This is a genomic window from Candidatus Desulfovibrio trichonymphae (genome assembly GCF_002355955.1).
Taxonomy (GTDB): Bacteria; Desulfobacterota; Desulfovibrionia; order Desulfovibrionales; family Desulfovibrionaceae; genus Desulfovibrio; species Desulfovibrio trichonymphae.
In genome coordinates this window covers 345,569-402,864 of record NZ_AP017368.1, presented here as the reverse complement: position 1 = coordinate 402,864, position 57,296 = coordinate 345,569, and the positions used below count along the sequence as shown (strand labels likewise).

Annotated in this window: 54 protein-coding genes, 4 tRNA genes and 4 pseudogenes (2 of these 62 running past the window's edge); 46 read left to right on the top strand and 16 right to left on the bottom strand. The window is 52.4% G+C overall.

All coding sequences use genetic code 11. The features are described from left to right. The 12 genes from ispE to RSDT_RS01925 all read left to right on the top strand — a co-directional run. A protein-coding gene (gene ispE, locus RSDT_RS01980; protein ID WP_096399350.1) for a 4-(cytidine 5'-diphospho)-2-C-methyl-D-erythritol kinase crosses the window boundary here: on the top strand, window positions 1-668 show its 3' portion. The gene continues 232 nt to the left of window position 1, outside the view; the window shows 668 of its 900 coding nt (coding positions 233-900); its start codon lies beyond the left edge, outside the window; it ends in the stop codon at window positions 666-668. A gap of 5 nt (window positions 669-673) precedes the next feature. Next, window positions 674-748 (top strand) — tRNA-Gln (locus RSDT_RS01975). A 30-nt stretch (window positions 749-778) separates the two neighbouring features. After that, window positions 779-1,726, top strand: a complete 948-nt coding sequence (locus tag RSDT_RS01970; RefSeq protein WP_096399349.1) for a ribose-phosphate diphosphokinase — start codon at window positions 779-781, stop codon at window positions 1,724-1,726. An 11-nt stretch (window positions 1,727-1,737) separates the two neighbouring features. Then, on the top strand, window positions 1,738-2,358 hold the full coding sequence (locus tag RSDT_RS01965; RefSeq protein WP_096399348.1) for a 50S ribosomal protein L25/general stress protein Ctc: 621 nt from the start codon (window positions 1,738-1,740) through the stop codon (window positions 2,356-2,358). A 169-nt stretch (window positions 2,359-2,527) separates the two neighbouring features. Further along, window positions 2,528-3,304, top strand: coding sequence for an alpha/beta hydrolase (locus tag RSDT_RS01960; RefSeq protein ID WP_231941882.1), 777 nt, complete (start codon window positions 2,528-2,530; stop codon window positions 3,302-3,304). Further along, a complete protein-coding gene (gene pth, locus RSDT_RS01955; RefSeq protein WP_096399347.1) occupies window positions 3,294-3,917 on the top strand; it encodes an aminoacyl-tRNA hydrolase in 624 nt (207 codons plus the stop codon). The genes RSDT_RS01960 and pth overlap by 11 nt, the downstream gene beginning before the upstream one ends. A 211-nt stretch (window positions 3,918-4,128) precedes the next feature. Continuing rightward, the gene (locus RSDT_RS01950; protein WP_096399346.1) at window positions 4,129-4,635 is read left to right on the top strand and encodes a CarD family transcriptional regulator; all 507 of its coding nucleotides are present in this window, start codon (window positions 4,129-4,131) and stop codon (window positions 4,633-4,635) included. A 220-nt stretch (window positions 4,636-4,855) separates the two neighbouring features. Continuing rightward, complete coding sequence (gene rho / locus RSDT_RS01945; RefSeq protein ID WP_096400399.1) at window positions 4,856-6,106, top strand: transcription termination factor Rho; 1,251 nt, start codon at window positions 4,856-4,858, stop codon at window positions 6,104-6,106. Between the two features lie 284 nt (window positions 6,107-6,390). Continuing rightward, window positions 6,391-7,902, top strand: a complete 1,512-nt coding sequence (locus RSDT_RS01940) for a peptidylprolyl isomerase (RefSeq protein WP_096399345.1) — start codon at window positions 6,391-6,393, stop codon at window positions 7,900-7,902. A gap of 43 nt (window positions 7,903-7,945) precedes the next feature. Beyond that, window positions 7,946-9,778 (top strand): glutamine--fructose-6-phosphate transaminase (isomerizing), encoded by a 1,833-nt coding sequence (glmS, locus tag RSDT_RS01935; RefSeq protein ID WP_096399344.1) that lies wholly within the window; start codon window positions 7,946-7,948, stop codon window positions 9,776-9,778. 80 nt (window positions 9,779-9,858) lie between these two features. Then, window positions 9,859-11,124 (top strand): phenylacetate--CoA ligase family protein, encoded by a 1,266-nt coding sequence (locus RSDT_RS01930; protein ID WP_096399343.1) that lies wholly within the window; start codon window positions 9,859-9,861, stop codon window positions 11,122-11,124. Window positions 11,125-11,142: 18 nt separating this feature from the next. Further along, window positions 11,143-11,535 carry a hypothetical protein gene (locus RSDT_RS01925; RefSeq protein WP_096400397.1) on the top strand — a complete coding sequence of 131 codons (393 nt, stop codon included), beginning with the start codon at window positions 11,143-11,145 and terminating at the stop codon, window positions 11,533-11,535. Between the two features lie 100 nt (window positions 11,536-11,635). On the opposite strand, the pseudogene RSDT_RS07975 reads toward RSDT_RS01925, so the two are convergent. From RSDT_RS07975 to RSDT_RS01905, 4 genes and pseudogenes are all read right to left on the bottom strand, one after another. After that, a pseudogene (locus RSDT_RS07975) lies at window positions 11,636-11,814 on the bottom strand (IS481 family transposase); the annotation flags it as partial. Window positions 11,815-12,120: 306 nt separating this feature from the next. Next, on the bottom strand, window positions 12,121-14,337 hold the full coding sequence (locus tag RSDT_RS01915) for a hypothetical protein (protein WP_145954795.1): 2,217 nt from the start codon (window positions 14,335-14,337) through the stop codon (window positions 12,121-12,123). Further along, window positions 14,292-15,113 (bottom strand): nucleoside triphosphate pyrophosphohydrolase, encoded by an 822-nt coding sequence (gene mazG / locus RSDT_RS01910; RefSeq protein WP_408606709.1) that lies wholly within the window; start codon window positions 15,111-15,113, stop codon window positions 14,292-14,294. Before mazG ends, RSDT_RS01915 begins: the two co-directional genes overlap by 46 nt. Window positions 15,114-15,156: 43 nt before the next feature. Further along, complete coding sequence (locus RSDT_RS01905; RefSeq protein WP_096399340.1) at window positions 15,157-15,645, bottom strand: CvpA family protein; 489 nt, start codon at window positions 15,643-15,645, stop codon at window positions 15,157-15,159. A gap of 179 nt (window positions 15,646-15,824) precedes the next feature. On the opposite strand from RSDT_RS01905, the gene nikR reads away from it, so the two are divergent. The 17 genes from nikR to rpoC all read left to right on the top strand — a co-directional run bounded on the left by nikR (window position 15,825) and on the right by rpoC (window position 33,187). After that, on the top strand, window positions 15,825-16,244 hold the full coding sequence (gene nikR, locus RSDT_RS01900) for a nickel-responsive transcriptional regulator NikR (protein WP_096399339.1): 420 nt from the start codon (window positions 15,825-15,827) through the stop codon (window positions 16,242-16,244). After that, window positions 16,244-17,053 (top strand): GTP cyclohydrolase FolE2, encoded by an 810-nt coding sequence (folE2, locus tag RSDT_RS01895; protein ID WP_096400395.1) that lies wholly within the window; start codon window positions 16,244-16,246, stop codon window positions 17,051-17,053. Before nikR ends, folE2 begins: the two co-directional genes overlap by 1 nt. A gap of 415 nt (window positions 17,054-17,468) precedes the next feature. Next, window positions 17,469-17,561 carry a flagellar basal body rod C-terminal domain-containing protein gene (locus RSDT_RS07725; protein WP_096399338.1) on the top strand — a complete coding sequence of 31 codons (93 nt, stop codon included), beginning with the start codon at window positions 17,469-17,471 and terminating at the stop codon, window positions 17,559-17,561. A 93-nt stretch (window positions 17,562-17,654) separates the two neighbouring features. Continuing rightward, window positions 17,655-18,548: a C40 family peptidase gene (locus tag RSDT_RS01885; RefSeq protein ID WP_096399337.1), complete on the top strand. Its 894-nt coding sequence runs from the start codon at window positions 17,655-17,657 to the stop codon at window positions 18,546-18,548. A gap of 331 nt (window positions 18,549-18,879) precedes the next feature. Continuing rightward, window positions 18,880-18,965 (top strand) — tRNA-Tyr (locus RSDT_RS01880). Between the two features lie 152 nt (window positions 18,966-19,117). After that, a tRNA-Gly gene (locus RSDT_RS01875) sits at window positions 19,118-19,193 on the top strand. A 209-nt stretch (window positions 19,194-19,402) separates the two neighbouring features. Then, window positions 19,403-20,596 (top strand): elongation factor Tu, encoded by a 1,194-nt coding sequence (tuf, locus tag RSDT_RS01870; RefSeq protein WP_096399336.1) that lies wholly within the window; start codon window positions 19,403-19,405, stop codon window positions 20,594-20,596. Between the two features lie 6 nt (window positions 20,597-20,602). Next, window positions 20,603-20,752 (top strand): 50S ribosomal protein L33, encoded by a 150-nt coding sequence (rpmG, locus tag RSDT_RS01865; protein WP_096399335.1) that lies wholly within the window; start codon window positions 20,603-20,605, stop codon window positions 20,750-20,752. Between the two features lie 43 nt (window positions 20,753-20,795). Then, window positions 20,796-20,872, top strand: a tRNA-Trp gene (locus tag RSDT_RS01860). A gap of 20 nt (window positions 20,873-20,892) precedes the next feature. Then, a complete protein-coding gene (gene secE / locus RSDT_RS01855) occupies window positions 20,893-21,132 on the top strand; it encodes a preprotein translocase subunit SecE (RefSeq protein ID WP_096399334.1) in 240 nt (79 codons plus the stop codon). A 9-nt stretch (window positions 21,133-21,141) separates the two neighbouring features. Further along, window positions 21,142-21,714 (top strand): transcription termination/antitermination protein NusG, encoded by a 573-nt coding sequence (gene nusG, locus RSDT_RS01850; RefSeq protein WP_096399333.1) that lies wholly within the window; start codon window positions 21,142-21,144, stop codon window positions 21,712-21,714. Between the two features lie 68 nt (window positions 21,715-21,782). Further along, entirely contained in the window at window positions 21,783-22,205 is a 423-nt protein-coding gene (rplK, locus tag RSDT_RS01845) for a 50S ribosomal protein L11 (protein WP_096399332.1), read from the top strand. Between the two features lie 185 nt (window positions 22,206-22,390). Beyond that, complete coding sequence (gene rplA, locus RSDT_RS01840; protein ID WP_096399331.1) at window positions 22,391-23,098, top strand: 50S ribosomal protein L1; 708 nt, start codon at window positions 22,391-22,393, stop codon at window positions 23,096-23,098. Between the two features lie 274 nt (window positions 23,099-23,372). Then, window positions 23,373-23,900: a 50S ribosomal protein L10 gene (rplJ, locus tag RSDT_RS01835; protein ID WP_096399330.1), complete on the top strand. Its 528-nt coding sequence runs from the start codon at window positions 23,373-23,375 to the stop codon at window positions 23,898-23,900. A 54-nt stretch (window positions 23,901-23,954) separates the two neighbouring features. Then, a complete protein-coding gene (gene rplL, locus RSDT_RS01830) occupies window positions 23,955-24,344 on the top strand; it encodes a 50S ribosomal protein L7/L12 (RefSeq protein WP_096399329.1) in 390 nt (129 codons plus the stop codon). A gap of 423 nt (window positions 24,345-24,767) precedes the next feature. Continuing rightward, window positions 24,768-28,904 (top strand): DNA-directed RNA polymerase subunit beta, encoded by a 4,137-nt coding sequence (gene rpoB, locus RSDT_RS01825; RefSeq protein WP_096399328.1) that lies wholly within the window; start codon window positions 24,768-24,770, stop codon window positions 28,902-28,904. 68 nt (window positions 28,905-28,972) lie between these two features. Continuing rightward, window positions 28,973-33,187 carry a DNA-directed RNA polymerase subunit beta' gene (rpoC, locus tag RSDT_RS01820; RefSeq protein ID WP_096399327.1) on the top strand — a complete coding sequence of 1,405 codons (4,215 nt, stop codon included), beginning with the start codon at window positions 28,973-28,975 and terminating at the stop codon, window positions 33,185-33,187. Window positions 33,188-33,369: 182 nt separating this feature from the next. On the opposite strand, the gene RSDT_RS01815 is transcribed toward rpoC, so the two are convergent. From RSDT_RS01815 to RSDT_RS07125, 6 genes and pseudogenes are all read right to left on the bottom strand, one after another. After that, window positions 33,370-34,002, bottom strand: coding sequence for a hypothetical protein (locus RSDT_RS01815; protein ID WP_096399326.1), 633 nt, complete (start codon window positions 34,000-34,002; stop codon window positions 33,370-33,372). After that, window positions 33,999-35,501: an efflux transporter outer membrane subunit gene (locus tag RSDT_RS01810; RefSeq protein ID WP_096399325.1), complete on the bottom strand. Its 1,503-nt coding sequence runs from the start codon at window positions 35,499-35,501 to the stop codon at window positions 33,999-34,001. Before RSDT_RS01810 ends, RSDT_RS01815 begins: the two co-directional genes overlap by 4 nt. Further along, complete coding sequence (locus RSDT_RS01805) at window positions 35,498-38,704, bottom strand: efflux RND transporter permease subunit (RefSeq protein ID WP_096399324.1); 3,207 nt, start codon at window positions 38,702-38,704, stop codon at window positions 35,498-35,500. The genes RSDT_RS01810 and RSDT_RS01805 overlap by 4 nt, the downstream gene beginning before the upstream one ends. A 6-nt stretch (window positions 38,705-38,710) precedes the next feature. Continuing rightward, window positions 38,711-39,814 (bottom strand): efflux RND transporter periplasmic adaptor subunit, encoded by a 1,104-nt coding sequence (locus RSDT_RS01800; RefSeq protein WP_096400393.1) that lies wholly within the window; start codon window positions 39,812-39,814, stop codon window positions 38,711-38,713. 397 nt (window positions 39,815-40,211) lie between these two features. After that, window positions 40,212-40,382, bottom strand: a pseudogene (locus RSDT_RS07325) (type II toxin-antitoxin system mRNA interferase toxin, RelE/StbE family); the annotation flags it as partial. A gap of 99 nt (window positions 40,383-40,481) precedes the next feature. Continuing rightward, window positions 40,482-40,880 carry a type II toxin-antitoxin system RelB/DinJ family antitoxin gene (locus RSDT_RS07125; RefSeq protein ID WP_197702121.1) on the bottom strand — a complete coding sequence of 133 codons (399 nt, stop codon included), beginning with the start codon at window positions 40,878-40,880 and terminating at the stop codon, window positions 40,482-40,484. 248 nt (window positions 40,881-41,128) lie between these two features. Between RSDT_RS07125 and RSDT_RS01780 the strand changes: the two genes are divergently transcribed. From RSDT_RS01780 to RSDT_RS01765, 4 genes are all read left to right on the top strand, one after another. Further along, the gene (locus RSDT_RS01780; RefSeq protein ID WP_096400389.1) at window positions 41,129-41,647 is read left to right on the top strand and encodes an HIT family protein; all 519 of its coding nucleotides are present in this window, start codon (window positions 41,129-41,131) and stop codon (window positions 41,645-41,647) included. Between the two features lie 77 nt (window positions 41,648-41,724). Continuing rightward, window positions 41,725-42,147: a LapA family protein gene (locus tag RSDT_RS01775; RefSeq protein WP_231941880.1), complete on the top strand. Its 423-nt coding sequence runs from the start codon at window positions 41,725-41,727 to the stop codon at window positions 42,145-42,147. 111 nt (window positions 42,148-42,258) lie between these two features. Continuing rightward, window positions 42,259-45,000 (top strand): DNA mismatch repair protein MutS, encoded by a 2,742-nt coding sequence (gene mutS / locus RSDT_RS01770; RefSeq protein ID WP_096399321.1) that lies wholly within the window; start codon window positions 42,259-42,261, stop codon window positions 44,998-45,000. Then, window positions 44,981-45,349 carry a DnaJ family domain-containing protein gene (locus RSDT_RS01765; RefSeq protein ID WP_408606708.1) on the top strand — a complete coding sequence of 123 codons (369 nt, stop codon included), beginning with the start codon at window positions 44,981-44,983 and terminating at the stop codon, window positions 45,347-45,349. Before mutS ends, RSDT_RS01765 begins: the two co-directional genes overlap by 20 nt. A 39-nt stretch (window positions 45,350-45,388) precedes the next feature. Here RSDT_RS01765 and RSDT_RS01760 read toward each other — a convergent pair whose 3' ends face one another. The 4 genes from RSDT_RS01760 to rimI all read right to left on the bottom strand — a co-directional run bounded on the left by RSDT_RS01760 (window position 45,389) and on the right by rimI (window position 48,006). Then, complete coding sequence (locus RSDT_RS01760) at window positions 45,389-46,168, bottom strand: Smr/MutS family protein (protein ID WP_096399320.1); 780 nt, start codon at window positions 46,166-46,168, stop codon at window positions 45,389-45,391. Window positions 46,169-46,317: 149 nt separating this feature from the next. Continuing rightward, entirely contained in the window at window positions 46,318-46,683 is a 366-nt protein-coding gene (gene secG / locus RSDT_RS01755; protein WP_096400385.1) for a preprotein translocase subunit SecG, read from the bottom strand. An 80-nt stretch (window positions 46,684-46,763) separates the two neighbouring features. Next, window positions 46,764-47,522 (bottom strand): triose-phosphate isomerase, encoded by a 759-nt coding sequence (gene tpiA, locus RSDT_RS01750; RefSeq protein WP_096399319.1) that lies wholly within the window; start codon window positions 47,520-47,522, stop codon window positions 46,764-46,766. 22 nt (window positions 47,523-47,544) lie between these two features. Continuing rightward, window positions 47,545-48,006: a ribosomal protein S18-alanine N-acetyltransferase gene (gene rimI / locus RSDT_RS01745; RefSeq protein ID WP_231941879.1), complete on the bottom strand. Its 462-nt coding sequence runs from the start codon at window positions 48,004-48,006 to the stop codon at window positions 47,545-47,547. Between rimI and RSDT_RS01740 the strand changes: the two genes are divergently transcribed. Then, the gene (locus RSDT_RS01740) at window positions 48,005-48,523 is read left to right on the top strand and encodes an NUDIX hydrolase (protein WP_096399317.1); all 519 of its coding nucleotides are present in this window, start codon (window positions 48,005-48,007) and stop codon (window positions 48,521-48,523) included. The genes rimI and RSDT_RS01740 overlap by 2 nt on opposite strands. Window positions 48,524-48,600: 77 nt before the next feature. On the opposite strand, the gene mreB is transcribed toward RSDT_RS01740, so the two are convergent. Next, on the bottom strand, window positions 48,601-49,626 hold the full coding sequence (gene mreB / locus RSDT_RS01735; RefSeq protein WP_096399316.1) for a rod shape-determining protein: 1,026 nt from the start codon (window positions 49,624-49,626) through the stop codon (window positions 48,601-48,603). A gap of 2 nt (window positions 49,627-49,628) precedes the next feature. Further along, a complete protein-coding gene (locus RSDT_RS01730; RefSeq protein ID WP_096399315.1) occupies window positions 49,629-50,669 on the bottom strand; it encodes a GAF domain-containing protein in 1,041 nt (346 codons plus the stop codon). Between the two features lie 232 nt (window positions 50,670-50,901). Here RSDT_RS01730 and RSDT_RS01725 point away from each other — a divergent pair, with 232 nt between their 5' ends. From RSDT_RS01725 to cas10, 12 genes and pseudogenes are all read left to right on the top strand, one after another. Further along, entirely contained in the window at window positions 50,902-51,492 is a 591-nt protein-coding gene (locus RSDT_RS01725; protein WP_096399314.1) for an IMP cyclohydrolase, read from the top strand. Between the two features lie 63 nt (window positions 51,493-51,555). Then, entirely contained in the window at window positions 51,556-51,690 is a 135-nt protein-coding gene (locus tag RSDT_RS07720; RefSeq protein WP_331712861.1) for a hypothetical protein, read from the top strand. A gap of 2 nt (window positions 51,691-51,692) precedes the next feature. Continuing rightward, complete coding sequence (locus RSDT_RS07715; RefSeq protein ID WP_331712860.1) at window positions 51,693-51,857, top strand: hypothetical protein; 165 nt, start codon at window positions 51,693-51,695, stop codon at window positions 51,855-51,857. Then, window positions 51,838-52,149 carry a hypothetical protein gene (locus RSDT_RS07710; protein WP_331712859.1) on the top strand — a complete coding sequence of 104 codons (312 nt, stop codon included), beginning with the start codon at window positions 51,838-51,840 and terminating at the stop codon, window positions 52,147-52,149. Before RSDT_RS07715 ends, RSDT_RS07710 begins: the two co-directional genes overlap by 20 nt. 26 nt (window positions 52,150-52,175) lie before the next feature. Then, a pseudogene (gene hflX, locus RSDT_RS07820) lies at window positions 52,176-52,868 on the top strand (GTPase HflX); the annotation flags it as partial. Window positions 52,869-53,089: 221 nt separating this feature from the next. Continuing rightward, window positions 53,090-53,290: pseudogene (locus RSDT_RS07815) on the top strand (GTP-binding protein); the annotation flags it as partial. Further along, window positions 53,211-54,170, top strand: coding sequence for a hypothetical protein (locus tag RSDT_RS07810; protein WP_408606713.1), 960 nt, complete (start codon window positions 53,211-53,213; stop codon window positions 54,168-54,170). The pseudogene RSDT_RS07815 and the gene RSDT_RS07810, both read left to right, overlap by 80 nt. Further along, window positions 54,160-55,137: a 16S rRNA (adenine(1518)-N(6)/adenine(1519)-N(6))-dimethyltransferase RsmA gene (rsmA, locus tag RSDT_RS01710; protein ID WP_096399312.1), complete on the top strand. Its 978-nt coding sequence runs from the start codon at window positions 54,160-54,162 to the stop codon at window positions 55,135-55,137. Before RSDT_RS07810 ends, rsmA begins: the two co-directional genes overlap by 11 nt. Before the next feature lie 72 nt (window positions 55,138-55,209). Continuing rightward, window positions 55,210-55,518 (top strand): CRISPR-associated protein Csx16, encoded by a 309-nt coding sequence (gene csx16, locus RSDT_RS01705; RefSeq protein ID WP_096399311.1) that lies wholly within the window; start codon window positions 55,210-55,212, stop codon window positions 55,516-55,518. Then, window positions 55,508-55,990 carry a PDDEXK family nuclease gene (locus RSDT_RS01700; RefSeq protein WP_172414398.1) on the top strand — a complete coding sequence of 161 codons (483 nt, stop codon included), beginning with the start codon at window positions 55,508-55,510 and terminating at the stop codon, window positions 55,988-55,990. Before csx16 ends, RSDT_RS01700 begins: the two co-directional genes overlap by 11 nt. A gap of 124 nt (window positions 55,991-56,114) precedes the next feature. After that, window positions 56,115-56,648, top strand: a complete 534-nt coding sequence (locus RSDT_RS01695) for a Card1-like endonuclease domain-containing protein (RefSeq protein WP_231941917.1) — start codon at window positions 56,115-56,117, stop codon at window positions 56,646-56,648. Between the two features lie 585 nt (window positions 56,649-57,233). Then, window positions 57,234-57,296 carry the 5' end (the start) of a type III-A CRISPR-associated protein Cas10/Csm1 gene (gene cas10, locus RSDT_RS01690; RefSeq protein ID WP_096399308.1) on the top strand. 1,299 nt of this gene lie beyond the right edge of the window, so only the first 63 of its 1,362 coding nucleotides appear in the window; its start codon is at window positions 57,234-57,236; the stop codon falls past the right edge of the window.

The following is a 57,296-nucleotide window of genomic DNA, read 5'->3' as shown; positions in this document are numbered from 1 at the left end:
CATGGGCAGCGTTTGCTCAAGCATCAGGGGATCTTCCCGGCATTGAAATTGAACTGCGCAAACGCATTCCACAAGGTGCCGGTCTTGGCGGCGGCAGCAGCGACGCAGCCGCACTGCTGCGCTGGCTCAACAGCACATGCGCATTCCCGTTTGACAAGAAAACCTTGCGCAACATGGCGCTGTCTGTTGGCGCGGACACGCCTTTTTTTCTACAAAATACTATGTGCCGTGTACATGGGATTGGAGAAAAACTAAGCCCTCTCAACGATACCTTTTCCGGATTTTACCTTGTATTAGTCTGCCCTGACATTCATATAAGCACGCTGTGGGCATATGCTCGCTATGACGCGCTTGCGCGAACGGCCAACTACCTTGTGCAGCAAAAGAACTTGACAAACCGTCAAGCCAAAGATAACAAAAAATTTTCTTTTAAAAAAACTTCCATTGAAGCATTTTGCAATGATCTGGAGGCGGCAGTCTTTCCCGGCTATCCGCAACTGGCAGCTATCAAAGCCGATTTATTGCTCCTTGGAGCTGATGCGGCATGCATGAGCGGCAGTGGATCCAGTTTGGTGGGTCTGTTCAGCCGCGCAGGAGCGGCAATTGCAAAAAACGCTGCCGAAGCGTTGCGAACGCGGCAACAGCGTGTTTTTTTGCTGCCGTTATGAAGCACTGGGATGTAGCCAAGTGGTAAGGCAACGGGTTTTGGCTCCGTCAAACGAAGGTTCGAGCCCTTCCATCCCAGCCATTTTAATTTTTTGATGGAGTGAAGAGGCAGATGTACAGCAACATGAAAATTCTTACAGGATCTGCCAATCCGGAACTGGCCAAGGCCATTTGTGACCATCTGGGCTGCCAGCTGACGCCCACGCTGGCCACGACCTTCAACGACGGTGAATTGCGCATTGAAATCGGTGATAATGTGCGCGGTGATGACGTGTTTGTTGTGCAGCCGACCTGTCCCCCGGCCATCAACAGAAATCTTATGCAGCTCTGCCTGATATTGGACGCCCTCAAACGGGCAAGCGCCGCACGCATTACGGCGGTTATTCCGTATTACGCATATGCGAGGCAGGATCGTAAAATTACGCCGCGCGCACCGATCAGCGCAAAACTGGTGGCCGACTTCATCAGTGTGGCAGGGGCAGGCCGTGTCGTTACCATTGATTTGCACGCCGGTCAGATTCAAGGTTTTTTCAATTGTCCCGTGGATAACCTTTTTGCCGCGCCGGTTATGCTTGCCCCCCTACGGGAGCTGGGTGAAAATAATATTGTTATCGTATCGCCGGACGCTGGCGGCGTTGAACGCGCCCGTGCTTATGCCAAACGACTCAATGCCCCCCTCGCCATTGTGGACAAACGACGGGACCGTCCCAATCAGGCTACAGCCGTACACGTCATCGGAGAGGTGGAAGGCCGGGTCGCCATTATCGTGGATGATATGATTGACACTGCAGGCACGCTTTGCGCCGGGGCTGAAGTGCTGCTCAAATACGGCGCCGAAAAAATCGTTGCGTGTGCTGCGCACCCTGTGCTTTCCGGCCCGGCTATTGATCGTATCAATGCTACGGAGACCCTTTCCCAAGTTATTGTAACAGATACCATTCCCCTTGACGACAAAATTGAGCGCTGTCCGAAGCTTAAGGTCATTTCCGTTGCGGCGCTTCTCGGAAAAACCATTCACAACATTCATACCGGATCATCGGTGAGTGTGCTGTTTGTTTAAAGGAGACACCCATGAGCATTGACAAAACATTGAGCGTGCAAAAACGCGAACATCACGGCAAAGGCCCCAGTGGGCGTCTACGGGCGCAGCATCTTATTCCCTGCGTGTTTTACACGGCCAAAGGAGACAATATTCCAGTGCATGCGCTTGAACTGTCGCTTGAAAAAATCTACGGTGAAATGGGCCGCACAAAGGTCTTCAATCTTGAAATTGACGATAACGGACAAAAGACAGCTCATCCTGTGTTGTTCTGGAACGTGCAGCGTCATCCTTACAAAAAATGTTTCACGCACATTGACTTTTATGGCGTTGATCTGAACAAGGCTGTCAAGGTGGATGTGCCGCTGGAATTTGTGGGGAGTTCCCGCGGCGTCAAGCTGGGAGGAATACTGGAAACGTATCGCAAAAGCATCCGCCTTGCCAGCAAGCCGATGGACATGCCGCAAAAAATTACCATTGACGTGTCTGATATGAATATTAACGATACGATTACTGTTGCGGATCTACAACTGCCGGCCAATGTGAGCGCCGTATGCGACCGCAATTACGCTTTAGTCAGCGTTCTGACAAAGTCGAAGGAAGATATTGAAGAAAGCGGCGCGGACGCGCAGATTGCACCTGTTGCGGGCTAATGCCCCCACTCCGAAAGTGTCGGCCTTTTATTATACAGCCACATCTGACATTGCACCCATGCCGAAATACACCATACGCAGCCACACGTTGCGGCAACGTGGCCGACAACTGATCATTGAACTTTGGCCAAATGAGAACGCTGGAGCACTGCTATTCTATCCCGGCACCATGTCCTCACCGTTTCAGTACAGGCCATTACTCTCGGCCCTGCATCAAGCAGGTTTAACAGTAGCCGCTCTGCATCTGACCAGCCATGGTCTTAACCCTCACACGTCATCGTTCAGTTTTGACGATCTGCTGCACGACGGGCTGGACGCAGAACAATGGCTGTCCAACGCTGGGTTTACATCTCCTGCTGTCTGCGGGCACAGCCAAGGGGGCATACTGGCCCTTGCCCACGCCGCCGCATCTCACAAACTGACGGCGGTATTCCCTATCAGCGGCGTCCTGCCGCAGCAGGCCAAGGCTGTCAGCCTGACGCTCTTCCGCGCATTTGCCGGGCGTCGTGAACGTCTGATGAACGTTATCAACCGGATGGCCCGTTTTCTCCCTTGGCTGCCAATACCTGTGGCGGCCTATCTCTCTCTGCGTCGCATCAGCGCAGGCGCGCAATGCGCATCCATTGATTTTTCAAAAATACGTTGGAGCTATCCCCTCACATTTCTGGCCGGTCTTTTCAACGCGACGCTGTCTCCACATCTGCGCTGCCCACTGTATTTTTTTAATGCGCGCAACGACGCCCTGTTTACGCCGGAACTCATAAATGAAACATTCAACCTGCTGGACGCGCCGCACAAAACCATGATCTGGCTGCCCGACGGTGGACATCTGGCCGCCATGTGCCCGTCGCTTTGCAGGTATATGGCCTGCATTATCGCGACAGCCTGCGCCAGCTTACAACTGCCGCTACGGCTCACGCGCCGAGGAGCTGAGGATGGACTATAAAGGTCTGCTTGTAGGCCTTGGCAATCCTGGACGCGAGTATGAAGCCACAAGGCATAATATGGGCTTTGCCTTTGTTTCCATGCTCATCGGACTGGCCGAACGTGAAGATTGCGTTGACCGGATGAACGGCGCCAAATTTTCCTGCGAACTCTTTCGCGTCCGGTTGCCCCGTTTGGGCGGCCATTGGCTTGCCGCGAAACCGCTGACCTTTATGAACTCAAGCGGATGCTGCATACAACCATTGCTTGCCTGGCACAAGCTTACAACCAATCATCTGCTCGTGGCCCACGACGAACTGGACATCCCTGCCGGGGCATTGCGCTTCAAACGCGGCGGTGGGAATGCCGGGCACAATGGTCTTAAATCCATCACGGAATCACTTGGCACGCCGAATTTTTGCCGGCTGCGTATGGGCATCGGCCACCCGCCGTACAGGGGGAATGTACTCGGCTGGGTCCTGGGCCATCCGGACACTGCGGATGCGGCCATTCTGGACGCCATGCTGCCCAAGGCACTTGACGTCCTGTTTATCTTTGCAGGCAAAGGCGAGGAAGCGGCAACCAGAACGGCACGCGCCGCCTCAACGCAAACGTCTGATACCTGTACTGGTTAACGAATACCCTAAAAAAGGTATCCGTATCCCGCATACATAAAAATTTCATTTTTTATCTGGACTGTTACCCGCAAATGGCGTAATACTTGTTGCACAGTTGATTTTCTTCTGATTTGTTCTATGTATAATTCATGGATTATAAATGTCTTTATAATCGCGCCAAATTAGTAATCAGCAAGTATAGCGCTCGTGGTAAAATCATGTTAAAATCATGTTCATACCGAACGAACTTGTAGTCTATCCAGCACAGGGCGTGGGTAAAATAGAACGCATCGACAGCCAGCATATCAATGGCGTTCCGTGTTCGTTTTACATAGTCCGCATCCGTGCGAACAACATTACCCTGATGGTGCCTGTGGACAATGCGCTCAAAGTCGGCCTGCGCCCTCTGGTGCCATCTCAAAAAGCGCTCGGCATGCTGGACAGTCTGCGCAATGATACGGATAAAATTGTGTATACGGGACAGAATTGGAACCGTCGGTTCCGTGAATATTCCGATCGTCTGAAAAGCCCTGATATTCTGGTGGTTACCGAGGTTTTGAGAGAACTGCTGCTGATTGGAAAAACGAAAGAACTCTCCTTCGGTGAACGCCGACTGCAAGAACAGGCCATGAGTCTCGTTACAGGTGAGCTATCTGAAGTGCTCAATATTTCTGAAGAGGCACTACGATCAGAACTCTTTGCAGTTTATGTCCAATTCTGTCGTCAAAAAGCATGACCGCTGACAGGCGGTGACAGCGCTGCCGGTCAGGCTGTCTGACAACATGCTTTTTTTATTCTGTTTTTAGCGGTTCTGCACAGGAGCGTTTCACCTTTACCATTCAATCTCAATACCCCCTGCGCTTGGTGGCTCTGCTGACGGTTTATTTCGTATTATTTAAAAATTGGATAGTTATGTGAGAAAAAAAACATCTCCAGCCATTTTGACAGACAGCGTCATGAGTCTCACAGATCTCAAAACACGCAGCATGCAAGAGCTGATGGAGCTTGCTGAACAGTTTGAGATTGAAAACGCCAGTTCCATGCGTAAGCAGGAATTGATTTTTGCCCTACTCTCGACCTGTGCTTCGCAAAACGGCGCTATTTACGGCGATGGCGTTCTGGAAATTCTTCCCGACGGTTTCGGCTTTTTGCGTTCGCCGTTGTGCAGCTATATGCCTGGGCCTGACGATATTTACGTTTCTCCTTCACAAATACGCCGTTTCTCCTTACGCAAAGGCGACATTGTTTCTGGCCAGATACGCCCCCCCAAAGAAGGGGAACGCTATTTTGCTCTGCTCAAAGTCACGGAAATCGGCTTTGAGCCGCCGGAACACGCAAAAAATCTTGTCCTTTTTGACAATCTTACGCCTATATACCCTGACCAGCAGCTCATTATGGAAAACGGCGATAAAAATCTCTCCAACCGCGTTATTGACATCATGGCGCCCGTCGGCTGTGGTCAGCGCGGACTGATTGTAGCACCGCCGCGAACCGGCAAAACCATTCTGCTCCAGTCGCTTGCCAACGCAATCAACGCTAACAATCCTGACGTCTACCTCATTGTACTGCTTATTGACGAGCGTCCTGAAGAAGTCACGGATATGGAACGCACGGTTAAAAAGGCGGAAGTCATCAGCTCCACCTTTGACGAACCGCCACAGCGACACGTGCAGGTTTGTGAAATGGTGCTGGAAAAAGCAAAACGCCTTGTGGAGCGCAAGCGCGATGTGGTTATTCTGCTTGACTCCATTACTCGCCTCGGCCGCGCCTATAATGCGGTAACACCTTCGTCGGGCCGTGTCCTCTCAGGGGGTCTGGACACCAATGCCCTGCAACGACCCAAACGGTTTTTCGGCGCGGCGCGCAATATTGAAGAGGGCGGGAGTCTGACAATTATAGCGACAGCGCTGATTGATACAGGTTCGCGCATGGACGAAGTGATTTTTGAGGAATTCAAAGGTACCGGCAATATGGAAATCTATCTGGATCGTCATCTTTCTGAAAAACGCGTGTTCCCCGCCATTGACATCAATCGTACCGGCACACGCAAGGAAGACCTGCTCCTGCCGGAGGATGTGCTCAATCGCGTCTGGATTTTGCGCAAAATTCTGGCCCCCATGTCATCCATTGACAGCATGGAGTTTTTTCTGGACAAAATGCGGAGCACAAAATCCAATAAAGATTTTATGAACGCTATGGGCAAATAGGCATAGAAAAGCCGGTCAAAACAGTGTTCGGATCAGCTTTTCAGTTTTTCTGACAGCAGCCTCACTTCGTCGTAATTCGGCTCGCTGGTCATTTCCTAGACTATCGGACTATAGGCCAGTGTTCCAACCAGAGCAAACACAAAAACGGCGATGAGCACGCCGAAATTTTTGCCGAAGGCCATCCCTTCATGGACAGAAAGAGTTTCCACGGCACTGACTCCTCTCAAAAATTTTTTTATTATAGATAATTCTGCAAAAATACAATTCAGCGAACCGGAGTTCCCATGCTTGACTATATACGTTCCAACGCCCAGTCTTTCGGCATTAAACTGGCTTTCGGCATCATCATTCTGGTTTTTGTTTTCTGGGGCGTCGGCAGTTTCAGTGACGGAAATTCCGTCAACACGGTTGCTACCGTCAACAGCGACCCCATACATGTTCAACAGTTTGAACGGGCGTATAGCAACGCGGAAGAAACTGCCTTGAGCAAAAATCCAGGTCTGACACGCGAGCAGCTGAAAATGACGCATCTGGGTCGACAGGTGCTTCAAGATCTTATTTTTCAACTGCTTCTGGTGCAAGAGGCAGCCCGAACCGGCATAACGATATCTCCTGTTGAACTGCGTCAAGCTGCGGGACAAATCAAAATATTCCAGAATGCAGAGGGGCGCTTTGATCCCGAGACATACAAACGCATCCTTTCTGCTCAGCGGCTCAGCATAAACCAGTATGAACAGGATATGAACGCTTCGCTGTTGCGTGACAAAATTTATGCCATGCTCACAGCCCCGGTCTGGCCAGATATGGACGAAGCGAAAAAACGCTACAATTTTCTTCGTGAAAAACGTTTGATCAGCTATATTTTTCTGCCCGCAAAAAATTTTACCGCCTCAGTATCGCCTGCCGATACGGAGATTCAGTCTTTTTACGATGCTCATCAGCAGGATTTTCAAGTACCGCCCAAGGTTGATATTGAATATGTACTTGTAAAACCGGAATCGGCGCTAAAGAATACAGATTCCGCAACAGCAGAGACCGCAAAACAAGACGCCGACAAACTGCACGAGATTCTGGACAGCCTGATGGAAGACAACATCCTCAATAAACCTCTCAACCAGAGCGCGGCCCGCTTTGGTTTGACGGCGCAACAGACTGGTCTCGCAACCCAGGTGGAACTGGAAAAAACGCTTGGCCTTTCAACCGAGACTGCCGCCCTGCTGATTGCCAGCAGCGCCGGGACGCCGATTGACACAATTTTGGAAGCCGGCGACAATTATCTGGCAGTCAGAATACTGAAAACAGAGCCTGCCGCGGTGCAACAGCTCAATGCGGTGAGAAGCACAGTCCTTGCCCGTATGCATGCGGTAAGTGCGCTTAAATCAGCGCAAGACAGTGCCACCCTTATCAGCAAGGAGCTGACAGGCGCACTCGGGAATGCAAAAAGCAACAAAAACCTGCAAATCAAAACCGCATCTGTACAAAGAGGCGGTGATTTGCTGGATTTTGCTCCCAATCCGGACATGTCAAAAGCCATTTTTTCTGCAGAACCCGGTGCCTGGCTGCCCACGGTCTTTTCCGTTAACAACAATGCGGAAGGCCCGGGCGCACTGCTCTGCCGCATTGAAACCGTTGAAAAGCCGGACATCAAGGAATGGGACGGCATAAAAAGCCTGATGGGCAATATTGTCGCCAAAGAACGCGTTGACGGTCTGGCCCAGGTATTCATGCTCAACCTTCTTTCAAAAGCCAGAGTGGAAGTCCTCAATCAGGATATTGTCGATCGCAACGGCTTATAATCACAATCAATCTAATACTAAACGATAAAACGGGAGAAATTATATGTGCGGCATAATCGGGTATGCAGGGCACAGGCCCGCAGTGCCGGTCGTGACAGAAGGGCTGCGTCGTCTGGAATACCGCGGCTATGATTCCGCAGGAGTGGCGTTTATGCGACAGGATGATCTGCGTGTCATACGATCCAAGGGCAAACTGGCCGCTCTTGAGGAGAAACTGGCTGACGAGCCTGTCACAACAGCCACCTGCGCGATTGGCCACACACGTTGGGCCACGCATGGCGTACCTGCCGAGCGAAATGCCCATCCGCATTGCTCCAATGACGGCGCATTGGCTATAGTACACAACGGCATTATTGAAAATTATCAGGAAATCAAAGCAGATCTCACAACAAAAGGCTATATCTTTCATTCCGAGACAGATACTGAAGTCCTCGTCAACCTGATTGCCGAACGCCGCAAGAGCGAGCCGGATTTGTTGCATGCGCTGGCGGGCGCATTGCGAGAAGCTCACGGGGCGTATGCCGTTTGCCTCATACAACGCGACGCACCCGGCACATTTTATGCGGCGCGCATGTCCGCGCCGCTCATTTTCGGTCTCGGTACAGGTGAAAATTTTGTGGCTTCTGACATTCCGGCTTTTTTGCTCTATACACGGCGGGTCATTTTTCTGGATGACGGCGACATTGTGCAAGCCACATCTACGGACTACCAAATTATGCATCTTGCAGATTTACAGCCTGCCAAGCATGATCCGCAGACAATACTGTGGGATATGCAGGCCGCACAAAAAACCGGATTCCGCCATTTCATGCTTAAGGAAATTTTTGAGCAGCCGCGCGTCATCACAGATGCGCTGACAGGACGGATAACCACCGGACGCGACACGGTTCTTCTACCGGAATTGAAAGATCTTCCCATACCCAAGCGCCTGCACATTGTAGCCTGCGGTACATCCTACCATTCAGCGCTCTGGGGGCGACACCTGTTGGAACACTGGGCTCATGTCCCGGTGCAGGTGGAAATAGCCTCAGAGTTTCGCTACAGAGATGCGCTGCTGCAGACGGATGACATGATGCTGGTGATCAGCCAGAGCGGAGAAACGGCAGACACTCTTGCCGCACTGCGCATTGCCCGTGAACATGGCGCAACCGTGCTTGGCCTGTGTAATATGGTCGGTTCGTCAATAGCACGCGAGGCCTCAGCAGTAATATACACGCAGGCCGGCCATGAAATCAGCGTTGCGTCAACAAAGGCAATGTGCAGCCAGATGTTGATGCTGGCCCTGCTGGCCTTGTATTGGAGCGGCCGGCGCAATAATGCCGCCGCACTGACAAAAGGCCAGCGCCGTAAATGGATCACTATTCTTGAGACGCTGCCGGCCCTGCTTGACACGCATCTGCCGTCAATGCACGAAAAAGCGCGCCAACTGTCACGCAAGTACTCGCAGGCACGGAACTTTTTTTATCTCGGTCGTGGGCATTGTTTCCCGCTGGCCCTAGAAGGAGCTTTAAAACTCAAAGAACTTTCTTATATTCACGCGGAGGGCTATGCTGCCGGAGAAATGAAACACGGCCCTATAGCCCTTGTTGACGCACTGTTCCCCACTTTTGCCCTTGCGCCGGACGACGCGCTTTTCCCCAAGGTCAAATCCAATATTACCGAAGTACAGGCACGCCAGGGCAAAATTATTGCGCTGACAAATGAAGGCATGGAGCTGGCTGCAGACGAAATCTGGATAATCCCCCGTGTGGCGGCACCTCTTGTCGGATTTATGATTTTACCTGTCCTCCAGCTTTTCAGTTACGAAATGTCGGACTATCTGGGCAAGGATGTTGATCAGCCGCGCAATCTGGCTAAAAGCGTCACTGTGGAATAAGGCGATAAATAACGGCTTGCAATATGGCGCTCATCTCATAACGTCCAGCCATTTCACCATTCTTTCGAGGCGAATGATTTATGACACGTAAAGACCGCACAGAAGGCATCTACAATCGACGTGAAGTGTATGATGAAAGCGAACGCCGACAATATTGCCTTGTACAGCTTAAAGATCTGCTTTTCTACGCCTACCGCCATTCCGAAGACGTGAAAAAACGCTTTGACCGCGCGCAGTTTAATGTCGAAAAATTTAAATCCCTCTCGGACATAAAGCATATTCCTATTTTGAAAAAGAAAGAACTGATTTTTCTGCAATCCATGGGCCCGAGGCTTGGCGGGCTTTTAACAAAGGATATCGGCGATCTTAAACGCGTTTTCCTTTCGCCCGGCCCCATTTTCGACCCGGAAGACCACGGGGAAGACTACTGGGGATATACGGAAGCACTCTATTCCGTTGGTTTTCGACCGGGTGACGCTGTGCAGAACACGTTCAACTACCAGCTTTCGCCGGCCGGGCTGATGTTTGAAGAGCCGTTGCGCAATCTGGGCTGCGCCGTCATACCCGCTGGCCCATCAGAGGCAGCAACGCAACTTGATATCATGCAGAAACTGCGCGTCTCCGGTTATGTCGGTACGCCAAGTTTTCTTATGCACCTTGCGCAAAAAGCCGAAGAAAAAGGACTCAATCTGCGCAAAGATCTTTTTTTGGAAATTGCGCTGGCTACAGGCGAGCGGCTTTCTGAAAAAATGCGCTCCCAGATGGAAAAAAAATATGACTTGATTATGCGTCAGGGTTACGGCACGGCTGACGTGGGCTGTATCGGCTATGAATGTTTTCACAAATCCGGACTGCATATAGCAAACCGCTGCTATGTGGAGATATGCCACCCCGACACGGGCATCCCGCTGAAGGATGGCGAAGTCGGGGAAATTGTCGTCACAGCTTTTAATAAGACTTATCCGTTGATACGCTTTGCCACGGGAGATCTCTCCTACATTGACCGCAGCCCCTGCACCTGCGGCCGGACAAATCCGCGACTGGGCAACATTGTAGGCAGAGTTGACACAACAGCCCGCATCATGGGCATGTTTGTTTATCCACATCAGGTTGAACAGGTTCTGAGCCGTTTTGAAGAAATAAAACGCTGGGTTATTGAAGTTACCAACCCAGGCGGCATGGATGAAATGACGCTCTTTATTGAAACAAGCGGCTTTAAACGGGAAGATGATCTGCTGCACCAGTTCCGTGAAAAAATCAAACTGCGGCCCAAATTACTGATACTGCCGCCCGGCAGCCTGCCGCCGCAGATTCGGCCTATTGAAGACAAGCGCCACTGGGATTAAAAAAACATGGAAAACATCATGCCTGATCAGGTTGCCGTACATTTGAACATGCTTGTCCAATGGCTTCGAGAGAGACATTCCCGCATTATGGAAGTGGAGGCCGGCGCGCTGAGTTGTCTTGATGCGGGGGACACAGAGGGTCACAATCAGAAGATGCGCGACAAGGCAGAACTTTTATCCACACTGCACGAGGATGCAAAAACCCTGCTTGAACCACTGCCGGAGGAAGTCCGTCTCAACCTGGCGTCAGATCTCAACCGCTTTGCCGCCAGTGCGCAAAACGCCCTACAGCTTAACTCCGTTTTTTACATGTCCGCCCTTCTCTATCCCGGAGATCACAAACAAGGCCAGCCAGACGATCTACTTATCTTTCTTGATCATCTGGCAAGAGAAAGGGCAAATTTCGCCTGAAAAAAAGCAAAAAAACACTAGGTTCTGTCGACATTCATTTTAACCAAAGACAAAATGACGGCAAGTTGAAGAAAGGCCATAAAGGACTAAATGCCGTTAACGGCACCGAGAGAATGAGATGCTCTAAAAATTCTTCGCTGTTGCTCGTGGTGCTTCTATATACGGCTCTGCGTATGCGAACTTTGACGTTCTGTCAATTCCGACAAAAAGGTACAGTTTGCCTTCTTCCGTTTGTACTTCCGCAATATCCAGGTGGAAACAGCCGACAAGATAAGATTGGCAATAAAGGCCAGCAATAATGAAAAGGTAGTCAATTGCACTGCATCCCCAGCGAACGGAGCAGGCCTCTCTGCAGTTCTCAACCGCCTGATGAAAAATGAGAATGCTCTGCGCTTCGTGTGGGCAATAAGCATATTGACGAAAATCAGGGGCCAGGCATGCAGCGCCAGCACGAACAGCAAGAACAACGGTCCGCACTGCTTGCGCCTTCAAAATTTTTTTGCGTCATTGTCGGCTTTTCGTCAGCATACACAGCGGTTACGACCTGTTCAGCCGCGCCGGATTCAACGGCAGAATTCTCCTGTGTCATGACGTCGCCCCTTCAGATTTTGTCCCTTCTTTACCAAGCAAAATATGCCGGGACTGACGGGCGTCAAGCACAAGTTCAAGCATGCCTCCGTGCAGAGGCAGTATCTGATGATCCAAAACATCGCGCGCGACATCCGCCGCTACGCCGGCAGGTAAACGCACCGGAAAAAGGCGGCGCTCTGCGGAAAAATTGGTGGCGAGCAGCCAATGCCTGCCGTCCGGCAGTCTGCTGAACGCGGCAATACAGCCGGAAGGCCCGGACAGCACCGCCAGCAGGCTCCCCTCAGCCAGACCCGACTTCTGGCGGACGCGCATAACACGGCTCATACTCTGCAAAAAACTTGTGTCGTCCGCCCACTGGTTCTGCAATGCGCCGAACAGCAAACGCGCCTGCGGCCTGCCCTGCCGGGAAAGGCCGTTCGCCTGCCAAAGCGGCGCCGCGCCGAAACTTGCCGGGAAGCCATCTTGGGGCACTGCCAGATCAAGCGCGCCTGTCAAATCCTGCGGGCTGACAAAGACAAGCCCCGGCAAACCTGTCCGCCAAGCGAGCAAAGAAAAACAGGTTCTGCGCATAATCTCCACGTTATCGGGGCTTGCAGCCTGTACCGCGTCAAAATGCAACGCACGCGCGGCGACAGAGGCCGGCGTTGACCAGCGGCACAAACCGTCAGGCGATCCGCCGGAAAGATTCTGGGCCTTTTGCGCCAGATTGCGGCCTGTCGGCAAGTCCAGCAAAGGCCGCCAATCGACATGCTGCCAGTCATTCAGACCGCGCGCAATACGGCTGTGGTCTACCCCCGCCGCCAAGGATATCCGCAACAGCGCCGCAAGCGGAGCCGCGTCGGCGCTGAGCAGGGCATACGCCGCGGCGGGTGCGGCGATTGTGTCTTTTGTAAAATCCACAGACGCGGCAAGCACAGAGGCAGTAAGCGAGGGAGGCAGTACATCGGCCTGCACAATCCAACCGCCGTAGCGATGCGTCTCACGACTGATGTCATTCAAAGCTTCAGGCCCAGGCGACAGCTCGTCCCACAGCGCGACTCCGCTTTCCGCGTCCTGTGAAGATCCCTTGCCGGCGAAAGACGTCTGCCGCGCGTCAAGCCCCATCAGGGTTTCCAGCTTGACACCCGTCAACGTTTGCCTTTGCATGCCCGTATGTCGGATAACGGCAGCTGAAAAAATGCGGCGGGCCTGTCCTGAAGGGTCCTGCCAGAGCAGCACAGGCCGCGAAACGTCGCCGCTGTAACGGTATATCCAGCGCCGCGTCTGACCGTCAGCTCCGCGCACTGCCCCGGTAACAGCCCATCCGCCCGGCGTGGCCCAAGGCAGAAGATCACGGATTAGTAATTCCGGCAAAAGACCGTCTTGCGCAAAGCTCGTTGCCGCTTCAGGCACGAGAGGACGGCAATCCCATTCAGACTGCACCGTTGGCAGCAAGTTCCATTTTTTTTGCGGCGCTGAAACCATGGCGTAGACACCGTCAAAGCGGGCAGCCTGCCGCGCCTGAAGCATAAAATCCGGCCCAAGCCCGGTAGCGGCCGGGGGCAGATCGCCGCCCATCTGTATCTGAAGTTGGTCAAGACGTTCCGCCAGCTGTTCAAAGTCCGCCTCATCACCAAGAATCGGATCAAAATGAAAGGATGTGATGTTATCCCCGTCCGACGCCACCGACGTTAAAGCCCCCCATATATCGCCGTGCTCGCCGCTGGGGGCCACATACAGCCCGTTCATGCCCGCCTTGGACAAAAAATCCAGAAAATCCGGAGAGGCAAGCGCCTTGAAAACCGGCTGTCCGGCGCTGACAGCATGGGGATTGACGCTGAACCAGTTGGGCGCCGCCCTGAGCAGCACGGGCGCGCGGCGCGAGACGGCGCTGTTGCGCCAGAGCACCTGCGTTCCGGAAATTCCGGCTATCAACTGCGCCGCGGTGCCAAGCATAGATTGCCGCTCAAGCCATTGCAAATACGCGGGTTCTGCCCTCGGCAGTTCTTTTTTCGCGCCTGCCTGCGCAAAAGCTCTTCCGGGCGCGCCGGCATGCCGGCGCGGCGCACAGGCCGTCAGAACAGCCAATGTCAGCAGCAAAACAGTCGTGACACGCGCCGCGCTCACGATAAAACGACCATAACAGGCCCACGTCACTATCGACAGCACCTGCAGCACGACTTCCGTTACGCTTGTGGGGCAGAGACTTCTTCTGCCTTGGCCATATTCCACAGGGCCTCTTTTTCCTCCAGCGTCAGAGCCGCAAAATCCTGACTGCGCTCGCCGGCTTTTTTCTCCATAAAAACGAAACGCCGCAAAAAACGCCTCACCGCCAGATCCAGTGCTTCATTGGCTTTGATACCATTGCGACGGCCCATCTCAATAATAATGAAAAGCAGGTCGCCCAATTCACGCATGCGGTCACTCTCGTCACCATTTGCGGCGGCGTCAAGCCATTCCAGCCATTCAGCCTCCACCTGCTGTTCCACATCTGCATCGTTTTCCCAAGTAAAGCCGACGCACGCGGCTTTGGAGTGAATACGGTAGGCTTTGATCAGAGGCGGCAGAGAGTCCGGCAGGCCGGCGAAAATCCCCTGCTGCCTGCCTGCGTCAGCCTGTTCCACTCTTTTGATCTGTTCCCAAGCTTTCAGCTGCTCGTTGAGATCGCTGAAAACCGTGTTGCTGAAAACATGCGGATGGCGGCGCAGCATCTTTGCCCTGCCGACGTTCAACGCGTCGCCAAAACTGAATGCCCGCCGCTTTTCATACAAGCGGCTGACAGAAAGCAGCAAAAACGCCACATCCCCCATTTCTTCACAAATATCGGCAAGGTCGCCGGAGCGGATAGCGCTGACAAGTTCATGGCTTTCTTCAATAATATAATCCGCCAGACTTTCCGGCGTCTGCTCCCTGTCCCAGGGACAACCGTCAGGTCCGGTGAGCTTGTCAATAACTGCCAGAAATTCTTCCAACACGTTTTCCATACTTCCACCACGTTTAATAACCATTGATGAATCAGGGACGTTTCCACGCACCACGGAAACAGGTCCGTCAAATGCCAAGCCGGGCGCGCATGTCCTGAGGCAACCAGCCCTGCGCCTGTTCCATCAACGCGTTAAAATATGGCAGCACGCGCGATTGCTGCATAAAGGGTTCGTTGTAGAAAAAATTTTGCAGCGCAAGCAGCGCCAGCGCATACAGCAAAGCACCTTTGGCTAGTCCGGTAAAACCTCCCGCCAATTTGTCCGCCCAGGCAACAAAGAAAAATGTAAGAATTTTTTGCAGCACTCGGGCCAACAAAGACACAAGGAGAATAACACCCAGAAAAATAAGCACACACGCGGCAATACCCCGCCAGGCAGGGTCACTGATGGCCGTAAGGCGCGGGGCTAGCAAGGGGTGCCACGCGTGCGCGGCGCAAAAGCCGCCCACAAGAGAAACAAGACCGGCCATTTCTCCCACAAAACCCCGCACAAAACCCCGCCCGGCAAAGAAAACCAGAACAAGAACAATACTCAGATCAAAAATATTCTGCCCCATACGCACTCCAGCAATTGTGCAATGCTCCACCATAACAGAAGCCCGGCGAAGTGACAATGCGCGATGAGTCACCCTGACACGCTCGTTTCTATTTTCCTGTACAGAACAGACACATTTGGTTATTCTTTCGATAAGTTCAGCATGGGGGATGGCTTATATTTTAACTAAAGGTAAAAGCTATGGGCAAACTGGCGCGTTTTGGCGTTTCGCTGGATGAAGCTCTGCTGGAGCCGTTCGACGGGCTTTGCCGCCGCAAAAGCTACTCAAACCGCTCTGAGGCCATACGGGATCTGATCCGAAAGGCTCTGGTAGAAGAAACCTGGCGGGAGGCCCAGGACGAACAGGCCGGCACACTGACGCTTGTGTATGATCACCACAAAAACGACCTTGCACGGCGGCTTATGAACATTCAGCATGGCGACCACGATATTATTGTAACTACACTGCACGTACACCTTGATCATCACAATTGTCTTGAAGTTCTTGTAATCAAAGGGCAAACCGCACGCGTGCACGTGCTTGCCGACAGGCTGATCTCCTGCAAGGGCGTCAAACACGGCACATTCACTCTGACCACGACAGGACAAGATCTGGTGTGATGGAAGATGTGCAAAATTACAGTCCCGCCGTGCCCCTGAATATTGACAGGGCAGGCATACGCGAGCTCAAGCTGCCGCTTCTCGTGCGCGACCGCTCAGATGGCACGCAACGGACAGTGGCTTTGGTGGATCTGGGCGTTGACCTGCCTTCGGCCTTCAAGGGCGCCCATATGAGCCGCTTTGTGGAAGCTTTGAACGCCTGGGACGATGAAATAAACTATCAGTCCGTGCGCCGATTGCTGGAAAACATCAAAAACCGTCTGGGCGCGCAACGAGCCTATGCGCGCTTTTGCTTTCCCTATTTCATCCGCAAGACGGCCCCCGCCTCATGCAGCAAAAGTTCTGTGCCGTACGAATGCCGCCTGACAGGCGAACTGGATGAAAACGGACAGTCCTTTCTGCTGGAAATGGATGTGCCAGTGATGACGGTCTGCCCCTGCTCAAGGGCAATCAGCCGTGATAGCGCGCACAGCCAACGCGCCATTGTGCGTATGAACGTGCGCATGGCCGGTTTTTCCTGGCTGGAAGAATTTATTGAAATGGCTGAAGAATCCGGCTCTTCAGCCGTGTATACACTGCTCAAACGCGAAGACGAGAAATTTGTCACCGAGCACGCCTTCGCTCACCCGGCATTTGTGGAAGATGTCGTACGTAATGTGGCGCAACGGCTTTTCGCACATGAGCACGTGGAGTGGTTCAGCGTGGAAGTGGAGAGCATGGAGTCCATCCACAGCCACAATGCCTTCGCTCGTATAGAACGTAGCGTCAATCGCGCTGCCGCAGGGCAACAGCACGGAGAATCACCATAAAACCCAAAAAACCCAAAAGGTAAATATCGTGCCGGCCGTTGAAAAACTGTTTGCGCCTGAAAACTGTTTGTGCTAATTTGGCTCACGGGGTGATATGAATGATCGACGTCAAGCATGAGCTAGGAACGCAGGCACTAAATGCCTATTCCGTAGGCATGACTATGACAGCGCACAATGGTCAATGGCATCACGGTCGGCTTTAAACCGCAAAGCGTGGTGTCGCCACAGGGCCAGACAGCGTGGGCGTGAAAATGGAATGGAAATGATTTTGCAGGGCAATGGCCTCGCCAGACCCATTCCCCTTGAAGCACAAAGCGGCCTCGCCCTCCGGCCAGACTTTACGTCACGACGAAGCGGGAGCTGCGACAACGCATCCTGAGTGTGATGCCCCGGAGGCACAGATATCGGCTGTGAAATGACAAGTATGATCATCGCCCGGCGCAGCTTTGAGACCAACACAAAAATCATCCGCACCGCCGGTGACATGCTGGACACCTTGCCGGATTAAGAACCTGAAAGACAGCCGGGGCAAAACTATACTTGCCGTTGCTCCGGGTTTCAGTGCAGCGCTTTGGCAGGGGCGCAAAAAACAGGAGTACGGATGGTAAAACACCTGAGAGTGTGTGCGCTGTTGATGGGTATGAGCTTCATTTTCGGCTGTGCGGCAAAACAGGGTTCTCAGCAGACAGACGTGCGCAACGCGCAATTCCACCATACTTATGAAGCCTCCTTCGACAAGAACCAGCCTCAGGCCAGCCTTCGTCTGTTGCGCAAAGCGCAGTCGGCTATCGGTGTGCCCTATGTGCGCGGTGGCATCACCCCAGGTGGCTTTGACTGCTCGGGCTTTGTCAGCTGGGCATACAAAAGCGTAGGGGTGGCTTTACCCCGCACAGCCAGGGAACAATCCGGCATAGGCCGACAAATTGGGAAGACTGAAGATATGCGCGCCGGCGACATCGTCGCCTTCCACCATCCGCGCCGCGGTTACCATACCGGCATTTATGTGGGTGACGGCAAATTTATACACAGCCCACACCGCCGCACATCCGTGCGCATCACTTCGCTTGACGACCCTTATTTCAACAAAAATTTTCTTGGTGCGCGACGCGTCAGCTTTGACGGCAATGAAAACCTTATGGCACAGGCGGAAAACCGCCTCAACGATTACACAGAAGAAAAAACCCTGCGAGACCTGACGACCAATAAAAAACGCGACGTCAAAAACCGGCGCGACGTCAAGTCCGGCAAACCCGGCAAAGCGACACAGCTTGCCGTGAACAACAGGGCCGGCAAGAACGCGGAAAAAGGCGATCGTTCTCCTGTGGCGTCGTCTAAAAAATCCGCATCAGCCAACGTCGATACAAAAAGTAAACCCTCCAAGTCAAGAACCGCGACCGTCGAACGGAAGAAAGCAAAAAACAGTCTCGCGGATGTCGGCAACGGACTAAAAAACATAACTTCGCAGAAAATCAGGCAGAAAGCAAAAAAATCATAGGAAGCCATATGCAGCTATGCTGCGTCTGTCTGCCCAGCGCAAACCCTGCAAAAGCTTTGTGCGCCCTGTGGACATTGCGAACCGGATGAAGCGACAGCCCCGCGTGTGCCCGCCGCGCAGAGGGAAGAAAATCCCATTGTCTTCATGCACGATTCCGGCAACCGCTAAAAAATAATTTTCGGCAAGGCTTGACGGAAACCTAGTAAAATTATAGACACCTGATTTAATGTGTTCCTTAAAAATAAGAATATTTGCAAAAATTTTTCCGGGATTATAAATATTTTCCAGTCGCGCCCCTGCAAGTGGGACGCTGAGTGGGAAAACGATGTGCGGAGGGGTTCCCGAGTGGCCAAAGGGAACAGACTGTAAATCTGTCGTCGTACGACTTCGGTGGTTCAAATCCACCCCCCTCCACCACCATTTTCGTCTACGGCTTTTCATAAAATGTTACGTGATGATTGAATAAATTGCCTTGGCTGTAGGAGACAGCGTAACTGTCGGAGAACTACGGTGTGGTGTATAGCCGTCAGGCTTGGATGCCTGACGCACAGCGACAGCATCGCCGGCGTGCGGGAATAGCTCAACGGCTAGAGCATCAGCCTTCCAAGCTGAGGGTTGCGGGTTCGAATCCCGTTTCCCGCTCCACACCCGCAATGACTGCCTTCTCCAATTTGCCTCGGCCCATATGTGTTCCCTGCCATCAGGGAGTCAGTGCAGGCAACGGCAACACCCGTCTGACGGGGGTTTGTCACACCATGAATCTTGCGCGAGGAACATGCCCCTCCTGACAGCGCGGGAGCCCGGCAATGCGGGGCAAGAAACCCCATAAACTTTTTTCTTAGGGAGACGGACAAATGGGCAAGGAAAAATATGAACGCAAAAAGCCTCATGTCAACATCGGCACTATCGGTCATATTGACCACGGAAAAACAACCCTGACAGCAGCCATCACCAAGATTGCCGCTCTGAAGGGTCAAGGCAAATTCATTTCTTTTGATGAAATTGACAAGGCCCCTGAAGAAAGGGAACGCGGCATTACCATCGCCACCATGCATGTGGAATATGAAACGGCAAAACGGCATTACGCGCATGTGGACTGCCCCGGTCACGCCGACTACATCAAAAATATGATCACCGGCGCCGCACAAATGGACGGCGGCATTCTTGTTGTGGCCGCCACCGACGGTCCCATGCCGCAGACCAACGAGCATATTCTGCTGGCTCGTCAGGTTGGCGTTCCCCATCTTGTGGTCTTTCTGAACAAATGCGATCTAGTTGACGACGAAGAACTGCTGGAACTTGTGGAATTGGAAGTTCGCGAGAAGCTGTCTTCTTATAATTTCCCCGGCAATGATGTGCCTATTATCCGCGGCTCCGCGCTGAAGGCCCTCGAATGCGACGACCCCAATGCGCCGGAAGCAAAATGCGTTGGAGATCTTCTGCAGGCGTGCGACGATTTTATTCCTGAACCGCAACGCGATATTGACAAACCCTTCCTCATGCCCATTGAAGACGTCTTTTCTATTTCCGGTCGCGGCACAGTGGTAACAGGCCGTGTGGAACGCGGCGTCCTGAAGGTGGGTGATGAAGTCGAAATTGTGGGTATCAAGCCAACCCAGAAAACCACCTGCACAGGCGTTGAAATGTTTCGCAAACTCCTTGTTCAGGGGCAGGCCGGCGATAATATCGGCGCTCTTTTGCGCGGCACAAAACGTGATGATGTGGAACGCGGTCAGGTTCTGGCCGCACCGAAATCCATTACCCCGCACAAAAAATTCAAAGCGGAAGTGTATGTGCTCTCCAAAGAAGAAGGCGGACGTCATACACCGTTCTTCTCCGGCTACCGTCCGCAATTCTACTTCCGCACAACGGACGTCACAGGCATCATCAACTTGCCTGAAGGTGTGGAAATGGTGATGCCCGGCGACAATTCGCAGTTCATTGTCGAACTCATCGCCCCCATCGCCATGGAAGGTGGTCTGCGTTTCGCCATACGTGAAGGCGGGCGCACTGTGGGTTCAGGTGTCGTTACTGAAATCATCGAGTGATAACGTATGCGAGTAAACATTATTTTTGCCTGCACAGAGTGCAAACGACACAACTACAGCACCCGAAAAAACAAAAAAAATACCACAGGGCGTCTTGAATTGAAAAAATACTGCCCATGGGACAAAAAACATACGTTGCATCGTGAAACCAGATAACTTCATCCGTTCAAGGGGCACCATGCCCTCGAACAACAAGTGCAGGGCAGTAGCTCCAACGGTTAGAGCGGCGGTCTCCAAAACCGCAAGTTGGGGGTTCGAATCCCTCCTGCCCTGCCATTTAATTACCTGGCGGCGCCATGACAAAAAAACAGGATCAACCCACTGAACTTAAATCGGATAATGCCTTGAATCTTGTTATGCGTTTTGCGCGCTATGCGGAGGACGCAAAGGCTGAATTGCGCAAAATCACTTGGCCCACATTGCCCGAGACGCGAAAAGCCACTCTGGCTGTATTGGGCTTTGTAGCCGTGATGGCCGTCATTCTCGGGCTGGCGGATCTTGGTCTGTCAGCTCTGATCAAATCTATCCTGTCTTAAAAGGCTGTTATGAAAGATTCCGTCATTGATGAAAATTCAGATCTAGACCAAAAATCGCGTTGGTACATTGTGCACACCTACTCAGGTTTTGAGCAGCGGGTGCAAAAAACCATTAGTGAAATGATCCGCACCGGTCAGGATCAGGGTCTTATCCAAGAAATAGTTCTCCCTACTGAAAAGGTGGTTGAACTTTCCAAAGGCGGTGAAAAACGCACAACAACGAGTAAGATATATCCCGGATATATCATGGTGCGGATGATTATGACAGATCTCTCCTGGCACCTGGTGCAATCCATCCCCAAGGTGACAGGTTTTGTTGGCGGCAAAAATCGCCCAACTCCCATGCGCGATGTTGAGGCCGAGCGTATTCTGGAGCTGATGGAAACACGACAGGAAACGCCGCGGCCCAAGTTCAATTTTGACAGAGGCGACGAAGTTCGCATTATTGATGGGCCGTTTGGAGGCTTCAACGGCATGGTGGAAGATGTTAACTACGACAAGGGTAAACTGCGTGTTTCTGTTTCCATTTTCGGCCGTCAGACGCCGGTGGAACTGGATTTTGTGCAGGTTTCAAAAGGGTAAACGTTGCCCTGTGGGTACACCTTTGGTGCACACGCTCATACCGCATACAGCGATGAAGGATAACGCAAATGGCCAAAAAAGAAGTTGCCAGAATCAAATTGCAAATACCCGCCGGCGCGGCGAATCCCTCTCCTCCCGTGGGCCCGGCGCTTGGTCAGCACGGTTTGAACATCATGGGTTTTTGCAAAGAATTCAATGCCCGTACACAAGACCAAAAAGGAATGATCCTCCCTGTGGTCATTACAGTTTATGCTGACCGTTCCTTCTCATTCATTACCAAAACCCCGCCTGCCGCGGTCTTGATTATGAAGGCCGCCAAAGTTGAAAAGGGTTCCGGAGAACCCAACAGAAATAAAATGGGTGCAATTTCCCTCGCCCAGGCAGAAGAAATTGCGCGCATGAAATTGCCTGACCTCAATGCCGCTTCTCTGGAAACTGCGATTAAATCCATTGCAGGCACCGCACGCAGCATGGGCATTGATATAACATAACCCGCTTCAGGCTTTTTGACCTATAAATGAACCTTGTACAACGAGCCGTCCTGCATGCGGCGGAAAGTCCGAGGCCCCTGACGCGGCGGCCGGCCTTTCCGCGATTTTCCGTTGAAATTAATTGTACTGCTGTTTTTATCCACATCTGAAAACGGCGGGAGATACAAAACGACAAGGAATGAATCATGCCCAGAAATGGCAAAAAATTTTCCAAGGCCCTGGAAGGTCTTGACCCACAGAAACGTTATGGTATTGAAGATGCTGTAAATCAATCCCTGCACGTCTCCTTTGCCAAATTTGACGAATCTGTTGATGTTGCAATACGTTTAGGTGTTGACCCCAAATACTCGGATCAGATGGTACGCGGTGCGGTCACACTTCCCCACGGCCTTGGCAAAACCGTCAGGGTGGCCGTCTTCTGTAAAGGCGAAAAGCAAACCGAGGCGCGCGAAGCTGGCGCCGACGCTGTTGGAGCAGAAGAACTTGTCGCAAAAATTAAAGAAGGCTGGCGTGAATTTGATGCAGCAGTTGCCACACCCGATGTTATGGCGCTTGTTGGTCAGATCGGCCGTCTGCTTGGCCCCCACGGCCTGATGCCCAATGCCAAAACAGGCTCAGTCACATTTGAAGTAGGCAAGGTTATTGCTGAACTCAAAGCCGGCCGTGTTGAATTCAGAGTTGACAAAGGAGGCGTGCTGCACGCTCCTCTTGGCAAAGTCTCTTTTGGTGCTGAAAAAATTCTCGGTAATCTCAAAGCGTTGCTTGAAGCTGTCACCCGATTGAAACCTTCTGCCGCAAAAGGCGTGTATATGTATTCAATGGCCGTTTCCACAACGATGGGGCCGGGTTTCAAGATTGACATGCCGATGGTTAAAAAATTTCTTGAGGGCTGACATCCGAAACAGCTTATGCTTCAGCTTGCCGCTTGCGGCGCAATACATTTGCCTTGCGGCAAGATCCCGGCAAGGATTTTTAATAAAATCCTTCCAAGGCAAATTGACATCTCCCGTGTTAATTTGCCCCGACTGGTTGTAACAACAACCTTGGCAGAGGAATACGGAATTCGAGTCGAAGACGACAGGCGGGCAAAACCCATAAATTCCTGTCCAGACGCTTCAACTTTGACTCGGCATTCCATCCGACAACCCTGAATGTGAGAGGTGTCACGTGAACAGGTCTGAAAAAGCCGTTATTATAGAAGCCATCAAAACAAAAACAGACAAGGCTTCTTTTGCGGTTCTGACCGACTTCAAGGGAATGACGGTGGAAGAGCTGACGAACCTTCGGGTGAGCCTGAAAAAATCAGGCGGCGAATATCATATCGTTAAAAACACCTTGGCTCGCATTGCTTTCACCGGCGGCACACACGACGCGATCAAGGATAAATTCCATGAAAACTGCGGCGTGGCCCTTGGCCATGAAAATCCTGTGGCGGTGGCCAAGACGCTCAATGATTTTGTCAAGCAGAGCAAGCTGTTCAAGCTGCGCTGTGCCGATCTGAAAGGCAGGGAACTGACTGCAGACCAGGTTGAGGCTTTGGCAAGGCTTCCCGGCAGGGAACAGTTGCTTGCCCAGCTGCTTGGCACCATAAACGCCGTGCCCACTAGTTTTGTGTCGCTGTTCGCCAATTTGTTACGCGGTTTCCTTTATATTTTAAAAGGCATTGAAGAACAAAAGAACAATGCGGCCGCGTAACGCGTTTCGGCGAGAACAGTTTAAATTTTAACTGCCAAAAATCAGGAGTTTACCATGTCCCTAACCAAGGAAGAAGTTATCGCCTTTATTTCTGATATGACTGTGCTCGAACTTTCAGAGCTCATCAAGGAGCTGGAAGAGAAATTTGGCGTATCTGCTGTAGCGCCAGCCGCGGCAATGGTAATGGCGGTGCCCGCAGCTGACGCTGACGCAGCAGTCGCAGAAGAAGAAAAAACTGAATTCGATGTGATCCTCAAAGAAACCGGCGCCAACAAAATTAACGTGATCAAAGCGGTTCGCGCTTTGACTAGCCTTGGCCTCAAGGAGGCCAAGGAAAAAGTTGACGGCGCTCCTTCAACTATTAAAGAAGCGGTCTCAAAGGAAGAAGCTGAAGAAGCGAGAAAACAGCTTGCCGACGCAGGCGCAACCGTCGAAGTCAAGTAAATCCGTCTTCAGGTCTCACGGGCCTGACGCAGGCGTTACACACATTGTGGCATGGCGAAACCGTATGTTTCGCCATGCTTTTACTTTTTTGCCGCTGCAACGGTCAGCTTAAAAACTTCAACACGGAGAGTTTCGCCTTTATGATATTTTTATCAAGCAAAAACAATTAATTATCACTATCAAATCATTGCAAAAATGAATCTCTCTCAACACGAAAGCCCTTGCAAAAAATAAATATTTCGTTTATTATGATATGTTCAATGTATGTCATGGAAATTTCGTTTCTTGGGGCATCGCGCTTTCATGCCCCCCTGCTTTGAGTGCTGATTGTTCCCGCAGAATTTTTTAAAATTTTCCATCGGCGTCAAACGGCACTTTCTCCCGCGCTGCCGGGACGCAACCGTTACCTGATTTGAGGTGCTCATGGATCAGCTTACCAAACAGTTTGGCAAAATCAAAGTTTCTCTTCCTATTCCTCATTTACTGAATCTACAAATAGATTCCTATCGAAAATTCCTCCAGGAAGGTGTTTCTGATGCGGAACGAAATCGCGACGAAGGTTTGGAAGGCACTTTCCATTCTGTCTTCCCCATTGAAGATTTCAATAAAACCGCCAGACTGGAATTCGTCAGTTATGAAATAAGCACACCCAAGTATGATCAGGCTGAATGTATTGCCAAAGGGCTGACCTATGAAGCCCCTGTGCGCATAAAAATGCGTCTTATCGTCTATGTCGCTGATGCAGTCTCCGGCAACAAGACCATACGTGACATCAAGGAACAGGACATCTATTTCGGCACGCTGCCCTTGATGACGGAAAAAGGCACATTTATTATTAACGGGACAGAACGCGTGATAGTCAACCAGCTTCAACGTTCTCCCGGCATCATTTTTGAACACGACGGCGGCAAAACACATACAAGCCGCAAGGTGCTGTACTCCTGCCGCGTGATACCTATGCGCGGCTCATGGCTTGATTTTGACTTTGATCACAAAGACATACTGTATGTCCGTATTGACCGGCGCAGAAAAATGCCCGCCACCATTCTCTTGAAAGCCATGGGGATGAATAAGGCACAAGTACTTGATTATTTTTATAATCGTGAACATTACTTCTTGCAGGACAACCGATTGTTTTGGGAAGTCAAAAAAGATCTTTACCGCAAAGATAACGCCTATACCGACATTGTTGCCCCTGATGGAACAATAATCGTTAAGGCCGGCAAGCCTATCACAAAACGAAGCTGGCGCGTGATCTGTGAAGCGGGAATTCAAGCAATTGAAGTGCGGCCTGACCTGCTGGACAGCATGTTCCTTGCTGAAGACGCAACCGACGGCAAAACCGGCGAAGTGTTGGCAGAAGCGGCTGACGAAATAACGCCTGGCCTTCTGGAGCGTCTGCGCGAGGCGAATATTCAACGCATAGCTGTGCTGCACACCAAGGGCGCCGGCACGTCTTCCTCTATTCGCGACACACTGGTTCTGGATCGCATTCCCGACCAGCAAAAAGCCCAAGAAGAGATATACCGGCGTCTGCGGCCTTCTCCGCCCCCAACGGCGGAAATTGCGGCAAATTATTTTGATAACCTCTTTAGAAATTCAAACTACTACGATCTCTCTCCTGTCGGCAGATATAAGTTGAACCAGCGGCTTGGCCGTAATGAATCCGCCCGGACGCGCACTTTGACTGATGAAGATATTTTGACGTCCATTAAAGTTCTTGTTAAACTTAAAGACACCCATGGTTCGGCAGATGACATTGACCATCTGGACAAACGCAGGGTCAGACTTGTTGGCGAACTGGTGGAAAACCAGTACCGTATCGGCCTTGTGCGCATGGAGAGGGCGATCAAGGAACGCATGAGCCTCCAAGAAATTTCCACACTCATGCCGCATGATCTCATCAATCCCAAACCTGTGGCTGCGGTGCTGAAAGAATTTTTCGGCACCTCGCAGCTCTCCCAGTTTATGGACCAGACAAACTCGCTCTCCGAGGTCACGCATAAACGCCGTCTTTCCGCGCTTGGCCCGGGCGGCCTGACGCGCGAGCGCGCAGGTTTTGAAGTGCGGGACGTTCATACTTCCCACTACGGCAGAATATGTCCCATTGAAACGCCGGAAGGGCCGAATATCGGACTGATTGTCTCACTGACCACTTTCGCGAAAGTCAATGACTACGGATTTATTGAAACACCGTATCGGGTTATTCGGAAAGGTCAGCTTACCAGTGAAGTCATCCATCTGGACGCCTCGCACGAAAGTGATCAAGTGGTTGCCCAGGCAAACGCGCGTCTTGACGACAACGGACGCCTGGTGGACGAATTTATTACCGTACGCGTCAGGGGCGAAGTGGAAATCCGCCCCCGCGATGAAGTGACGCTTATGGACATCTCGCCCAGCCAGATGGTTTCAATCTCCGCCGCATTGATTCCCTTCCTTGAGCATGATGATGCAAACCGCGCGCTTATGGGATCAAATATGCAGCGGCAGGCCGTACCCCTGCTGCGCTCTGAAAAACCGCTTGTGGGCACCGGTATGGAAGTTGACGTTGCCCGTGATTCCGGGGCATGCATCGTCGCGCCTGCCGACGGCAAGGTGGAGTATGCCGACGCTGACCGTATCGTGGTGGCTTATCATGGCGATCTTTACCCGGAACAGGGCGGCGTGCGCGCATACGACCTGCTGAAATTTCATAAGTCAAATCAGAATTCCTGCTTCGGCCAGCGACCAACCTGTCATGCAGGTCAATTTGTCAAAAAAGGTCAAATTCTGGCAGACGGTCCCGGTATTGACGATGGCGAACTGGCCCTCGGCAAAAACCTTGTTGTGGCCTTTATGCCTTGGTGCGGCTACAATTATGAAGATTCGATCCTCATTTCCGAGCGAACGGTTAAAGAAGACATTTTTACCTCCATACACATTGAAGAATTTGAGGTGGTGGCCCGCGACACGAAACTGGGGCCGGAGGAAATCACCCGCGACATCCCCAACGTCAGTGAAGACATGCTGTGCAATCTTGATGAAAGCGGCATCATCCGCATCGGCGCCTCTGTCAAGCCCGACGACATTCTTGTCGGTAAAATCTCGCCCAAGGGCGAAACGCAGCTGACTCCCGAAGAAAAACTCCTGCGGGCCATTTTCGGCGAAAAAGCCCGTGATGTTAAAAATACTTCCCTCAAGGTTCCACCAGGCGTTGAAGGCACGATTATTGACGTCAAAGTCTTCAACCGCCGTTCAGGCGAAAAGGACGATCGCACTCTCGCCATTGAAGCGCACGATATCGCGGCACTTGATCAAAAAGAAGCTGACCATATCCGTTCGCTGACAAACAGAACGCGTGATCTTCTCGCCGGTTCTGTCCTAGGCCGGCAGACGGCTGTTTCCGTGCCGGGCAAGAAAAAAGGCGAAGTGTTTGTTGAAGCGGGGACAGCGCTTGCCGCAGAACATCTGACGCTGCTCCCCGTCAAAAAACTTGCCGGCCTTTTCAGGAACAATGCCGTCAATGATACGGTTGCTGAACTGCTGAAGTCATATGATCGGGAAGTTGTCTTTCTGAAGTCCATTTATGACGCAAAACGCGGTAAAGTCACCGAGGGTGATGATCTGCCGCCCGGCGTAATCAAAATGGTCAAAGTCCACATAGCCATTAAACGCAAACTTTCCGTAGGCGACAAAATGGCGGGCAGACACGGGAACAAGGGCGTGGTTTCTTGTATTTTGCCTGAAGAGGACATGCCGTTTTTCGCTGACGGCCGACCTGTCGACATAGTGCTTAATCCCTTGGGCGTTCCATCGCGCATGAATATTGGCCAGATTATGGAAACCCATCTTGGATGGGGGGCAAAAGAGCTTGGACGCCAGATGGCCCAGCTTGTTGATTCCGGCACCGCCTTGCAAACCGCGCGCAAAGAGGTCAAGGATGTCTTTGCGTCGGCGGATGTCAATGCCCTTGTGGACGCCATGAACGATGACGAATTCATTGCCGCTGTCAAAAAACTCAAAAACGGCATTGTGACAAAAACTCCGGTTTTCGACGGCGCTACGGAAGAGGAAATATGGGCGTGGATGGACAAAGCCGGCCTTGAAAACGACGGAAAAACAGTTTTGTACGACGGCCGCACCGGTGTCCCCTTCAGAAATCGCGTCACAACAGGCGTGATGTATCTTCTCAAGCTGCATCACCTTGTGGACGAGAAAATTCATGCTCGTTCCACCGGGCCGTACTCTCTCGTTACTCAACAGCCTTTAGGCGGCAAGGCCCAGTTCGGCGGCCAGCGTTTGGGAGAAATGGAGGTATGGGCATTGGAAGCGTATGGCGCAGCCTATCTTCTTCAGGAATTTCTCACTGTCAAATCAGATGATGTGGCCGGACGCGTTAAAATGTACGAGAAAATTGTCAAGGGCGACAATTTTCTCGAAGCCGGCCTGCCGGAATCCTTCAATGTGCTCGTTAAAGAACTGATGAGTCTCGGATTGAACGTCTCCCTCCATCAGGAAGAAGACCAAAAAAAGTCAAAACATGTCAGCTACATGCAGGAGCACGACGACGAGGCTGAATAACATCTTGTTATTGCTGCTGATTGCTGACAAACGTTCTTCAAGTTTTTACAAAGCAGGGAAAACATAATATGAGTCTGGACGATCTTTTCATTACGCGCGACACGTCTGCCAGTATAACCAACGTACGTAACCTCAAGGCGATACAAATTTCCATCGCATCGCCGGAGGTCATTCGCGCATGGTCTTACGGCGAGATCAAAAAACCGGAAACCATCAATTACCGCACATTCAAACCTGAACGCGACGGCCTTTTCTGCGCAAAAATCTTTGGACCGGTCAAAGATTATGAGTGCAATTGCGGCAAATACAAGCGGATGAAGCATCGCGGCATTGTGTGCGAAAAATGCGGTGTGGAAGTTATTGCTTCCAAAGTGCGCAGGGAGCGCATGGGGCACATTGAACTTGCGACGCCTGTTGCCCATATATGGTTTTTAAAAACACTGCCTTCCAAAATCGCCACCCTGCTCGACATGACCATGGCCGATTTGGAAAAAGTTTTGTATTTTGATTCATATATTGTGCTGGATCCGGGGCAGACCAATCTGCAAAAATGTCAGGTTGTTTCAGAAGAACAATACCTCCAGATTATTGATCACTACGGCCGGGACGATATTCTTGCGGTAGGCATGGGCGCTGAAGCTGTGCGCGGCCTGCTTGAAGAAATGGACATGAAAAAACTCAGAACTGAACTGCGGACGGAAAGCGAAACAACAAAAAGTCAAACCAAAAAAAAGAAGCTTACAAAACGGCTTAAAATAGTTGAGGCTTTTCTTGAATCACAGAACAAGCCCGAATGGATGATCATGGAAGTCATTCCTGTCATCCCGCCGGAATTGCGCCCCTTGGTTCCTCTTGATGGCGGCCGGTTCGCGACGTCCGATCTTAACGATCTCTACCGCCGCGTCATTAACCGCAACAACCGTTTGAAACGCCTCATGGAACTGGGCGCTCCCGAAATTATCATACGCAATGAGAAACGCATGCTTCAGGAGGCCGTTGACGCGCTTTTTGACAACGGCAGACGCGGCAGGGCCATAACCGGCACTAACGGTCGGCCGCTCAAGTCCCTCTCCGATATGATTAAGGGCAAGCAGGGGCGTTTTCGCCAAAACCTCTTGGGCAAGCGCGTCGACTATTCCGGTCGTTCAGTTATTACGGTTGGACCGTATCTCAAGCTCCATCAGTGCGGCCTGCCCAAAAAAATGGCTTTGGAGCTTTTCAAGCCTTTTATTTATTCTGAACTTGAAAAGCGCGGACATGCCTCCACCATTAAAAGCGCAAAAAAAATGCTCGAGCGCGAAGAGTTGGTTGTCTGGGACATTCTCTCTGAAGTGGTGCGTGAGTACCCCATTCTGCTCAACCGCGCTCCCACGCTACACCGTCTGGGCATACAGGCCTTTGAACCCCTGCTTGTGGAAGGCAAGGCCATTCGCCTTCACCCGCTTGTCTGTTCCGCATATAATGCGGACTTTGACGGTGACCAGATGGCGGCGCACATTCCCCTTTCTGTTGAAGCGCAGATAGAATGCCGCGTTTTGATGATGAGCACCAACAACATTCTTTCACCAGCAAACGGTGGGCCGGTTATTGTACCCTCACAGGATATTGTGCTCGGCCTTTACTATATGACTGTTGAACGTGGCTTTGAACACGGTGAAGGCATGACTTTTTGCGCTCCGTGGGAAGTTGAAGCGGCTTACGACGCCGGCGCGGTTTCTCTGCACGCGCGCGTTCAGGTGCGCATGCAAAACGGAACGCTGTGTCATACCACGCCCGGCCGCGTGCTGGTCAGCAGCATTTTGCCCGATAATCTCGCCTTTGACCTTGTCAACCGCGTGCTGACAAAAAAAAACATCGCCAAACTTGTTGGCGCCGCTTACCGGCAGTGCGGCATCAAATCCACCGTCATTCTCTGTGACAGGCTAAAAGACATGGGTTATGAATTCGCTACGCGCGCCGGCGTGACAATCGGCGTCAAAGATCTGATCATTCCAAAAAAGAAAAAAGATATTCTGGCAGCGTCTCAGTCTGAAGTGGACGATATTGAACGTCAATACCGCGACGGCATCATTACCCGTACGGAAAAATACAACAAGGTTGTGGATGTATGGACAAAAACCACGCAAGACGTTTCCACGGAAATGACCGAAGAAATTTCATATGATGTGCTGACTGACCCAAAGACCGGCAGAACAGAAACACACCAGAGCTTTAATCCCATCTTCATGATGTCAAATTCAGGCGCGCGCGGCAATCAGGATCAAATGCGCCAACTTGCCGGCATGCGCGGGCTGATGGCAAAGCCATCCGGAGAAATTATTGAAACGCCCATCACATCCTCCTTCCGTGAAGGGCTTTCCGTGCTGCAATATTTCACGTCCACGCACGGCGCGCGCAAGGGTCTTGCCGATACCGCCCTGAAAACGGCAAACTCCGGCTATTTGACCCGCCGCCTTGTGGATGTCGTTCAGGATGTGATCGTCTCTGAGCACAACTGCGGCACAGTGGACGGCATTGAGCTGACGCATTTGAAGGAAGGCGGCGATGTGAACCCCCCCCTTGCCGAACGCGCCATCGGTCGCGTGCTCCTCTACCCTGTCCAGGATCCCGACGATCCAGAACACGTTCTCATTGCAGAAAACACCCTGATTACGGAAAATGAGGCCACGCTTTTAAACGACAAAGGCATTTTCTCCATTACAATGCGTTCTCCCCTGACATGTCAGGCGGAGCGCGGCATTTGCGCCCTCTGTTATGGACGGGATCTGGCCCGGGGCCATCTCGTCAATATCGGTGAAACAGTGGGCATTATCGCCGCCCAATCCATCGGTGAACCTGGAACGCAGCTGACCATGCGCACTTTTCATATCGGCGGCACCGCGTCAAGCACTATCGAAAAAAACAGGTTTGAAGCACTTGAAGCGGGCCGGGTGATTTTGAACCGCGTCAGGGAAGTAACCAACCGCGGCAGCTCTCACCTTGTGCTCGGCAAGAGCGGTCAGATGACTATTGTTGATCCGCAGGGACGAGAACGTGCAAAATATATTCTGCCCAACGGCGCGCGTCTTATGGTGGCCCATGGCCAGGATGTGGCAAAGGGCGCGGTGTTGGCGGAATGGGATCCTTTCAATGAACCTTTTGTTGCGGAAGAGGACGGCCTTGTCCGCTTCTCTGACATCATTGACGGCAAAACTGTGCAGGAAAAAGTGGATGAAGTCACGCGGCAGGCTTCGCTGACCATTATGGAATACCGCACCACAAACTTTCGTCCGTCCATTTCCATCTGTGACGCAAGCGGTGATGTCAAAAAACGCGAACAGGGCATGGCAAAGGCTGTTTATTCTCTGCCTGTCGGCTCCATTCTCATGGTGAAAGACGGTGAAAGCATTCAGGCCGGCGATATTATAGCCCGCAAGCCACGTGAAACATCCAAAACCAAGGACATAGTCGGCGGCCTGCCGCGGGTGGCGGAACTTTTTGAAGTGCGCAAACCCAAAGACAAGGCCGAAGTTTCAGAAATTGCCGGCACCGTCGCCTATGCCGGAGAATCCAAGGGTAAGCGCAAGCTGATTGTTACCCCTGAAATAGGTGATGCCAGAGAATATCTGGTTCCCAAGGGCAAACATATAACTGCTGCGGATGGCGATTTTGTTGAAGCGGGCGACCCGCTCACCGAAGGCTATCCGGAACTGCACGACATTTTGCACACCTGCGGCGAAAAATATCTTGCGCGTTATCTTGTGGATGAAATTCAGGAAGTCTACCGTTTCCAGGGTGTGGACATCAACGACAAGCACATTGAGGTTATTGTGCGGCAGATGCTTAAAAAGGTAACTATCCTTGATTCCTGCGGCACATCCTTCCTTGTTGGAGAGCAGGTGGATAAAAACGATTTTAAGGCGGAAAATCAGAGGGCCGTTGCTGAAGGTGGGCTGCCGGCTACGGCGAAGCCGTTGGTGCTTGGCATTACACAGGCTTCTTTGACGACTTCGTCTTTTATTTCAGCGGCATCTTTTCAGGAAACCACCAAGGTGCTCACAGAAGCCTCTCTGAAAAGCAAGATGGACTATCTGCAAGGACTCAAGGAAAACGTTATTGTCGGCCGCCTGATCCCCGCCGGCACAGGCTATCGCGAATATGTGCACGGCGACATAGATGTGCCGGATCAAAAGGAACGACCGGACAAGTTTCTTGAAGAAATGGAAGAGAACCCTGTTCTCGTCAATCTGGCAGGGCAATCGAACGAACGCGGCAAGACACTGAAACAGCAAGATAAATTTTAAAAGAGCCGCCTCAGTCGGTCACGTTGTTCAGGATCACGCCCGGGCTTACGGAAAACACCTTTCCGGCGACTTAATGTGCCGAATTTTTGTCTCACTAATTTCTGAACATGCCGCCTACTTGTTTTTCATTGGTATACTTGGCTCTTTAGGCATTTCCTGGCAGTTGGCCAGACATGACCCGATTAAAAATCCAGCTTGAACTGCATGCCCATGCCGAGTGCGGAGTCGGGCTGATTGCTCGCGCTCTTTTCAATGCTTTGTTCATCTTTCAATATCAGCTCAGGTCCAAGGCGTATGCTCAAATCGTCGCCGGACTTCACGTCGGCGAATGCGCCTACAATATGGCGGCCTGTTCTTGTCTGGTTCTCATACGGGCGCGCGTTCCCCGTCGGCAGGAGAGGGCGCCAGGACGCGCTTTCATTACGTATGCCCACATTCAGGCCACCCTGTTTTTTTTCTGTGTTTTTGAGTGCCCGATCAATGATGGGCGCGGTATTAACCGCTTTGGGCCCGTTCTTCGCGTCGGACACGGCATGTTCGCGAATGCGCTCCGTCCGTTTCCCATGGCGCCAGATGTCGGCTTCGCGGTCAGGGGATTGGCCGAAAGTCCAAGGCCGTGCGTGCAGATTTTTTTGTGGGGCGGACACCCCGTTTTTTTTGCCGGTCGCCGTTATCTGTGTTTGCGCCGCGCTCGCGGCCGTTACCGGCACAGGCAAAAGCGGCAGGATTGTCGTCAGGCTATAGGCAAACAGACACAGAACAAAACAGAACAGCCGGAATGTTCTGCTGACAGTCTTCGGCTGTGGGTGGCTCATGGCCGTTGTGGACCTCCGGTCACATCGTCAAGCAGGCGTTCTGTATTGATCACGGGGCAGGCAGGACTTTTCTTCGGATCTTGCCAGCCACCGCCAAGTGCCATGCACACGCTGACGACAGCCTCAAGCCGGTCGCGCAGTCCTGTCGCAAGCTGCATTTCCGCCGCAAAGAGCTGGCGTTCGGCGTCCAGCACCGTCAGATAATCGCTGTAGCCGTTGTCATACTGCAGACGGGCTATCTCCACCGCCCGGCGCAGACTTTGCACCTGCAACTGCATGCTGCGCACAATGGCGTCGGCTTCGCGCTGTGACGTCAGTGCTGTGCGGATATCCTGAAACGCCTTCTGTACGGTTTTGCGGTACACGGCGACAGAAGCTTTTTTTCTGGCTTTCGCGTCTTTCACGGTATACCAGTTGCGGCCGAAATCCAGAAGGGGCAGGCTGCCGGTCACGCCGTAATTCCACACGCCGGCAGGTCCGGTGAACAGATTCCCTACAGCCGCGCTGAGGGTGCCGAGCACGCCGGTCAGGGAAATGGAGGGGAAAAGCTGCGTGCGCGCCGCGCCGATTTCGGCGTTATAGGCCATAATCATATATTCCGCGGCGCGCACGTCCGGCCGGCGCTCCAAAAGTGCGGAGGGGAGTCCCTCCGGCAGAACAGGCGGGGAGGGGAGCGCGTGAATGGTTTTGCCGCGCTCCACGGCGCGTTCCATAATGTCGCGCGGGGAACGCCCAAGCAGCACAGCGAGCGCGGCTTCAGCCTGATCAAGCGCCACTGTGGTGACGTGCATCTGGGATCGGGCTGCTTCCACCTCTGCCCTGGCGCGCTGCCAGTCAAGCTCAGTGATGTCACCCTGCCTGTAGCGGCTTGTATAGATGCCGAAGGAGTCCTCACGGCTTTTCAGGGTGCGGCGGGCCGTAGCAAGCTGCATGTCAAGCGCGAGCATGGTAAAATAGCCTCGGGCCGTCTGGCCGGCCACAGAAAGAAGCAAGGCTTCATGCCCGACAACGGTGTTCATGAGCACGTCGGTAAGGGCCGTGTAGCTGTTACGGTATTTCCCCCAGAAATCCAGCTCCCAGGCTGCATTGAGCGATCCCTGATAATTGGTGGCGGAGCGCGACATACCGGTCTGCGGGGTGAATGCGGCGGCATTGGGCCCTTTTTCCGAATCGCTTTGCGCGAGCGCCTGAGCGTTACCGCTCACCGTGGGAAAGAGTTGTGACGTGGCAACGCCGGCCTGAGCCGCGGCGGAATCAATCCTTGCCAGCGATTCCGCCAGATCCAGATTGGTACTCAGGGCTTCAGCAATCATGAACGTGAGCACGGGGTCGTTAAAACGCGTCCACCAGTCTGTGTAAAGCGGCGTTGAACCCAGATCAACCCTGCGCCATTCCTTAGGGATATCCTGGCCGGGGCGTTCATAATTCGGGGCAAGGGAGCAGGCGGCGAGCAGCAGCGCAAGGCACAGCGCGAGGCAGTTCTTTACAGTGGAGATCATATTTTCTCCTCGTCAACGGTCGCCTGACCTTCATGAGGATCTTTCTTGCCTTGGAGTTTGAGTGAAAGCAGCATAATGCTTTTGAAAAAATACGGCACAAAGAGAGTGGCTATGCACGTTGCCGCCAGCATGCCGCCAATGACGGCTGTGCCGATGGCGTGCCGGCTGTTGGCTCCAGCGCCGGTGCTTATGGCAAGCGGCACACAGCCGAGAATAAAAGCCAGCGACGTCATGATAATGGGCCTGAAGCGCAGCCGCGAGGCATGCATGGCCGCCGTGTCCAGCGAACGGCCGCTACGCCATGCCTCCACGGCGAATTCCACAATCAGAATGGCGTTTTTGGCGGCAAGGCCAATCAGGGTGACAAGGGCCACTTGGAAATAAACGTCGTTTGAGATGTCCCGCAGCCATGTGGCGGCCAGCGCGCCGAAAACGCCGAAGGGCACGGCCGTGAGCACGGCCAGCGGCAAAGACCAGCTTTCGTACTGGGCGGCCAGAATTAGAAAAACCATCACCAGCGCCAGTACAAAAATCACGGTGGTGTCCGAACTGGCCAGCTTTTCCTGCAAGGCCGACCCGACCCAGCCAAGACTGTAGTCAGAGGTCATCACGGCGGCGGCGGCCTGTTCCATGGCCTCAAGCGCCTGACCTGAGGAATAGCCCGCCGCGGGATTGCCCAGAAAATGCGCGGCCGGATAAACGTTGTACCGCTCCATGGTCTGCGGGGCGGTGCGACGTTCCAACGTCATCAGGGCGGAAAGCGGAATCATGTCGCCGTTTGCGTTGCGCACGTACACGTCGTTGAGTGATTCCGGCAAAATGCGGTAGGCCGCGTCAGACTGCAAACGCACCTGATACGTTCTGCCGAGGTAGTTGAAGTCATTGACGTAGAATGAGCCGAAGGTGCCGCTCATGGCCGTGAACACGTCCGTTACGCTCACTCCCATGTCGCGGCAGCGTTCGCGGTCAAGGTCGGCATACAACTGCGGCGCGCCCGTGGAAAAGAGGTTTTGCACATTGCCGATGGCCGGGTATTTTTTTCGCGCGTTCGTTCCATCCCCGACAACAGATAAAGCTTCCTGCGCGACACGGTTAGCCATATTTTCCATGTCGTGAATGGTGCTGTCGCCGCGCATCTGAATATAGCCGTCAAAACCGCCTGTGGTGCTCATGCCGCTGATGGGTGGCGGCGTAAAGCCCAGAACAACGGCTTCAGGCTGAGCCATGGTCTGGCTCATCACCTTTCTCGCCATGGCCTGCACCGACAGGCCGGTGCCTCTGCGTTCGTTCCACGGCTTCATATTGACGAAAAACGTGCCGTAGTTGCTCTTGGTGGAGATGGATGTGATATCTATGCCGTCGATCGTCATGATCATTTTTGCCGAAGGGTCTTTCAGCACAAAGTCCGCGATTTGTCTGGTGATGTTGTGGGTGCGGTGCTGGGATGCGCCGTCAGAGAGCACGGCCATGCCCAGTAAGTAGCCCTGGTCTTCGTTTGGCACCAGACCGCCGGGCACCACCCTGAAAAGCCATACAATGGCGACAAGCATGAGTCCGAAAAGCAGAATGGCGCGCAGGCCGGAATTTTTGATAAAGCGCACCAAACGCACATAGCTGTGGGTGATGCTAGTGAAGAGATAGTTAAAACGCACAAAAAAAGCCGCGGGCGTGTGGTCGTGGGAGTGCGGCTTGAGCAGCAGTGCGCAGAGCGCCGGCGTGAGCGTGAGCGCCACAACGCCCGACAGTACCACAGAAACGGAAATGGTGATGGCGAACTGTTTGTACATCTGCCCGGCCAGACTGCTCATGAAGGAAACAGGAATAAAGACCGCGCACAGCACGAGCACAATGGCGATGACCGGCGCCGTGACCTCGTTCATGGCCTTGGCTGTGGCCTCCCTGGGCGGCAGATGCTCTGTGCGCATGATGCGCTCCACGTTTTCCAGCACCACAATGGCGTCGTCCACCACAATGCCGATGGCAAGAACCAGGCCGAAGAGCGTCAGCGTATTGATGGTGAAGCCGAACGCGTACAGGCCCGCGAAGGTGCCGATGACGGATACGGGAACGGCAATGCAGGGGATGAGCGTGGCCCGCCAGTTCTGCAAAAAGACAAAGACAACGATAAAAACCAAAATCATGGCTTCCACAAGGGTGTAGATCACTTCCTTGATGGATTCCAAGACAAATTCATTGGTGTCCACTGCGATGGTGTAGTCCACGCCTTCCGGAAAGCCATTGGCTATCTCCGCCATCCTCGCCTTCACCTTGTCGCCGGTGGATATGGCGTTGGCGCCGGGCAGAAGATACACGGCCGCCCCTCGCGCGGCTTTGCCGTTGTATTCCGAAAGCACGCTGTAATCCTTGCCGCCGAGCGAAATTTCGGCGATGTCCTTCAGGCGCAACATGGCACTGTCCAGCCCGTTGCGCACAACAATCTCGCCGAATTCTTCCGGAGTGACAAGACGGCCTTTGGCGTCAATCTGCCAGGTGAGCTCGGTGGATTCCGGCGAAGGCATTTCGCCGAGACGACCGGGCGCGAACTGGGCGTTCTGATCCTTGATGGCATTTGCCACATCCGAAACGGCCAGACCATATTTGGCCAGCATGTCCGGCTTGAGCCAGATGCGCATGGCATAGTCCATAGCACCGAAAACCATGCAGTCGCCCACACCGGGCACGCGCTTGATTTCGTCCGCGACGTTGTTTATCAGATAATTGTGCAGAAAAACAGCGTCATAGCGTTCATCCGGCGAAAAAAGCGTGATCAGCTGCAGAATGGCCGGGGAGCGTTTGACAACGCTCACGCCCTGACGGCGCACCTCCTCAGGCAGCAGCGTCTGTGCCAGATTGACCTTGTTGTTCACATTGACGAGCGCCATGTCTGGATTGGTGCCCAGGGCAAAGTAGACGTTGATGGATCCCGAGCCGGAGCCGGACGATGCCGTGGAGGTCATGTAAAGCATGCCTTCCACGCCGTTGATCTGCACTTCCAGCGGGGCCAGCACCGTGGCGGCTATGGTTTCCGCCGAAGCGCCGGGGTAAAAGGCGGTAATATTCACGCTGGGCGGCACCAGTTCCGGGTACTGCGCGATGGGCAGGGCCTTCATGGCGAGCGCACCCACAAGGATGATCAGAATGGAGATGACGGCCGAAAGAACAGGCCGGCGCAAAAAAAAATTGGGTTTGGAAGAAACAGCCATGACAACCTATTTGTGTGCGGCTGCCTGATTGGCGTCATTCTGCACACGTACCGTCGCTCCGGCGCGAACCTTGACAAGGCCTTCGCTGACGATGCGCTCGCCGCCTTTCAGCCCGGAATCCACAAGATATTTGTCTCCCATGGCGACACTTAACGTCACAGGCACAAGGGAAACCTTGCTGTCTTTGTCCACGGCCATCACCTGCGCGCCCTGCTGAGTCAGCATGACGCATTTCTGCGGTATGAGCACAGCGTCTTTGAGTATGTCGCCCTCCATAAACAGGCGCACATATTGCCCAGGCATAATTTTTCCTTCGGTGTTGGAAAAGACGGCACGCGCCTTGATGACGCCCGTGGCCGGCTGCACCTGACTGTCAATAAAGGTGATGTCGCCCTTGCCCTCGTATAGTGCGCCGTCCAGCAGGCGCAGTTTCGCCGAATAGCGGCGGCCGGCCGGAAGCTGCAGCCGGCCGGCCTTGGCGAGTTGCTGCCTGCGCATATAGTCCGGCGCGGCAATGGAAAAGTCAATGTACATGGGGTCGATCTGGTTAACATAGGTGAGCAGGGAATTGTTGCTCACAAGATTGCCGGCGGTGACGTTCTCCTTGCTACTGTAGCCGGAAACCGGTGCAACAACCTGACAGTAATCCAGATTGATTTTGGCCTGACGCAGTTCAGCCTTCGCGTTGTCAAAAGCCGCCCGGGCATTGTCGCGATCTTTCTGGGAAACGGCATTTTTTGCATACAGCGGGCGAATGCGATTCCACTCGCGCTCGGCGCTGTCATATCTGGCTTCAGCCTGCTGCATCATGGCTTCGTACTGATCGCGCTCAAGCTGAAAAAGCTGCTGGCCTTCCTTCACGAAGTCGCCTTCTTCGTACATGCGTTTCTCAATAATGGCCTGCACACGGGCACGCACTTCCACAGCGCGCGAACCTGCGGCCTGAGCCTGATATTCGGCGGGCCAGGGTTCGTCGCGCGCCACAACGTCATACACCGCCACAAGATGCTGCAGGGCGCCCTGACCGGTTTTTTTGTCTCCACCGCAGGCAGCGAGGGCACAACAAATAAGAAGAATAAAGACAAAGGAAAACAAGTGGTTCTGGGCCATATATTGCTCCGTTTCGCGCATCGAAAGCCCGCCTGCATGGAGGCCGTAATAAGAAATAAAACATATTTTACGAAAAGAGGCAAGGATGTCTGGTGGTGTACACACAACTTCTGTTGGGGATTATTTATATTCTTCAGCAAGAAGCAATTCCATAATCTAAGCCATTCTTCTCTATCCTTGCTTGCAACGATATGGAACGACATGGGCGGTCAGGCTTGCCAAAGAAAAAAGCGCCACAGAGAAAAAGAAATTCAAGTCTTGTCCTGTCGGCTGTTTCCACCTGAATATTGCGGAAGTACAAACGGAAGAAGGCAAACTGTATCTTTGCTTGTCTCCTCTGGAGAAAAGCATATATCAACTTCTGGGAAATCTTTGGTTCTTTACGGATAAGTTCTAATCAGGGAAAAGCAGTTTGCGATTGATTCGAGATGAATTGAAACAATGCGTTACGAATTTCTTGTGCAGTCGCATTTAGATTCACTGAGTAAACAAAATAGATTAAAAGCCAATCAGGTAGAATATGGCATTCGCGCAATCCTTTATAATCGCCTGTGAGTGCGTGATCTTTGTGCTTGCGATCATAGAGACCGTTCTGTTAACAAAACATCAAGCACATCTCCCAACAACGACATATTCAAGGCCGCGTTTTTTTGCCAGCTTGTAGTCCTTATTCGGCGTCAAGTGCCTCGAATAATTCCCGTGCCGAAGCATAGCCCTTGCTCCCAACCCTACCTGTGGCAATATCTCGTGTTTCCCGAATTGCCGCCTCAGTCTCGGCGTTGAAACGAGGCTGTTTCATCTCAAAGGGCAGCCCCCCAACCATCAGGGCTTGTCGCAGAAAAATATTAACGGCATCTGTCACGGTGATGCCGAAACTTGAGAAAAGCCGTTCCGCGCCGGACTTAGTTTCCGGATCTATGCGGATTTCAAATTCGCTATTTTTGCCACGTTCGTCACCTATCCAGAGTCGGCAAGCCCTAAAATCTACAAGACTATCATCTTTGCTGTTCGCGGCTCCTGCCTTTCGTGGCGACTTCTCTCCTCTATTTCTGTCAAGAAACGCCACCAATCGTCAAAGAATCTTTAAAATCCAACTTGATCAGCAAGCTACCGGACATGCCCTAGCGTTTGTTCGTAAGCCCGGCCAGCTAAAGTCAACAGATTTTTAACATGGCACAATGGCACATTGTTTGCGCGGGCATGGCCTCGCGATAGGATTCCTTTTTACCACTAGTCATGAACTAAAAAAACCATTATGTAAGAATCCATACAATGCTTGATACCCACATCTATGCGGTGTATACTGAAAACATTATGAATCAACTTTGGGCGCCGTGGCGCATACAGTATATTCTGGGGCAGAAACCCGACGCCTGTGTTTTTTGCCTGCCGGCCTCCATCATGGAAGACGGCGAACGTCTGGTATTGCTGCGCAGCAAGCAAACATTCGTCATTATGAACAAATTCCCCTATAATAACGGACATATCATGGTCTGCCCCTACAGGCATGTTATGGAACTCGCAGATCTTGCCCCGGAAGAAACATATGAAATCATGGATCTGCTCACGCGCTGTACGCTGATTCTTAAAGAACACTTTCACTGCGAAGGCATCAATATAGGACTCAACCTGGGGCAGGCTGCGGGCGCCGGCATTCGCGAACATCTGCATTTTCATCTTGTGCCACGCTGGAACGGAGACTCTTCTTTTATGGCCGTATTGAGCGATGTGCGAACCTTGCCGGAACATTTAAATCAAACATACGCGGCATTGCGTCCATATTTTATGTCGTCAGACGCGACAACAGGTTCATCCATGCCCGGCAGAGAATAACCTTTTCAAAGGATATTCAAAAGTTAGAGTCCCATTACCGCTTACATCAAAGGAGCATATCAATGCGTTACCTCAGGATGCTGTTGCTTGTCGTTCTCGTTTTTCTGGCTCTGATTTTCTTTTTTCAAAATCAGAACACGCTTTCTCAAGATTTGGTGCTCTCCCTCAATCTATTTTTTATCCCTGCCATGACATCTTTGCCACTGCCTTTCTACTTTATTGTCATTGCAGCTTTTTTTCTTGGCGCAATACTGTCTTTTGCTGTTCTCGTCTGGGATAAAGTCCACCTTTCCGCCCGCCTGATGAAAAACAAATGGCGCATTGCAAGTCTTGAGCGTGAAGTGGGCAAACTACAGAAAAAACTTGAGGACGAATCCTCCCGCAATGCTTTTTTACACACGACTCAAGCAAATATACCCGACGATAAGAAGTTCTCAGACACCATAAAAAAAGATCATCAGCCTGACGATGTGGCTGCTCCTGATCCGGATAGGGGCTGAAACAATCACGCCCGCCTGTCGGAACACGGCCATGCTGTCCTGTTGCCAGCAACAGCGGGATTGCCGTCAGCGGCATAACTGCGCGCCAAGTCTGTTTATTATATTAACGCAATGTCGGAAGACCCCGTAAAATTGACGCCCATGCTTGAACAGTATATGAGCATCAAGGCTGAACACCCTGATGCTCTGTTGTTTTATCGCATGGGCGATTTTTATGAAATGTTTTTTGACGATGCCGTTACCGCCGCCCGTGAGCTGCAAATCACACTGACGACCAGAAACAAAAATACGCGGCATGCCGCCCCCATGTGCGGCGTTCCCTGGCAATCAGCGCAAAGCTATATAGCCGATCTTATCAACAAGGGTTACCGGGTAGCCATCTGCGATCAGACAGAAGATCCCAGGGCGGCCAAAGGTCTTGTGAAACGGGCCGTCACCAGGGTTATCACTCCCGGCACAGTGTTTGATGACGCCATCCTTGAGGCTAAAAGCCACAACTATTTGTCAGCTCTTTATGATAATGCTGCAAACAGTCACAGCGGCTTTGTCTGGACAGACGTTTCCACCGGACAATGGACCGGGGTTGAATTTAATCGCCAGTCTGATCTCTGGCAGTGGGTACAAAAAATTGCCCCCAGCGAACTTCTGCTCCCCCAAGGCTATTCCGTATCTCGGCATTGTCGGCTCGACGGTGTGCGTATGCTGCATATGCCGCAGGGGCATTTTGACCTCAAACGAGCTGCCGAGCGGGTCTTGCAGATTCAGGGCGTGAGAGACGCAAGTGTTTTGGATCTGGACGGCAAAGACGAACTGATGCGTGCTTGCGGAGCACTGCTGTTTTATCTGGAACAGACGCAAATGTGCTCTATGGATCATCTGAAGCCCTTTACCCTGCTGAACTTGAGCCGACGCCTTCTTATTGATGAAGTTACGGAATCCAATCTGGAGATTTTTATCCGGCTGAACGGCCGCAAGGGAAAGGGAACCCTGCGGCATGTCATTGATGACACCATAACCCCAATGGGAGGACGTCTTCTTGAGGACATGCTGCGTCATCCGTGGCGCGATATCGCGCCGGCTGTGCGCATTCAGGACGCCGTACTGTTTTTGCATACATATGACAATTGTCGTGCCGCCCTGCGTCAGGCACTTAAAAATATATATGATCTTGAACGATTATCTACAAGAATCAGCATAGACCGTGCCACGCCGCGTGATTTTACTGCTCTGCGCGGCAGTCTGGCCGCATTGCCAAAAGTATGCGATGCCCTATTGCAGCACCCGTGTGTCCCTGACCAAAGCGACACCCGGAAGCAGACAGAAACTCTGCCTGAAGCGCTCCGCCATATTGTCAATAACTGGGACAACATGGAAGATTGCACGCTGCTCCTGGAAGCCGCATTGCTGGAAAATCTGCCGCCGGTTATTACTGAAGGATGCCTTTTTAAAAAAGGTTATCACGCTGATCTGGATACAATTCTTGATCTGATTGAACACGGTGAAGACAAACTTCAAGAAATACTTGAAGCAGAACAAAAAACAACAGGCATCAACAAGCTGAAAATAGGCTATAACCGTATTTTCGGCTATTATTACGAATTATCCCGCAGTGCAGGCGCCCTGTCACTGCCGGATCGTTTTATTCGCCGTCAAACGCTTGCAAACGTGGAACGCTTTACAACGGACAGCCTCAAAAAACTGGAAGAAGAGTTGCTGTCGGCTGCAGAACGCAGAAAAAGTCTCGAATACAAGCTCTTTCAGGATCTGCGCCTGCATATCGCAAAACAACGCGAACGCATTGTACATCTAGCGGATATTATTGCACAGTTGGATTACTTTCAAAGCCTTGCCCATGTTGGACGCCAGAACAACTGGTGTCGCCCGGCGCTCATAGATGACGCAAACCTTGACATACGCGAAGGCCGGCACCCTGTTGTAGAAAGCATACTGGGAAGTGAAAATTTTGTGCCCAACAATTTTTCTCTGGATACAAAACGTCGGCTCTGTCTGCTCACAGGGCCGAATATGGCCGGGAAATCAACAATACTGCGTCAGGTGGCGCTTATATGCCTTCTGGCACAGATGGGTTCTATGGTTCCCGCTTCCGAAGCAAAAATAGGCATGGTGGATCGTCTTTTTTCCCGCGTCGGCGCCGCGGACAACCTGACGCAGAACCAGAGCACCTTTATGGTGGAGATGATGGAGACCGCGCGCATCCTGCGGCAGGCTACCCGGCGCAGTCTGATTATTCTGGATGAGATCGGACGGGGCACAAGCACCTACGACGGTGTCGCTTTGGCTTGGGCCGTTGTTGAAGACTTGGCGAAGCGGCAAAATGCGTCACTGCGGACACTCTTTGCCACACATTACCATGAGCTCACCGCACTTGAAGGGCGTCTCCCAAGCGTATTCACCATGAATATCGCCATTCGTGAATACAAGAACGACATTTTATTCCTGCACAAGCTCGTGCCGGGCCCGTCAGACCGCAGTTATGGAGTTGAAGTTGCCCGGCTTGCGGGCGTGCCTGCGCCTGTTGTGCAGAGGGCCAAAGCCATTTTGACCGTTCTGGAGCGCGGCAAGACGCGGCAGCACAATGCTGCCGCGGCCATTTCCATATCCCTGCCCGGTCTGGCGGCACATGAGGCGCGACATGCTTCCATCCGGACGGCTTTGCCCGAAATCTCTCCCGCGCCGGCGGCGGCGGAACACCCCTTGGTGCGCCTGCTGCAAGACATTGCTCCGGAAACCATCAGCCCGCTGGAGGCTCTTGCCCTAATTGTGGAATGGAAGAAACTCTGGGGCACAGAACCTGCTGTGCCTCAAAAAATCAGTGCTGCTTTGGAAAACTGAAATTGAAGATGCGCTGGAGAAGGGGGAAATGGACAATCTTCCCGGCAGAGGCCGGCCGCTGGAACTGGAGGATATGAGTCATATTCCGGAAGAATTGCGCATGGCCTATAAAATCCTGCGCAACGCAGCTTGTCTGCCGCCTGAGCAGAAGGAAGGCAAAGAAATAAGCCGATTGACAGAAATGCTGGATCAGTGCGAAGACGAACAGGAGCGTGTACACCAGATGCAGAAACTTCGTTTTATGACTCTCAAAGCGCAAACGCGGTATCAGCGCCATATCCTGATAGAACAGGAAGATATGTATTATCCACGGCTGCTGGAGCGTCTCAACAGCCTGAAAAAAAATTAACCGCGCACCGTCGCTGACTTTTTCAGGGCAAACAGTCTGTCAGTACAGGTCAGCGTCAGCCGACATTTTTTCCCAGCGCACACGGCCTTTTTTACGATATTTGCGCAAAAGCACATAAATGCTGCCCGGTCCGCCGTCATGCGACCGTGCAGTGCAAAAAGCCAGCACCACACGTTTGAAAGGCTCCTGCGTCAGCCAGCCTTGCAATTTATCACGCAACACGCCCATACCGTTCGGCGAATTGCGGCCCCGCCCCGGCACCACCAGCACGGTGCGCATGCCGTTGTACCAGCAGTTACGCATAAAACCGCGCAACGACTCAAACGCCTGCGCCACATTAAGTCCGTGCAAATCAAGATGCGTTTCAGGCCTCAACGCTCCGGCTCGCAACCTGTTCATAATCAACTGATCAAAGCCGACAACATGACCTTCCAGATATTCGCCCGTCGTGGACAGCGCAAATTCAAAATTGCCGTCCATGACAGTCTGCATGCCTGACTCAAAGGGAACTGCAGTGACGTCTTGTGGCTGTTTCAAGGCAACTTCGCGTCCGCGCGACGGCAAAGGGCGCACCAGCCCCATAGCCTCTAAAAAAATACCCGTGTCGTCGTCCGACCTGGAGAAGGCCTGACTATCCTGTCCGTTGGCGTCCTGCAGCCGCACTGCCCGGCTGAATGCGCCGCTTGCCCTCCTCCGCCTTGTCACGCACTTTGCTGGGGCGCTGTCGGCGGTTCTATCGGGGAAACGGCTGACGTCCAGCATGCGAAACGGATTTGCCGTAAGAAAATTGTCGTCAGTCATAACTGCACAACCGGACATGTCTCTCGTCCGTCAATGCTGAAAAATCCTGAGCGGCCTTTTCAGCAGGCACCCTGATGTCAATACGCATTCCGCAGGGTCAACTGATTCTGTTAATGCAATATTTATTATTGCGCCCTGATCGAAGCGCCGTTTTTGTCCTGGCCTGGTTACTGCGATGACGGCTGCGCCTCTGGAGCAACTGCCGGATTTTGTAGAGGCGTAATCACATTCTTTGGATCCCGCGCTGTTGCCGGCGGCGCTGCCGGTTCTTCAATAGTAACATTTAACACGGCAGAATCATGCTGCGGACGCGAACTGGTCACATAAGTATAACTTAAGGAAGTCATCACAAAAATAACAGCCATCAATGTCGTCAACCTGGTCAGAATGCCGCCGGCGCCGGAACTGCCGAAAACGGACGTGTTGCCGCCGCCGAAAATAACGCCCATGCCTTCTTTTCCTGCCTGCAACAGGATAAGAATAACAAGAAACACGCACACAATGATATGCAGCGTCAAGATAAGGGTCTGCACTATGTCCTCCTCCTCACCAACCGTATCTGCACGGATGGCGCAAAAAAAAATGAACGCCGGTTCCGCGTTCATGGCAAATATCAGGCTTTGACAATTTGCATGAAACTTTGCGCCTCTAAAGAGGCTCCACCTACCAGAAGACCATCTACATTGTCAAGTCTGACAAGCGTTGCCGCATTGTCCGGCCTGACGCTCCCGCCGTAAAGGATAGGGATATCCCTCCCCTTTTCGCCGACCATCCGCATAACAAGAGAACGCGTTGCCGCGTGTGCCTCAAAAATCTCGACCTGTCCCGCCACGTTGCCGGTTCCGATTGCCCAAACCGGTTCATAGACGATAGCCAGTCTGCCAAACAAAGTATCCCGAGACAAATCAACAAAAGCGGAAGCAATCTGGCGGGAAAGCACGTCCGTCAATTCACCGGCCGCGCGTTCAGACAGTGTTTCTCCAACGCAGAGCATGACATTAAGGCCTTGGGTCAGGGCAAAAGCTGTTTTACGCGCCACTGAATCATCATCCTCACCAAGCAGATGACGCCGCTCCGAGTGACCTGTCAAAACCCAGCTTGCGCCGGCATCACGCAACATATCTGCTGAAACCTCGCCGGTGAAGGCACCCTCTTTCGCCGGATAAAAATTCTGTGCGCCCACAGCGACATGGCTGTATTTGCCCAAGACCGCTGCCACAGTCGATATGTTTGTGTATGAGGGGAAAACCAGAAGCTGACGGTCAGAAAGCACGTCGTCGCCGGCCAGAGCCTGTGCAAAATCCAAGGCCGTCCGTTCCGCGGCGGCGCGGGTTTTATACATTTTCCAGTTTGCAGCAATAATTTTTTGCATGGATAATCCCAGGCGACCCGGATCAGGAGCAGACATAACAAGCGTATATCAGCGCATCTTCTCCGAAATCTGAATAATAGTGTGAACGGATGCCAACCTTGCTGAAGCCGCAGCTTTGATAAAGACAAATAGCGACATGATTGCTCTCGCGAACTTCAAGTTGCGCTTTTTCTATACCCATTTTACCTGCGACCCGCAAGGCCATCTCAAGAAGACAGCGCCCGAAACCACGCCTGCGCTCTTCCGACACGACGCCAAGATTGAGTATTTCCAGTTCATTCGCAGTATGATATACTGAAATATAGGCAATAAGATTCATACCCCGCATAAGACCAAATGCTACAAAAGCCGGTTGCGTAAAGGCTGACCGACATTGCTCCTCTGACCACGGCGTAGAAAAGCAACGGCGCTCCAGGTCCTGCATAGCCTCGGCATATTGTGGGGTAATACGCTGAAAATGCACAGGAGATACTACAGGCTTCATGACAACAAAACTCTACCCGGGATTAAGGCAGACGCAACGCCGTGTTGAAATTGTTGACAGTCGCAACATGCCGATAGGTATTATGGACTATAAAAATGTGCTGCACCAGCGCCTGCCGCACCGCACTGTCGCCCTGCTGCTTCGTGACGCCTGCGGGCGTGTCTTGCTGACACTCCAGCCGCAGTCGGGATGGAGTTTTTCATCCTTTTCCCATGTGCCGGCCGGGCAATCCGCTGAAACCCGCGCAACGACCACCCTCCACGACAACTGGAACCTGCGTTCCTCACGGATTGTTCCAATCGGCATTTTCCCTCCTTGTATGGAAAACCGACAATCGTTCACGACGTTTTTTGAAGCCCGGCTGTCTGCGGTGACGGCTGCGGAACTGGCAGTCAGTACAGAACACCATCTCTTGCTGGATTATGATGAACTTAAAGGCATGAACACGCATTTTAAGGACATGCTCACGCCTTACATGCGCATAATCATACAAAACGGCTATATTCGACCATTCTGAGCAGGCATTGCTCGTAATTTTTGTTCAAAAAACAACAGTCGCCAAAAGCTCCGCACTGCGCGCGTTATCACAGCATGTCAGTTTATAAAAACAGAATTATATGTTTTTCTGTCGAGCATAGCGCGGGCCGTGCCCCGCAGAACAGTTGTCAGCGGATTTTTATCCACAAAGACTTTCAAATGTGTTTCACGCGCGATAAACTGATCCAGCCCTTTCAGCAGGGAGCCGCCGCCGGCCATCAGCATGCCGTTACGGTAAATATCCGCAGACAGTTCAGGCGGCGTTTTTTCCAGTGTTCGCAAGACCACATTTAAAATAGCCTGAACGGGTTCACGCAATGCCTCACGAATATGCCCTTCAGTGACGGTAACAACCTTCGGCGTTCCCTGAATCAGATCTTTGCCGGACACCTCCAACGCAGACGCGTTGGGCTGGGGCACGGCGGAACCCAGAATTATTTTCACATTCTCCGCGGTATTGTCCCCGAGATCCATACGAAATACATCCCGCATAAAACGCTGAACAGCCATGTTCATGACGTCCCCGGCCACGCGCACTGACTGTGCGGCGGCAGTGCCCGCCATGGTTATGACCGCGACCTCGCTTGTCCCACCGCCGATGTCCAGCACCATGTTGCCGAGCGGTTCATGTATGGGAAGATCCGCGCCAATAGCCGCTGCCATCGGCTCTTCGACCAGTGATATGCTCGCTGCGCCCGCCAGTAAGGCAGAATCAATGACGGCCTTTTTTTCCACCTGGGTAATGCCGGTGGGAACACAGATCACCATGGACGGCTTGACAAGACACAGTCCGGTAATCGCCTTTCTCACAAAATAGGCTATCATTGCATGCGTCACGTCAAAATCGGCGATAACGCCGTCCTTCATGGGGCGAACAGCCCTGATGCCTTGCGGCGTACGCCCCAGAAATTGCTTGGCACCGGCACCGACGGCAATAACGGCCTTTTTCTGCAGATCAATGGCGACCACTGATGGTTCATTGATCACGATGCCGTGTGTTCTGATATACAGCAACGTGTTGGCCGTTCCCAGATCCATGGCGATATCCTGAGAAAAAAAACGAAGAAAACGCTGAAAAAACATTGTCAAGATTCTTCATGCCGTGGTTCAGGCGCATTGTCGGGATCATACACATGTGAACCTTCGCTGTGTACCTTGGCTTTTGGCAATATTGATCGCAACCTGTTTTTAAGATAAAGATTTTCCAAGAAAAGCGCCAGATGATCAACAGACTGGCGCACAAAGCTGCGCATGGCTTCGTCAACGGGCAGTTCGCCTGTATGCGCCAGACATAATACGCCACGGGTTGATTTGTTGACCATCATCGGCATGCAGATTACTGCCTGAAAATCAGGAACAGTTTCAGGCAGTTTTCCAAACAGCATTGATGTCGGAGCACCATGCGCCCCCTCTGCGACAACAGGTTGCTCATTACGAAAAACCCATCCTGCAATGCCGCTGCCCATAGGCAAAACAAGCTGTTTTCCCCCGGAAAGCAACAAAGGAGCTGATTCACATTCCACGCGATAGGTTTCTCCGGGAACGTCCACTGAAGCAAACGCGCTGTACTCAAACCCGGTAGCCTCCGTCATGGTGCGCAAATAGTTCCGCAGGAATTGCGGCCAGTGTTTGTAACGAAAACGCAAATCCTGGATAATCCCCAGCTCTGCAAAATAGCGGGGAATGTCAGCGGCAGTATCCTGACGGCTCCCGGAACTTTTCTGACATGAAACCAACTCAGCGAAAAGTTGTAATATTTTGTGATCCTTGTCGGAAAAAGAGTATTGCCGCTTGCTGTCCACGCACAACGCGCCGCCTGCGGGCACCTGACACCCCATAAAGGCTTTAATGCCGACTTCTTCACCATCCGTGTAGTAACCCAGATTGCTTTGTCGCTGATCAAAATTAGGAACCAGCAGCGGCTGGCGGTTGCGAATTATCCAGCCGACAAGACCTTTTCCCGGCAAAATGGAAGCCGCCGGTGCAATTTTATCCCCAAGGCTGAAGAAAGCGGCCAGATGATGGGCTTCGCCATGATCGTCAGGTTGGAAAAGCACAGCCGAATAAGCGTCAAAGACGCTGCAAAGGATGCCCAGAATATGTTTCTCTAGAGAATTTGCTGTCATGGCGTGTTGTGTTTAAAGTAATAAGCCGTTGCGGCTTGAAACAGGATCGTCCGCGCCTGCTTGTTGTAGCAAAGCGTCTCTCTGGTCGCAACTGCTTTTGTGGGCTGTGGTACAATCAATTTGCAATCATTGCGAACAGCGCTCTTTTCTTGTAAACTGCCCCCTAAGATGAAAGGGACCTGCCGCATATGGCCGCAATCGGAACACCCGACGGGACGGAGGAGACTGTACAATGCAAATGCTGCCAATCCGCCGCGCCATTTTGAGCGTGACCGATAAAAACGGCCTTGTAGATTTCGCCGCTTTTCTCACCATGCGGAATGTTGAAGTAATCTCCACGGGAGGCACGCAAAAAACGCTTGAGGCGGCAGGTCTGCCTGTTACCGCTGTCAGCGATGTGACAGGTTTTCCTGAAATTCTGGACGGCAGGGTAAAGACACTGCACCCCAAAATACATGCCGGCATTCTGGCCAATAAGGATAATCCGTCGCACCTTGCCGCACTTGCTGAAAAAGACATTCAGCCTTTTGATCTGGTTTGCGTCAACCTTTACAATTTCGCGGGAGCGGTGGAACAAAAGCTTGTCATTGAAAAAATAGTTGAAGAAATTGATATAGGCGGCCCCTGCATGTTGCGGGCCGCAGCCAAAAATTTCCACAGCATCCTCGTGCTGCCCGCCTCCCGGTGGTATGAAGCGGCCATGGACGAATTGAAAACCAACAAGATGTCTGTCAGCCTGGAATTTCGACAAATCATGGCGTCACGGGCAGTTGAGTCCACTTCACGCTATGACGCGCTGATCACATCCTATCTGCGGCCATAGGAGTTTATTATCCCTCGACCTGAAGGCAACCTGCAAGGGCTGAAGCCGAGCCAGATTAACGCGTTGAATCGTCTTTTCAACCGTCGTTTCCCGGCTGCAGACGTCTATACTACTGATCAGGCCCGCGAGCTGGCCCGGCTTTCATGCGCGCTTGGACGACAAATCGGCCTGCTCATTGACCCCGCAAAGGTCGGGTGAACATGGTGTTCGTAGGCAAGGCGGGCAGCATACTGATTCCCGAACTGCCCTATGCCCGCACGGGCGCTGAACGCTTACGCGGCCTGCGTCTGCTGCACACCCACCTCACTGCTGACGGCGTAAGCGCTGAAGACCTTATGGATAGATATGCTTTTTCTGCGTCTTGACGCCGTTATTGCACTCTGCGTCAGTCCGGAAGGCAATCCCGTACAGTGGCAATCAGCACATCTCCTGCCTCACGGGGCTGCAGACAAACCCTATCATGTAGAAAGGCCTCTGCCCTGGGATCACACAGAAGCGTGCTTTGCCGCCACAGCCGCAATTTTGGAGACAGAACTTGCCCGCGATGCGACACCGGACGCCTCGCGCGCGCTCCTGGTCTCTGTTGCGTCCAATCCGCAAACCGTGCAGGAGCGCAACCTCGACGAGCTGACCGCGCTTGCGGCACAGCGGGACTGACCGTCACAGGCCGTATAATACAGCGTATGAAGCAAATCAATGCAAACCTGATTCTGGACAAGGGCAAGGTCGCGGAACTGGAGGTGCAGGCCTTGCAGTCCGGATCGGCAATGCTTGTCTTTGACGGCGAGCTCACACCAGCCCAACTGCACAATCTGTCTGACATAACAGAACGCAAAGTCATAGACCGCACACAGCTGATTCTTGATATTTTCGCCCAGCATGCTGTCACAAAAACAGACAAACTTCAGGTTGAACTGGCTCAGTTGCGCTATACCCAACCTCGCATTGTCGGCAAGAACCGGGCCATGGACCGCCTGACGGGCGGCATTGGAGGTCGCGGCCCTGGAGAAACAAAACTGGAAACAGACCGCCGTCGCTGCCGCGAGCGCACGACGCATATCCGCAAAGAACTTGAGCAGATACATCGCCAACGTTCCCTGACGCAAAACCGGCGTTCACAGAAGGGACTTCCCTCAGCGGCCCTTGTAGGCTACACAAATGCCGGAAAAACGACACTGCTGAACATGCTGACTCATTCTCGGTGTCTGGTGCAAAACAAACTTTTCGCCACTCTTGACACGACTGCGCGACGAATGCATTTCCCGTCCATGCGGGAAATCATTATAGCAGACACCGTAGGCTTTATACGTAACCTGCCGAACGAACTACGGAAAGCTTTCCGCGGCACACTGGAAGAATTGGAATACGCTGATATCCTGATTCATGTCGCGGATGCGTCTCACCCTGATCTTTTGCAACAAATTTCTGCAATGGGATCAAGTTTCCTCCACAACAAAAACCGGCCTTGCAGACGCTTTTGCTCATGCCCTGCCCGTTTCCGCAAAAAATGGAGAGGGGCTTGCATTGTTGCCGGAACACGTAGAGCGCCTCCTCACGCGCCGGCAAGACACACAATATCCGCATGCGGAGTGACATCATGCATGCGCTGCCAGACATCCGCAATATCGGAATTATCGCTCACATTGACGCGGGCAAAACAACACTTTCCGAAAGGATGCTCTTCGATACGCACAAGATCCGCCGCATGGGCGAAGTGCATGACGGCGCTGCCACAATGGATTATCTGCCCGAGGAACAGGAGCGCGGCATTACAATCGTCTCGGCCTGCACGACCTGCGCGTGAAGTCTCTCTGGAAGCCATTGAAGCTTACACGCCTGTCATCACACTGTTGCTTAAACCGCTCAACACTGATGAAGGCAAAATCATGGATGAAGCCTTGCGCAGGTATGCTGAAGAAGACACCACCCTGCTTGTGCGGCTTGATGACGAATCAGGGGCGCGTCTGGTTTCCGGCATGGGCGAACTGCATCTGGACATACTGCTGGAACGCATGCGCAGAGAATTCGGCATCGGTCCGCGTACGGAACGTCCGCAGGTGGTGCAGCGCGAAACTGTTACCGGAGAGGCGGAGTCGTCTGTTCTTTTTGACAAAAAACTCGGCAAGGAACGCCACCACGGCGCTGTTTCCCTCCGCGTGCGTCCAAGACAGCGTCTGGCAGGCAATTTAGTGACTGTCGACGATTCTTTGCAAAACACTGCCGAAGCGCAAAAAAACTTGCCCGGGAACCTCTTGCAGGCAGCATTGGACGGTGTGCATGACGCCCTGCAGAGCGGCGGCGCAAGCGGATTGCCCGTCGTGGATGCCTCAGTGTCTGTGACCGGTGTGGCACACCATGAAGGGCTGACAACTGCTCCCGGCTGTCACACGGCTGCAGGACAAGCGCTGAGAGAAGCCGTCAACAAGGCGTGCCCGTCGGCCCTAGAGCCGATCATGCGCGTCGAAATCAACCTGCCTGCAGAATTCCTCGGCCCTGCCATAAGCACGCTGAGCACTTGCAGCGGCAAGGTGGATTCTCTTGACGATCACACCGGGCAAAAGCTTTTACGCGGCAGTGCGCCTTTGCGCAAACTGTTCGGCTTTTCTACCGCGCTGCGTTCGGCCACACAGGGCAGGGCCGGCCTGTCACAGACTTTTGACCGCTTTGATGCGCCATAGCCCTGCCGTGCCTTCCGCAAACAATACTGCGGTGCGGCGGCCACGCGCTAAAAAAAGCCTTGGCCAGCACTTCCTGCACAACAATGATATCTGCGCGCGCATCGTTGCTCTTCTTAAGCCGGAGCCCGAAGACCGCATTCTTGAAATAGGTCCGGGGCGCGGCGCCTTGACGCGTCTGCTTGAAACACGGCCTCACAGACAATTGCTGCTAATCGAAAAAGACAGCCATTGCCTTGCAGAATGCCGTTGTTCTGAGAGAGCGCGTACAATGCCGGTGCTTATGGATGCTCTCCATTTTGACTGGCGACGCATACACATCGGGTATCCCTGGAAAATCATCGGTAATCTTCCGTATAATATTGCCTCCCGTCTTGTCTGGAATATTGTTTCTCAAAGCACAGGTCTCATCAGGGCTGTATTCATGGTTCAAAATGAAGTCGGACAGCGAATGGCAGCGCAGCCGGACAGCAGGCATTACGGCGCACTCTCTGTCTGGGTACAGGCTTTTGCACGGCCAGACGCCGCATTCAAGGTCGGGAGCGGCGCCTTCACTCCCCCTCCCAGGGTAGAATCCGTTGTCCTCTCCCTTGAACCTCTCCCCATCGCTAAACGACCGGCATACCCGCGGACTCTGGCACGGCTGCTTCATCTCTGTTTTCAGCAGCGGCGCAAACAGCTTGCCGCCATTTTTCGGCAGGCCGGACTGTCCGCAATGACCGGCCTCCTCAACACGTTGGGCATTGCCCCGACACAGCGGTCGGAATCGCTGTCGACAACAGATTTTCAAAGATTGAGTGAGGGCGCACACACCATGGGTTTGCTGAGAGGCGAAAAGACAGCGGTGCCCGTGGCCCTGCAAGGATTGAAAAATGTCGACAAAAGACGCCTCCGCGCCGTGAAAGGCAAAATGACGGCGCAGTTTGAAGACGGCTTTGCCATCCCGGACGGGGAAGCCATCTCATCTTGAACAGTTCTTACTTGACACCGTGCTTATGCGCAATGCTAACATCAATAAAATACAAAGAGTAAAAGCGTATTTATGACGCGCTGGTTTGTAACGCGCCACCCCGGCGCGCTTGAATGGGCACGGCGCAGGGCAATTTTGATTGACCGCCGTGTCGCGCATCTGGACGCGCAGGACATTTGTGCGGGTGATATTGTTATGGGCACCCTGCCCTTTGACCTCGCGGCAGAGATTTGCCGCCGGGGCGCGAAATTCTATTCTCTGGTGCTGACGACCGACGAGTCACAGCGGGGCATGCCCCTGTCGGCCGACGATCTGGAAGCGGCACAGGCGCGCTTGCAGCGTTATTCCATAAACGCAATGGAGGATGACGATGACCTTTGATATTGACGTGCATGTCTGCCTTGTTTCCGATCAGATCGCCCCGAATCTCCTGCCCGCGGTGGATAACAATCTTGGCCCAAAGGCGAAAAGGGTCATTATGCTTGTCTCCACCAAAATGAAAGCAAAAGGCCTGGCTGCGGTGCTGAAAAAGCACGGCATTGCATCAGAAACTGTTGAAATTCAGGACGCCTATAATTTTAATGAAATACGAGAAAAACTGCTCAATATACTGACCGACAATGAACAGCAAAAGCTTGCGCTAAACCTGACGGGCGGCACAAAAATCATGACCATTGCCGCCCAGTCCATGTTCGCCATGGAAGGCCTGCCGGTGTTTTATATGATAGAAAGAGACAACAGCGCACTCGTCATGCACAATGCCGGCAAATTGGATCCAGACACCATGATGACCGTACCCCTTCGGCAATTTGCGACTACAGGACTATCTGCTGGGGTATGGATATACTGCTAATCCATCAGAAAATTCTCTGAAAAACATTCCCGCTTTTACTAACGCACTGGTTAATGACCCGACAAAATATAAAGAGGCATTGCGTGTGTTGAATGGCCTTGTGTCAGCACCTAGAAACGAACAAATGCTGGATTTCAATCTCACACCGCCGAACCATTCTAATACGCTGCCTCTGTTAAAATTGAGTTCCGACTGTAAATTGTTGGATTTTGACGACAGGAGATTTGCGTTTACAGATGAATCGGCACGTCGGTATGTGTGCGGCGGCTGGCTTGAAGAATATGTATATGAGACACTCTTGAAGCTGGACAAAAAAATTCAGGACAAAGCCCGTAATCTGACAATCAAAAGCCATGTACAGGGCGTGAAAAATGAAGCGGACGTTGCCTTTCTGGCAAAGAATTGTTTGCATCTGATCGAATGTAAAACAGCGCGACTGGAACATGAAAACGGTAGCGCAGCATTGTACAAGCTCAAGACGCTCATGGTCGAAACAGGTCTGAAAACCAAGGCAATGCTTGTCAGTTGGCGGGGACTGGACGAGTCAACCAGAACACCGCACGGAAAGAGAGCGCGAAAATACGTCATTAAAGTTGTACAAAAAGATGACCTGCGTAATCTCAAAAATCTTTTGGAACAATGGATTGCGGAAAAATGAACCTGTGGATCCATAAAAAAATTTGACTTTGGCATAACTGGGATAAAATACTCCAAAAAAAACGATACCCCAAATACAAACACAACAGACAGTTTGCGCACAAATAGTCGTTCCGGCGGAGTGCCTTGCTCTGGTGGCCGATCTGATTGCCCGGTTTGGCGGACAAATGATGGATGAAAACGGGCTGGATGCGCAGTGCCGTCCTGTACCGGAGCTTGAAACGCGTCTGTCCATGATCTGTTTGCGGATTTGGGGATATAGTCGGTGTTAATGTGAAGCGGATGCAAAAATGCGACAAAGATATGCGCAGGCTGAGCACTCTGCTTGATCTTTTGATCAATGAACAGCCGTTATCTGCTTTTATTCGGCCCACCCGTTCAAGGGCAACTGGCTGCCATTCTTAGGGATGTCATATTGAACCTGACTGGCTGTTGCTGTAGCTTGTGCGGAACGATGAACGTCATCTGACAAGAACCAGCACACATCAGGATTTATTTGGAGAGCAACGGAAAGTAATTGCACCAGCATCAACGTCCATCAAAAAGACTTATCAAAACCCTAACAACGTGTCTTCAGGATTGAAAAATGAACATACTTGACGCCTCATGCCGTGTTGCCTTTGCCGCCATGACGCATGACCTCGGCAAA

What these genes read in the sequence shown, in the direction of transcription:
- rplL (WP_096399329.1), top strand. Translation starts at nt 23,955, where the DNA reads ATGTCCCTAACCAAGGAAGAAGTTATCGCCTTTATTTCTGATATGACT.
- RSDT_RS01760 (WP_096399320.1), bottom strand. Translation starts at nt 46,168, where the DNA reads ATGTCCGGTTGTGCAGTTATGACTGACGACAATTTTCTTACGGCAAAT.
- RSDT_RS01950 (WP_096399346.1), top strand. Translation starts at nt 4,129, where the DNA reads ATGTTCATACCGAACGAACTTGTAGTCTATCCAGCACAGGGCGTGGGT.
- RSDT_RS01905 (WP_096399340.1), bottom strand. Translation starts at nt 15,645, where the DNA reads ATGGGGCAGAATATTTTTGATCTGAGTATTGTTCTTGTTCTGGTTTTC.
- mreB (WP_096399316.1), bottom strand. Translation starts at nt 49,626, where the DNA reads ATGTTTTTTCAGCGTTTTCTTCGTTTTTTTTCTCAGGATATCGCCATG.
- RSDT_RS01725 (WP_096399314.1), top strand. Translation starts at nt 50,902, where the DNA reads ATGCAAATGCTGCCAATCCGCCGCGCCATTTTGAGCGTGACCGATAAA.
- tuf (WP_096399336.1), top strand. Translation starts at nt 19,403, where the DNA reads ATGGGCAAGGAAAAATATGAACGCAAAAAGCCTCATGTCAACATCGGC.
- RSDT_RS07810 (WP_408606713.1), top strand. Translation starts at nt 53,211, where the DNA reads ATGACGGCGCTGCCACAATGGATTATCTGCCCGAGGAACAGGAGCGCG.
- rpoC (WP_096399327.1), top strand. Translation starts at nt 28,973, where the DNA reads ATGAGTCTGGACGATCTTTTCATTACGCGCGACACGTCTGCCAGTATA.
- RSDT_RS01925 (WP_096400397.1), top strand. Translation starts at nt 11,143, where the DNA reads ATGCCTGATCAGGTTGCCGTACATTTGAACATGCTTGTCCAATGGCTT.
- RSDT_RS01930 (WP_096399343.1), top strand. Translation starts at nt 9,859, where the DNA reads ATGACACGTAAAGACCGCACAGAAGGCATCTACAATCGACGTGAAGTG.
- RSDT_RS01970 (WP_096399349.1), top strand. Translation starts at nt 779, where the DNA reads ATGTACAGCAACATGAAAATTCTTACAGGATCTGCCAATCCGGAACTG.
- rpmG (WP_096399335.1), top strand. Translation starts at nt 20,603, where the DNA reads ATGCGAGTAAACATTATTTTTGCCTGCACAGAGTGCAAACGACACAAC.
- csx16 (WP_096399311.1), top strand. Translation starts at nt 55,210, where the DNA reads ATGACGCGCTGGTTTGTAACGCGCCACCCCGGCGCGCTTGAATGGGCA.
- rho (WP_096400399.1), top strand. Translation starts at nt 4,856, where the DNA reads ATGAGTCTCACAGATCTCAAAACACGCAGCATGCAAGAGCTGATGGAG.
- RSDT_RS01885 (WP_096399337.1), top strand. Translation starts at nt 17,655, where the DNA reads ATGGTAAAACACCTGAGAGTGTGTGCGCTGTTGATGGGTATGAGCTTC.
- rplA (WP_096399331.1), top strand. Translation starts at nt 22,391, where the DNA reads ATGCCCAGAAATGGCAAAAAATTTTCCAAGGCCCTGGAAGGTCTTGAC.
- pth (WP_096399347.1), top strand. Translation starts at nt 3,294, where the DNA reads ATGGACTATAAAGGTCTGCTTGTAGGCCTTGGCAATCCTGGACGCGAG.
- folE2 (WP_096400395.1), top strand. Translation starts at nt 16,244, where the DNA reads ATGGAAGATGTGCAAAATTACAGTCCCGCCGTGCCCCTGAATATTGAC.
- RSDT_RS01740 (WP_096399317.1), top strand. Translation starts at nt 48,005, where the DNA reads ATGACAACAAAACTCTACCCGGGATTAAGGCAGACGCAACGCCGTGTT.
- nusG (WP_096399333.1), top strand. Translation starts at nt 21,142, where the DNA reads ATGAAAGATTCCGTCATTGATGAAAATTCAGATCTAGACCAAAAATCG.
- RSDT_RS07725 (WP_096399338.1), top strand. Translation starts at nt 17,469, where the DNA reads ATGACAAGTATGATCATCGCCCGGCGCAGCTTTGAGACCAACACAAAA.
- glmS (WP_096399344.1), top strand. Translation starts at nt 7,946, where the DNA reads ATGTGCGGCATAATCGGGTATGCAGGGCACAGGCCCGCAGTGCCGGTC.
- RSDT_RS01775 (WP_231941880.1), top strand. Translation starts at nt 41,725, where the DNA reads ATGCTGTTGCTTGTCGTTCTCGTTTTTCTGGCTCTGATTTTCTTTTTT.
- rsmA (WP_096399312.1), top strand. Translation starts at nt 54,160, where the DNA reads ATGCGCCATAGCCCTGCCGTGCCTTCCGCAAACAATACTGCGGTGCGG.
- RSDT_RS01940 (WP_096399345.1), top strand. Translation starts at nt 6,391, where the DNA reads ATGCTTGACTATATACGTTCCAACGCCCAGTCTTTCGGCATTAAACTG.
- RSDT_RS01700 (WP_172414398.1), top strand. Translation starts at nt 55,508, where the DNA reads ATGACCTTTGATATTGACGTGCATGTCTGCCTTGTTTCCGATCAGATC.
- nikR (WP_096399339.1), top strand. Translation starts at nt 15,825, where the DNA reads ATGGGCAAACTGGCGCGTTTTGGCGTTTCGCTGGATGAAGCTCTGCTG.
- rimI (WP_231941879.1), bottom strand. Translation starts at nt 48,006, where the DNA reads ATGAAGCCTGTAGTATCTCCTGTGCATTTTCAGCGTATTACCCCACAA.
- RSDT_RS01965 (WP_096399348.1), top strand. Translation starts at nt 1,738, where the DNA reads ATGAGCATTGACAAAACATTGAGCGTGCAAAAACGCGAACATCACGGC.
- RSDT_RS01695 (WP_231941917.1), top strand. Translation starts at nt 56,115, where the DNA reads ATGCTGGATTTCAATCTCACACCGCCGAACCATTCTAATACGCTGCCT.
- RSDT_RS07710 (WP_331712859.1), top strand. Translation starts at nt 51,838, where the DNA reads ATGCTTTTTCTGCGTCTTGACGCCGTTATTGCACTCTGCGTCAGTCCG.
- tpiA (WP_096399319.1), bottom strand. Translation starts at nt 47,522, where the DNA reads ATGCAAAAAATTATTGCTGCAAACTGGAAAATGTATAAAACCCGCGCC.
- RSDT_RS01800 (WP_096400393.1), bottom strand. Translation starts at nt 39,814, where the DNA reads ATGGCCCAGAACCACTTGTTTTCCTTTGTCTTTATTCTTCTTATTTGT.
- rpoB (WP_096399328.1), top strand. Translation starts at nt 24,768, where the DNA reads ATGGATCAGCTTACCAAACAGTTTGGCAAAATCAAAGTTTCTCTTCCT.
- mutS (WP_096399321.1), top strand. Translation starts at nt 42,259, where the DNA reads ATGTCGGAAGACCCCGTAAAATTGACGCCCATGCTTGAACAGTATATG.
- RSDT_RS01810 (WP_096399325.1), bottom strand. Translation starts at nt 35,501, where the DNA reads ATGATCTCCACTGTAAAGAACTGCCTCGCGCTGTGCCTTGCGCTGCTG.
- RSDT_RS01960 (WP_231941882.1), top strand. Translation starts at nt 2,528, where the DNA reads ATGTCCTCACCGTTTCAGTACAGGCCATTACTCTCGGCCCTGCATCAA.
- RSDT_RS01730 (WP_096399315.1), bottom strand. Translation starts at nt 50,669, where the DNA reads ATGACAGCAAATTCTCTAGAGAAACATATTCTGGGCATCCTTTGCAGC.
- RSDT_RS01815 (WP_096399326.1), bottom strand. Translation starts at nt 34,002, where the DNA reads ATGAGCCACCCACAGCCGAAGACTGTCAGCAGAACATTCCGGCTGTTC.
- mazG (WP_408606709.1), bottom strand. Translation starts at nt 15,113, where the DNA reads ATGGTTATTAAACGTGGTGGAAGTATGGAAAACGTGTTGGAAGAATTT.
- rplK (WP_096399332.1), top strand. Translation starts at nt 21,783, where the DNA reads ATGGCCAAAAAAGAAGTTGCCAGAATCAAATTGCAAATACCCGCCGGC.
- secE (WP_096399334.1), top strand. Translation starts at nt 20,893, where the DNA reads ATGACAAAAAAACAGGATCAACCCACTGAACTTAAATCGGATAATGCC.
- RSDT_RS01780 (WP_096400389.1), top strand. Translation starts at nt 41,129, where the DNA reads ATGAATCAACTTTGGGCGCCGTGGCGCATACAGTATATTCTGGGGCAG.
- RSDT_RS01805 (WP_096399324.1), bottom strand. Translation starts at nt 38,704, where the DNA reads ATGGCTGTTTCTTCCAAACCCAATTTTTTTTTGCGCCGGCCTGTTCTT.
- RSDT_RS07715 (WP_331712860.1), top strand. Translation starts at nt 51,693, where the DNA reads ATGGTGTTCGTAGGCAAGGCGGGCAGCATACTGATTCCCGAACTGCCC.